The 45,750-nt window shown below is 71.7% G+C and carries 29 protein-coding genes and 2 pseudogenes; 18 read left to right on the top strand and 13 right to left on the bottom strand.

What is annotated here, in order from left to right; translation table 11 throughout:
* Nucleotides 1–76 precede the first annotated feature (76 nt).
* Nucleotides 77–1,861 (bottom strand): aspartate--tRNA ligase, encoded by a 1,785-nt coding sequence (gene aspS, locus ACFXBC_RS01945; RefSeq protein WP_385017469.1) that lies wholly within the window; start codon nt 1,859–1,861, stop codon nt 77–79.
* Nucleotides 1,862–2,031: 170 nt separating this feature from the next.
* Between aspS and ACFXBC_RS01950 the strand changes: the two are divergent.
* Nucleotides 2,032–4,167, top strand: a pseudogene (locus tag ACFXBC_RS01950) (SpoIIE family protein phosphatase); the annotation flags it as partial.
* A gap of 98 nt (nt 4,168–4,265) precedes the next feature.
* Here ACFXBC_RS01950 and glgB read toward each other — a convergent pair.
* From glgB to ACFXBC_RS01970, 4 genes are all read right to left on the bottom strand, one after another.
* A complete protein-coding gene (gene glgB, locus ACFXBC_RS01955) occupies nt 4,266–6,671 on the bottom strand; it encodes a 1,4-alpha-glucan branching enzyme (protein WP_385017472.1) in 2,406 nt (801 codons plus the stop codon).
* On the bottom strand, nt 6,668–8,104 hold the full coding sequence (locus ACFXBC_RS01960; RefSeq protein WP_385017476.1) for a phosphotransferase: 1,437 nt from the start codon (nt 8,102–8,104) through the stop codon (nt 6,668–6,670). The genes glgB and ACFXBC_RS01960 overlap by 4 nt, the downstream gene beginning before the upstream one ends.
* A gap of 229 nt (nt 8,105–8,333) precedes the next feature.
* Nucleotides 8,334–10,040, bottom strand: coding sequence for a maltose alpha-D-glucosyltransferase (gene treS, locus ACFXBC_RS01965; RefSeq protein ID WP_385017478.1), 1,707 nt, complete (start codon nt 10,038–10,040; stop codon nt 8,334–8,336).
* Entirely contained in the window at nt 10,037–12,073 is a 2,037-nt protein-coding gene (locus tag ACFXBC_RS01970) for an alpha-1,4-glucan--maltose-1-phosphate maltosyltransferase (RefSeq protein ID WP_385017816.1), read from the bottom strand. Before ACFXBC_RS01970 ends, treS begins: the two co-directional genes overlap by 4 nt.
* A gap of 806 nt (nt 12,074–12,879) precedes the next feature.
* Here ACFXBC_RS01970 and glgP point away from each other — a divergent pair.
* Nucleotides 12,880–15,507 carry an alpha-glucan family phosphorylase gene (glgP, locus tag ACFXBC_RS01975; RefSeq protein ID WP_385017481.1) on the top strand — a complete coding sequence of 876 codons (2,628 nt, stop codon included), beginning with the start codon at nt 12,880–12,882 and terminating at the stop codon, nt 15,505–15,507.
* Between the two features lie 56 nt (nt 15,508–15,563).
* Here the strand turns inward: glgP and ACFXBC_RS01980 are convergent, their stop codons facing one another.
* Nucleotides 15,564–16,898, bottom strand: a complete 1,335-nt coding sequence (locus ACFXBC_RS01980; RefSeq protein ID WP_385017484.1) for a sensor histidine kinase — start codon at nt 16,896–16,898, stop codon at nt 15,564–15,566.
* 159 nt (nt 16,899–17,057) lie between these two features.
* On the opposite strand from ACFXBC_RS01980, the gene murJ reads away from it, so the two are divergent.
* Entirely contained in the window at nt 17,058–18,743 is a 1,686-nt protein-coding gene (gene murJ, locus ACFXBC_RS01985) for a murein biosynthesis integral membrane protein MurJ (protein WP_385017487.1), read from the top strand.
* Nucleotides 18,744–18,758: 15 nt separating this feature from the next.
* Here the strand turns inward: murJ and ACFXBC_RS01990 are convergent, their stop codons facing one another.
* The 4 genes from ACFXBC_RS01990 to ACFXBC_RS02005 all read right to left on the bottom strand — a co-directional run bounded on the left by ACFXBC_RS01990 (nt 18,759) and on the right by ACFXBC_RS02005 (nt 24,603).
* On the bottom strand, nt 18,759–19,430 hold the full coding sequence (locus tag ACFXBC_RS01990) for a response regulator (RefSeq protein WP_385017490.1): 672 nt from the start codon (nt 19,428–19,430) through the stop codon (nt 18,759–18,761).
* Nucleotides 19,431–19,579: 149 nt separating this feature from the next.
* Nucleotides 19,580–21,259, bottom strand: a complete 1,680-nt coding sequence (locus tag ACFXBC_RS01995) for a M4 family metallopeptidase (RefSeq protein WP_385017493.1) — start codon at nt 21,257–21,259, stop codon at nt 19,580–19,582.
* 141 nt (nt 21,260–21,400) lie between these two features.
* A complete protein-coding gene (locus ACFXBC_RS02000) occupies nt 21,401–23,437 on the bottom strand; it encodes a M4 family metallopeptidase (protein ID WP_385017818.1) in 2,037 nt (678 codons plus the stop codon).
* Between the two features lie 170 nt (nt 23,438–23,607).
* Nucleotides 23,608–24,603: a TetR/AcrR family transcriptional regulator C-terminal domain-containing protein gene (locus tag ACFXBC_RS02005; protein WP_385017496.1), complete on the bottom strand. Its 996-nt coding sequence runs from the start codon at nt 24,601–24,603 to the stop codon at nt 23,608–23,610.
* A 267-nt stretch (nt 24,604–24,870) separates the two neighbouring features.
* Here ACFXBC_RS02005 and ACFXBC_RS02010 point away from each other — a divergent pair, with 267 nt between their 5' ends.
* From ACFXBC_RS02010 to ACFXBC_RS02020, 3 genes and pseudogenes are all read left to right on the top strand, one after another.
* Nucleotides 24,871–26,337: an MFS transporter gene (locus ACFXBC_RS02010; protein WP_385017821.1), complete on the top strand. Its 1,467-nt coding sequence runs from the start codon at nt 24,871–24,873 to the stop codon at nt 26,335–26,337.
* Between the two features lie 156 nt (nt 26,338–26,493).
* Nucleotides 26,494–26,883: pseudogene (locus tag ACFXBC_RS02015) on the top strand (rhodanese-like domain-containing protein); the annotation flags it as partial.
* A 120-nt stretch (nt 26,884–27,003) separates the two neighbouring features.
* On the top strand, nt 27,004–27,513 hold the full coding sequence (locus ACFXBC_RS02020) for a DinB family protein (RefSeq protein WP_385017499.1): 510 nt from the start codon (nt 27,004–27,006) through the stop codon (nt 27,511–27,513).
* 84 nt (nt 27,514–27,597) lie between these two features.
* Here ACFXBC_RS02020 and ACFXBC_RS02025 read toward each other — a convergent pair whose 3' ends face one another.
* Both ACFXBC_RS02025 and ACFXBC_RS02030 read right to left on the bottom strand, forming a co-directional pair.
* Nucleotides 27,598–29,496 (bottom strand): ABC transporter ATP-binding protein, encoded by a 1,899-nt coding sequence (locus tag ACFXBC_RS02025; protein ID WP_385017502.1) that lies wholly within the window; start codon nt 29,494–29,496, stop codon nt 27,598–27,600.
* Complete coding sequence (locus ACFXBC_RS02030; protein ID WP_385017505.1) at nt 29,493–31,379, bottom strand: ABC transporter ATP-binding protein; 1,887 nt, start codon at nt 31,377–31,379, stop codon at nt 29,493–29,495. Before ACFXBC_RS02030 ends, ACFXBC_RS02025 begins: the two co-directional genes overlap by 4 nt.
* 202 nt (nt 31,380–31,581) lie before the next feature.
* Here ACFXBC_RS02030 and ACFXBC_RS02035 point away from each other — a divergent pair, with 202 nt between their 5' ends.
* The 4 genes from ACFXBC_RS02035 to ACFXBC_RS02050 are packed head-to-tail and all read left to right on the top strand — an operon-like array spanning nt 31,582 to nt 35,333.
* A complete protein-coding gene (locus ACFXBC_RS02035; protein ID WP_385017508.1) occupies nt 31,582–32,484 on the top strand; it encodes an ABC transporter ATP-binding protein in 903 nt (300 codons plus the stop codon).
* Entirely contained in the window at nt 32,481–33,266 is a 786-nt protein-coding gene (locus ACFXBC_RS02040) for an ABC transporter permease (protein WP_385017511.1), read from the top strand. The genes ACFXBC_RS02035 and ACFXBC_RS02040 overlap by 4 nt, the downstream gene beginning before the upstream one ends.
* A gap of 35 nt (nt 33,267–33,301) precedes the next feature.
* Nucleotides 33,302–34,702 (top strand): sensor histidine kinase, encoded by a 1,401-nt coding sequence (locus ACFXBC_RS02045; protein ID WP_385017514.1) that lies wholly within the window; start codon nt 33,302–33,304, stop codon nt 34,700–34,702.
* Complete coding sequence (locus ACFXBC_RS02050; protein ID WP_385017517.1) at nt 34,692–35,333, top strand: response regulator; 642 nt, start codon at nt 34,692–34,694, stop codon at nt 35,331–35,333. The genes ACFXBC_RS02045 and ACFXBC_RS02050 overlap by 11 nt, the downstream gene beginning before the upstream one ends.
* A gap of 60 nt (nt 35,334–35,393) precedes the next feature.
* On the opposite strand, the gene glgX is transcribed toward ACFXBC_RS02050, so the two are convergent.
* Nucleotides 35,394–37,643, bottom strand: a complete 2,250-nt coding sequence (gene glgX, locus ACFXBC_RS02055; RefSeq protein WP_385017824.1) for a glycogen debranching protein GlgX — start codon at nt 37,641–37,643, stop codon at nt 35,394–35,396.
* A gap of 279 nt (nt 37,644–37,922) precedes the next feature.
* On the opposite strand from glgX, the gene ACFXBC_RS02060 reads away from it, so the two are divergent.
* The 8 genes from ACFXBC_RS02060 to ACFXBC_RS02095 all read left to right on the top strand — a co-directional run bounded on the left by ACFXBC_RS02060 (nt 37,923) and on the right by ACFXBC_RS02095 (nt 45,610).
* Entirely contained in the window at nt 37,923–39,131 is a 1,209-nt protein-coding gene (locus tag ACFXBC_RS02060) for an Ig-like domain-containing protein (protein ID WP_385017520.1), read from the top strand.
* A 236-nt stretch (nt 39,132–39,367) separates the two neighbouring features.
* On the top strand, nt 39,368–40,621 hold the full coding sequence (locus ACFXBC_RS02065; protein WP_385017523.1) for an Ig-like domain-containing protein: 1,254 nt from the start codon (nt 39,368–39,370) through the stop codon (nt 40,619–40,621).
* Nucleotides 40,622–40,763: 142 nt separating this feature from the next.
* Complete coding sequence (locus ACFXBC_RS02070; protein ID WP_385017526.1) at nt 40,764–41,531, top strand: enoyl-CoA hydratase/isomerase family protein; 768 nt, start codon at nt 40,764–40,766, stop codon at nt 41,529–41,531.
* A 221-nt stretch (nt 41,532–41,752) separates the two neighbouring features.
* On the top strand, nt 41,753–42,277 hold the full coding sequence (locus ACFXBC_RS02075) for an ATP-binding protein (RefSeq protein WP_385017529.1): 525 nt from the start codon (nt 41,753–41,755) through the stop codon (nt 42,275–42,277).
* Between the two features lie 278 nt (nt 42,278–42,555).
* The gene (locus ACFXBC_RS02080; protein ID WP_385017533.1) at nt 42,556–43,359 is read left to right on the top strand and encodes a polysaccharide deacetylase family protein; all 804 of its coding nucleotides are present in this window, start codon (nt 42,556–42,558) and stop codon (nt 43,357–43,359) included.
* Nucleotides 43,356–44,561 (top strand): YncE family protein, encoded by a 1,206-nt coding sequence (locus tag ACFXBC_RS02085; RefSeq protein ID WP_385017536.1) that lies wholly within the window; start codon nt 43,356–43,358, stop codon nt 44,559–44,561. The genes ACFXBC_RS02080 and ACFXBC_RS02085 overlap by 4 nt, the downstream gene beginning before the upstream one ends.
* A 77-nt stretch (nt 44,562–44,638) precedes the next feature.
* On the top strand, nt 44,639–44,851 hold the full coding sequence (locus ACFXBC_RS02090; RefSeq protein WP_327295139.1) for an EF-hand domain-containing protein: 213 nt from the start codon (nt 44,639–44,641) through the stop codon (nt 44,849–44,851).
* Nucleotides 44,852–44,896: 45 nt separating this feature from the next.
* Nucleotides 44,897–45,610, top strand: a complete 714-nt coding sequence (locus tag ACFXBC_RS02095) for an ANTAR domain-containing protein (protein WP_385017541.1) — start codon at nt 44,897–44,899, stop codon at nt 45,608–45,610.
* Nucleotides 45,611–45,750 lie beyond the last annotated feature (140 nt).

A 45,750-nucleotide genomic window follows, 5' to 3' on the forward strand; every position in this document is an offset into this window, starting at 1 on the left:
CGCCCCCCCCCCCCCGCGCCCCCTCGACCGGGGGCTGTTCCGCCTGTTCTGCCGTTTCACGTGAAACAACGGAGAGTTACTTCTCCTGCTTGTCCTTCGCCGGAGCCGCGGGCTTGCGCAGCTGGATGTTCAGCTCGCGCAGTCGGGTCTCGTCGAGCACCGTGGGGGCGCCCATCATCAGGTCCTGCGCGTTGCCGTTGAGCGGGAAGGCGATCGTCTCGCGGATGTTCGGCTCGTCCGCGAGCAGCATGACGATACGGTCCACGCCCGGGGCGATGCCGCCGTGTGGCGGAGCGCCGAGGCGGAAGGCGCGGAGCATCCCGGCGAACTCGTGCTCCACGGTCTCCCGGTCGTAACCGGCGATCTCGAACGCCTTGAGCATCAGGTCGGGCTCATGGTTACGGATGGCGCCCGAGGACAGCTCGATGCCGTTGCAGACGATGTCGTACTGGTACGCCAGGATGTCGAGCGGGTCCTTCTCCTCCAGGTCGGCATAGCCGCCCTGGGGCATCGAGAAGGGGTTGTGCGAGAAGTCGATCTTCCCGGTCTCCTCGTCCTTCTCGTACATCGGGAAGTCGACGATCCAGCAGAAGCGGAACACGTCCTCCTCGAAGTGGCCCGCGCGCCTGGCCGCCTCGACACGGACCGCGGACATGATCCTGGAGACCTCGTCGAACTCGCCGGCGCCGAAGAAGACCGCATGCCCGGGCTTGAGCTCCAGCCGCTCGGTGAGCGCCGCGACATCGGCCTCGGTGAGGAACTTGGCGATCGGCCCGGCGAGCGTGCCGTCGTCCCCGACGCGCACCCAGGCCAGGCCCTTGGCGCCCTGCTCGACGGCGTACGCCCCGAGGCCGTCGAAGAACTTGCGGGACTGGCCTGCGGTGTCCGGGACGGGCAGCGCACGGACGTGCAGCCCGGCGAACGCCTTGAAGCCGGAGTCGGTGAAGACGTCCGAGACATCGACCAGTTCGAGCTGGGCGCGGAGGTCGGGCTTGTCGTTGCCGTACTTCAGCATCGACTCGCGGAACGGGATCCGCGGGAACGGCGAAGTGACATGGCGGCCGTTGCCGAACTCCTCGAAGAGCTCGGTCATCAGCTTCTCGATCGGCCGGAAGACGTCCTCCTGCTCGACGAAGCTCATCTCGACATCGAGCTGGTAGAACTCACCGGGCGAGCGGTCCGCGCGGGCGTCCTCGTCGCGGAAGCAGGGCGCGATCTGGAAGTAGCGGTCGAAGCCCGAGATCATCAGCAGCTGCTTGAACTGCTGCGGCGCCTGCGGAAGCGCGTAGAACTTGCCGGGGTGCAGCCGCGAGGGGACCACGAAGTCACGGGCGCCCTCGGGGGAGGTCGCGGTGAGGATCGGGGTCGCCATCTCGTTGAAGCCCAGCTCGGTCATCTTGTGGCGCATGGCGGAGATGACGGCCGTGCGCAGCATGATGTTGCGGTGCATGCGCTCGCGGCGCAGGTCGAGGAAGCGGTACTCCAGGCGCCGCTCCTCGTTGACGCCGTCCTCGGCGTTGATGGTGAAGGGGAGCGGGGCCGCGGCACCGAGCACCTCGACCTCACCGACCTCGATCTCGACCTCGCCGGTCGGCAGTTCCGCGTTGACGTTCTCGGTGCCGCGCGCGGAGACCTTCCCGTCGATGCGGACGACCGTCTCCTTGGTGACCTTGGAGAGCGCCTCGTTGGCGGGGGTGCCGGGGCGGGCGACGAGCTGCGTGATGCCGTGGTGGTCGCGCAGATCGATGAAGAGGATGCCGCCCAGGTCTCGGCGATTGTGCAGCCAGCCGCTCAGCCGGACGTCGGAGCCGACGTCGGAGGCGCGCAGTTCGCCGCACGTGTGGGACCTGTACCGATGCATCGTTCATCCAGTTCTTCGCGAGACAGGCGGGAAGGGTGTACTTCGCACCAGGGTACCGCCGGGCACACCATGCCTTTACGCCTTTATCGGCCCGCCCCCGGGGCCCCGGAGCGGCCGCATGGGCGCACCCTGTGTGGCGGCTGCCGGTCCTCCCTTCTTAAAGTGGGGCAATGCGCACCGAGGACGTCCTGGCCGCCATCGCGACCGGCCTGTGGCGATGGGACAACACCGCCGGGATCGTCACGCTCGACGCGGAAGCCGCCCGGCTCCTCGGTCTGCCCGCCGAAGCGACCAGTCTGTCCGAGGTCGCCGTCCGTTCCCGCTTCCACCCCGTCGACTGGAACGAGATCAACGGGACGGTGAATCTGGCGATCGCCGAGGACACCCTCGCCGAGGCCCGGCTGCGCATCGTGGACGAGACGGGCCGGGTCCTGCGTACCGTACGCAGCCGCTCCAAGCCGCAGATCAGCGCCCATGGCTATGTCCTGGTCGGCACCCTCCAGGAGGTCGCGGAGCCGCAGCCGGGCGATGCGGCCCACACCCCGATCACCGGTGACTGGCGCCGCTCCCGCGAGGCGTTCCTGCTGGACGCGGGGCGGGCGCTGGCCGAGGCCAGGTCCACCGAGGAGGTGCTGAGGGTCGCCGCCTCGCTCTCCATGCCGGGGTTCGAGCCGGACGGCCTCGCGGTCTTCGGGATCACCGGCGACTGGCTGACGGTCATCGGGCACCACGGGCACAACCCGGCCGAGGACGGGCTGCTGGCCGAGTTCCCGATGAGTACGGAGGAGAACTATCCGGCCGCCGAGGTCGCCAGAACGGGGCGGGCCATCTATCTGCCGACGCCGGACACCTACCGCGAGCGCTACCCCAAGTACTGGCCCGCCGTGCGACCCCTCAACCGGCACTCCTGGGCCTTTGTCCCGCTGGTCGACTCGGGGGTTACGATCGGGGCCTGGATGGCGGCCTTCGCGTACCCGGTCAGCTTCTCGCCCGACGAGCGCTCGGTGCTGACGACGGTGGCCCGGATGCTGGCCCAGGCCCTGGCCCGCGCCGGGGTCGCCGACAACGAGCGTGAGCTGTCGCTCGGGCTCCAGCGTTCGATGCTGCCGATGCTGGGCCCCCGTATCCCGGGGATGGCGGTGGCCGCACGGTATGTCCCCACCGGGGGCGGGCTCCAGGTCGGCGGGGACTGGTACGACGTGATCGCGCTGCCGGGGAGCACCGCGTACGAGGACGGCAAGGGCGGCGGCCGGGTGGCGCTGGTCATCGGTGACGTCCAGGGGCATGACGTACGGGCCGCCGGGATGATGGGCCAGCTGCGGATCGCCCTGCGCGCGTACGCGGCCGAGGGCCATCCGCCGGACGCGGTGCTCTCCCGGGCCTCGCGCTTTCTGTACGGCCTCACGGACACCTATGACCAGGGCGAATCCGACGAGCCGCCGACCCCGCGCTTCGCGACCTGTCTGTACATCGAGGTCGACCCGGCCAGCGGCACCCTCGACGTGGCCCGCGCGGGTCACCCCGATCCGACGGTCCGCACATCCGACGGCACGGTGCTGGTGCGTCCCGTCGAGGGCGGGCTGCCGCTGGGCATCCATCCGGACACCGACTATCCGACGACCCGGCTGGTGCTCCAGCCCGGCGAGACGCTGATGATGTGCACGGACGGGCTCATAGAGACCGGCGGCCACGATCTCGACACCGGCTGGGAGCGGATCCGCGGAACGCTGGAGCGGCATACCGGGGACAATCTGGAGATCCTGGCCGACGCCCTGGTGCAGGCCGCGCACGGCCCGCCGGAGCGCCATCACACGGGGCCGTTCTCCGACCGCCGCGAGGACGACATCGCCGTCCTGCTGATGTCCCGCAAGGGTGAGCGCGTACAGGCGGGCACCACCCGCCATATGTCCCTGGCGATCGCGCAGGCCCAGCCGGAACGCATCTCGGCGGCCCGTGGCCAACTGCGGGAGCTGCTCCATGACTGGGCGGACAGCGAACAGGTCGACTCGGCGGCGCTGATGGTCTCCGAGATGGCGACGAACGTCCTCATCCACACGGACGGCGACGCGACGCTGACCGCCGACGTCACCGGGGTGACCGGCACCCGGCGGCTGCGGGTGGAGGTCGCCGACGACAGCGACGAACTGCCGCACAAGCGGCGCCCCGGCGAGATGGCCTCGTCGGGGCGCGGGCTGCTGCTGATGGAGATACTCGCGGACATGTGGGGGGTGGATCCGCAGGGCTCCGGCAAGTCGATCTGGTTCGAGCTCTACGAGTCGCGCGGCGACTCGAAGAACGGGTCGGCCGGCTCCGCCGGGGGGGCGGGGCGGCGGGGCGCGCGGCCCGCCGGGGGCTCGGGGCGGCCCGCCCGGGGGGGCGCGGGGCCGCGACGGGCCGCGACGGCTCAGGGCCTGAGCCACACCGTCGCCAGCGGCGGCAGCGTCAGCCCGATGCTGGACGGACGCCCGTGGTACGGCACCGGCTCGGGCTTCAGCGGATCCGTGTTGCGGATGTCGCCACCGCCGTAGAGCCCGGTGTCGGTATTGAGCACCTCGTGCCACTCCGCCACCGAATCGGGCACCCCGAGCCGGTACCCGTGCCGTACCACCGGCGAGAAGTTGGAGACCGACAGGAGCGGGGCGCCGTGCGCGTCGTAGCGCAGGAACGCGAAGACGTTGTCCTCCGCCGCGTCGCCCGCCACCCAGGCGAAACCGCCCGGGTCGGTGTCGCGCTGCCACAGCGCGGGCGTCGCCGCGTACACCGCGTTCAGGTCGCGCACCAGGTCCCGCACCCCGCGGTGGTCGTGCGCCGCGCCGTACGACGGGTCAAGCAGCCACCAGTCCGGTCCGTGCGCTTCCGACCACTCGGCCCCCTGGGCGAACTCCTGCCCCATGAAGAGCAGTTGCTTGCCCGGGTGGGCCCACATGAAGCCCAGATACGCGCGGTGCGTGGCGCGCTGCTGCCACCAGTCGCCCGGCATCTTCGAGACCAGCGCCTGCTTGCCGTGCACCACCTCGTCGTGCGAGATGGGCAGGACGTAGTTCTCACTGAACGCGTACACCATCGAGAACGTCATCTCGTTGTGGTGGTACTTGCGGTGCACCGGCTCCTTGGCCACGTACTCCAGCGAGTCGTGCATCCACCCCATGTTCCACTTCAGCCCGAAGCCGAGGCCCCCGAAGCCGCCCGCGCCGACCTGGTCGGTGGCGCGTGTGACGCCGTCCCAGGCGGTCGACTCCTCGGCGATGGTGACCACGCCCGGGTTGCGCCGGTAGACCGTCGCGTTCATCTCCTGGAGGAAGGCCACCGCGTCCGGGTTCTCCCGGCCGCCGTGCTCGTTGGGCGACCACTGGCCCTCCTCGCGCGAGTAGTCCAGATAGAGCATCGAGGCGACGGCGTCCACCCGGAGCCCGTCGATGTGGAACTCCTCGCACCAGTAAGTGGCGTTCGCGACAAGGAAGTTGCGTACCTCGGTACGGCCGTAGTCGAACTCCAGGGTGCCCCAGTCGGGGTGCTCGGCGCGGTTCGGGTCGGCGTGCTCGTACAGCGGCCGGCCGTCGAACCGGGCCAGCGCCCAGTCGTCCTTCGGGAAGTGCGCGGGCACCCAGTCCATCAGGACCCCGATACCCGCCCGGTGCAGCGCGTCCACCAGATACCGGAAGTCGTCCGGTGTGCCCATCCGGGAGGTGGGCGCGTAGAAACCGGTGACCTGGTACCCCCACGAGCCGCCGAAGGGGTGCTCGGAGACCGGCATCAGCTCCACATGTGTGAAGCCCAGGTCCTGGACGTACGCCGGAAGCTGCGTCGCCAGCTGGCGGTACGTCAGGCCCGGTCGCCAGGAGGGCAGATGCACCTCATAGACCGAGAAGGGCGCCTCATGGACCGGACGGTCGGCCCGGTGCGCCATCCACTGCTCGTCCTGCCAGCGGTGGTGCGACCGGGTCACGACCGACGCGGTGGCGGGCGGCACCTCGGTACGCCGCGCCATCGGGTCGGCGCGCAGGGTGTGGCTGCCGTCCGGGCACATCAGGTCGAACTTGTAGAGCGCGCCCTCGCCGATGCCCGGCACGAACAGCTCCCACACCCCCGACGAGCCGAGCGAACGCATCGGATACGCGGCGCCGTCCCAGTAGTTGAAGTCGCCGCTGACCCGTACCCCCCGCGCGTCCGGCGCCCAGACGGTGAAGCGGGTGCCGGTGACGCCCTGCACGGTCATCGGCTGCGCGCCCAGTGCCCGCCACAGCTCCTCGTGGCGGCCCTCACCGATCAGATGCAGGTCGAGCTCGCCGAGCGTGGGCAGGAAGCGGTACGGGTCGTGGACCTCGATCGTGGCCTCGTCGTACGTGACGAGCAGCGTGTACTCGGGCACGGACCGCAGCGGCAGCAGCGCCGAGAAGAAGCCCTCGCCGTCGTCGTGCAGTTCGGCGCGGAGCCCCTTCGCGACCACGGTCACCGCTGTGGCGTACGGCCGCAGCGCCCGGACGGCGATGCCGCCGCCGGCCGGATGGGCGCCGAGCAGCGCGTGCGGGTCGTGGTGGCCGCCGCTGAGCAGCCGCTCCCGGTCCCCGGCGCCGAGCCGCTCGGCGGGACGTACGCCTCCGGTCGGCTGCGCCGGCAGGACGGCTGCGCCTTCGGCGCCCTTCACGGGTACGGCCGGGCCTGTCACGGGTGCGGCCGTGGCCCTGGGCGCGGCGGCGCTCTTCGCGGCGGCCGTGTCCGGCGCGGACCCGGTGTTCTCCCGGCCCTCCGCGGGCTTGGCGGGCTCGGGCTCGGCGGGCGACGGAGTGCGGGACGGGGGACGGGCGGTCACTGGGGCAGCCTCCTCGGCAGCTTCGGCGCGTGGGGTACGGGGGGTTCGGGAAGCGACAGCCGCTCGATCGCGGCCATCGGGACGGGCAGCCAGTCGGGGCGGTTCCTGGCCTCGTACAGGACCTCGTACACCGCCTTGTCGGTCTCGTAGGCCCGCAGCAGTTCCGGCTCGGCGCGCGGGTCCGCGCCGGAGACCGAGGCATACCCGGCGCAGTACGCGTCACGGCAGCGGATCGCCCACTGCGGGGACCAGGGGCGGTGGGTGCGGGCCGCGTAGTCGAAGGAGCGCAGCATCCCCGCCACGTCGCGGACCACCGGCTGCGGGCGGGTGCGCTCGGCCAGCGGTCTGGCCGGTTCGCCCTCGAAGTCGATGATCGACCACTCGCCGTCCCCGGCCCGCAGGCTCTGGCCCAGATGCAGATCGCCGTGGATGCGCTGGGCGGCCCAGGTGCGTCCCGCGTGGCCCAGGACGGCGATCGCGTCGAAGGCGGTGCGCAGCCCCGGCACATACGGCGCGAGCGCGGGGACCGCCTGGGCCGTGGTCTCCAGCCGCTGCGTCATCTCCGCGGCCAGTTGCTGTATCTGCTGCTTGCTCAGGACCGCGGTGGGCAGCGCGGACGCCAGCGTCCCGTGCACCTCTGCGGTCGCCCGGCCCAGCGCCCGCGCGCCCGCTGTGAAGTCATGGCCGCCGGCGAGGGCGAGCAGGGCCAGCTGCCAGCCGTCCTCGGACCCGGCGAGATACGGCTGCAGCACACCGAGCGTGGCCGGTTCCGGCTCCGTCGTCTCGTACCAGGCGACAGGCGCGGGCACCCGGGCGCAGCCCGCCTGGGCCAGCGCGAGCGGCAGCTCCAGATCCGGGTTCGAGCCGGGGTGGACCCGGCGGAAGACCTTCAGGATGAACGTATCGCCGTAGATCAGTGAGGTGTTGGACTGCTCGGCGCCGAGCGGACGCGCGGGCAGCCCGGTGGGGAGGACGGCGCCGGGATCGCGGTCGAAGCGCAGCGCCCCGGTCCTTCCCGGGGTGCGCAGGCGCTCGAAGAGCAGCCCGGTCAGCCGCGGGTCGAGCAGCGCGTCGTACACCAGGGAACCGGCCAGCGGTCCGGTGCGGGCCCGGCCGATCAGCGCGGCGGCGAGACGCGGCGGCAGTGAGGTCCGTACGCCGAGCAGCAGCTGGTAGCAGTCGCCGGCCGTACGGGCGGGGGAGCCCTGCTCGGCCCGGACCAGCAGATGGAGCAGTCCGGGGGCCGCGCCGACCGGCAGCAGCTCGGTGGCCGAGACCAGCGTGAAGCCGGTGACGGGCCGCCCCTTCCCCGCGAACCAGCGCTGCCGCGGCAGCCACTCGTGCAGCAGAGGGGCGAGCGAGTCCAGAAGGCGGAGGGGGCCGGAAGACCCGGCTGAGCGCACGCTGTTCCGGGTGGATGCAGCCTTGGACATGGCATCGCGTCCTTTCCCGGGCACACCACACGATGCGCAGAGTGTCCCGGATTGCGTGGGGTCGCCTCCATGCTGGACGCAATGGGGGCGGGAATCCGGCTGTGCGGGACGGTGCGGGTGAGGATGGACCAGATGGACTACGGCTGTGGGCCGGGTGCTGGCGCTGCGGTACCAGTGACAAGGGTGCCCGGGGCGGGGCGGCGGAAACCGCCCGGCCCCGGGCCCGCCGTCAGACGGTGGCGGCGTCCTTGCGCAAGCGGAACCAGTAGAAGCCGTGCCCCGCGAGGGTCAGCAGATACGGCAGTTCACCGATCGGGGGGAAGCGCACCCCGCCGATCAGCTCCACCGGATGGCGTCCCGTGAAGGCGTTGAGGTCCAGCTCCGTCGGCTGCGCGAACCGCGAGAAGTTGTGCACGCAGAGCACCAGGTCGTCCTTGTACTCCCGGAGGAAGGCGAGGACGGCCGGGTTGGAGGACGGGAGCTCGGTGTACGAACCGAGGCCGAAGGCCGGGTTCTGCTTACGGATCTCGATCATGCGGCGGGTCCAGTGCAGCAGTGAGGCGGGCGAGGCCATGGAGGCCTCGACGTTCGTCACCTGGTAGCCGTAGACCGGGTCCATGATCGTGGGCAGATAGAGCCGTCCCGGGTCGCTGGACGAGAAGCCCGCGTTCCGGTCGGGGGTCCACTGCATGGGCGTGCGGACCGCGTCCCGGTCACCGAGCCAGATGTTGTCGCCCATCCCGATCTCGTCCCCGTAGTAGAGGATCGGCGACCCGGGCAGGGAGAGCAGCAGCGCGGTGAACAGCTCGATCTGGTTGCGGTCGTTGTCGAGCAGGGGCGCGAGCCTGCGGCGGATGCCGATGTTGGCCCGCATCCGCGGATCCTTGGCGTACTCCGCGTACATGTAGTCGCGCTCTTCGTCCGTGACCATTTCGAGCGTCAGCTCGTCGTGGTTGCGCAGGAAGATGCCCCACTGGGCGTTCTTCGGGATGGCCGGGGTCTTGGCCAGGATCTCCGACACGGGGTAGCGGGACTCCCGGCGTACGGCCATGAAGATGCGCGGCATCACCGGGAAGTGGAATGCCATGTGGCACTCGTCGCCGCCCTTTTTGAAGTCGCCGAAATAGTCGACGACGTCCTCGGGCCACTGGTTGGCCTCGGCGAGCAGCACGGTGTCCGGGTAGCTCGCGTCGATCTCGGCGCGCACCCGCTTCATGAAGGCGTGGGTCCGCGGGAGGTTCTCGCAGTTGGTGCCCTCCTCCTGGTAGAGGTACGGGACCGCGTCGAGGCGGAATCCGTCGATGCCCAGGTCGAGCCAGAAGCGCAGCGCCGAGATGATCTCCTCCTGGACCACCGGGTTCTCGTAGTTGAGATCCGGCTGGTGGGAGAAGAACCGGTGCCAGTAGTACTGCTTGCGCACCGGGTCGAAGGTCCAGTTGGAGGACTCCGTGTCGACGAAGATGATCCGGGCGTCCGCGAACTGCTTGTCGTCGTCGGCCCAGATGTAGTAGTCCCCGTACGGTCCTTCCGGGTCCTTCCGCGACTCCTGGAACCACTCGTGCTGGTCGCTCGTGTGGTTCATCACGAAGTCGATGATCACGCGCATACCGCGCTGGTGGGTGGCGTCGACGAACTCGACGAAGTCGGCGAGATCGCCGAACTCCGGGAGTACGGACGTGTAGTCCGCTACGTCGTAACCGCCGTCCCTCAGCGGGGACTTGAAGAACGGCGGCAGCCAGAGGCAGTCGACGCCGAGCCACTGGAGGTAGTCCAGTTTGGCGGTGATGCCCTTGAGGTCACCGACGCCGTCCCCGTTGCTGTCCTGGAACGACCTGACCAGGACCTCGTAGAAGACGGCGCGTTTGAACCAGTCGGGGTCACGGTCCTTGGGGGGAGTGTCCTCGAACTTGTCGTGGACGGGCTCATTGACAATCATGATGTGGGTGACCCTCCGATCGGCGGGGACGGTCGCAGCACCAGGATGTGCGCGGGCGCACGGCCCGGCTCCAGACGCACATAGTTGGCCCTGCCCCAGTGATAGGTCTCGCCGGTGAGCTCGTCGCGCACCGGGAAGGACTCATGCCATTCCAGGCCGAGATCCGGCATGTCCAACGAGACCGTGGCCTCCTGGGTGTGGTGCGGGTCAAGGTTGACGACCATCAGAATCGTGTGCGAACCGGCCGGGTCTCCGTCCGGCGTGGAGCCCGCCGTGGAGACCGGTACGGGCACCGACTTCGAGTACGCGATCACCGCGTCGTTGTCGGTCGGGTGGAAGTGCACCGAACGCAGCTGCCGCAGCGCCGGATGGCGGCGCCGCAGCTCGTTCAGCGTGGTGATGAGCGGGGCGATGGTCCGCCCCTCCCGCTCGGCCGCCTCCCAGTCGCGCGGGCGCAACTGGTACTTCTCCGAGTCCAGATAGTCCTCGCTGCCCGCTCGGGCCGTGGCGTTCTCGCACAGCTCGTACCCGGCGTACATCCCCCAGGACGGCGACATCGTCGCCGCGAGCACCGCACGGACCTCGAAGGCCGGACGGCCGCCGTCCTGGAGGTAGCCGTGCAGGATGTCCGGGGTGTTCACGAAGAAGTTGGGCCGCATGACCGCCGCGGTCTCCCCGGCCAGCTCGGTGACGTAGTCGGTGAGCTCCTGCTTGCCGGTCCGCCAGGTGAAGTACGTGTACGACTGCTGGAACCCGACGGCGCCGAGGGTGCGCATCATCGCGGGCCGGGTGAACGCCTCGGCCAGGAAGACCACATCCGGGTCCCGGCGGTTGACCTCGGCGATGACCCGTTCCCAGAAGACCACCGGCTTGGTGTGCGGATTGTCCACGCGGAAGATCCGTACGCCGTGCTCCATCCAGAAGCGCAGGATGCGGACGGTCTCGGTGACCAGCCCGTCCATGTCGCGGTCGAAGGCGATCGGGTAGATGTCCTGGTACTTCTTCGGCGGGTTCTCCGCGTACGCGATCGTGCCGTCGGGGCGGTGGTGGAACCACTCCGGGTGCTGGGTCACCCAGGGGTGGTCGGGGGAGCACTGGAGCGCGAAGTCGAGGGCGATCTCCAGACCCAGCTCACGGGCGCGCGCCGTGAAGTCGTCGAAGTCCTCCAGGGTGCCGAGATCCGGATGGACCGCGTCATGGCCGCCGGCCGGTGAGCCGATGGCCCACGGCACCCCCACATCGTCGGGCCCCGCGGTCAGGGCGTTGTTGGGGCCCTTGCGGTGGGTGGTGCCGATGGGGTGGACCGGCGGCAGATAGACCACGTCGAAGCCCATGGCCGCGACCGCCGACAGCCGCTTCGCCGCTGTCCGGAAGGTGCCGCTGACCTGCGGCTTCCCCTCTTCGACCACGGCGCCCTCGGAGCGCGGGAACAGCTCGTACCAGGCTCCCGAGAGCGCCCGCTCGCGCTCGACGAGCAGCGGCATCGGCTCCGACGCGCTGACCAGTTCGCGCAGCGGGTACCTGGCGAGCGCCGCCGCCGCTTCCGGCGCGAGCGCTGCCGCGAGGCGGTCGCCGGCGGGGGCCGAGGTGTCGCCCAGCGCCTCCGCCACGGCGAGAACCGCCCGGCGGCCCCTGCTCCTCGGCACCCCCTCCGCCGCACGTGTATACAACGCGGCGCCCTCGGCGAGCACCAGCTCCGTGTCGATGCCGGCCGGGACCTTGATCCGGGCGGTGTGCAGCCAGGTGGTGACGGGATCGCTCCATGCCTCGACCGTGTACGTCCACCGGCCCTCGCGGTCCGGGGTGACGTACGCGCCCCAGCGGTCGGTGCCGGGGGCCAGCTCACGCATCGGCACCCACGGCGTCGTTCTGCCGCGGGGGCCGCGGAGCACGACATTGGCGGCGACGGCCTCATGGCCCTCACGGAAGACCGTGGCCGTGACCTGGAAGGTCTCGCCGGTCACCGCTTTGGCGGGTCTGCGCCCGCCGTCGACGCCCGGCCGCACATCGAGCACCGGGATACGGCCGATCAGCTGACCGGTGGGAGGCCGCTTCGGTGGCTTCGGGGACTTCGGCTGCGGCGGGGATGTCCGAGGACTCCCTCCGGCCGGCTTGTCCGGTGTTGGTCTGCGGGCTGCGGGCATGACCGCTCCTGTCCGCGTTCACTCAGGCTGTGGGGAGGGCGTGGGGAGGGCTTTGAGGATCTGGCTTTGAGGATCTACCGGGGCGCTCGACGGCTACCGGAGGAGCCTTCCCCCACGCCTCGGGTGGGCAATCCGGCTCCTGAGTTAAGTACTCGTGCGTAATGTGCAAGGCAAGGACCAGGTGGGCCGCGCGTCGCGGACCTCCCGCGCCCCGCCGAGCGGGTGACCGCGGTTTCACACCTTTGGCAGAGTGCGCGGTGTGCCGCCGGGACCGGCCGGACCGGTCGGAGCGCGCCACGCACGGCGCGCACGGCGCACGGCCGCCGGTGGCCGCGCACCCCGTACGGGAGGTGCGGGCGGCGCCTCATGAGGCGGGCCGCGTCCGGCAGGTGACGGATCGTTCCATGCGGGCACACTCCCTCCGGCTCCAGGTCCCACGGCTTCCGTTTCAGGTCCCACAGAGCAGCCTCACCCGTGGTGCGAAGTGCCACAAGCCCACGCGAGGGGGGAGAACCGGCCATAGCACCCGGAGAGACACGCGCGGGCGCACCCCGCGCCGGGGGCGCACCGGCGCACGCGGCCGGGGTCCCGCGCCGTGGTCGAGGGGAGCGTGGACGGTTACCTTCGGGGTGAAGTGCGGACGTACACCGCTGTGCGTCCCCTGGATGCGCATCTCCCCTGCGAAGGTGGAACACGTGAAGGCCATTCGTCGATTCACCGTCCGCCCCGTCCTCCCCGAGCCGCTGCGTCCTCTGGGTGAGCTCGCCCGCAACCTCCGCTGGTCATGGCACGCCGGTACCCGGGACCTGTTCGGAGCCGTCGACCCCGGGGGCCTCGCGGCGGCCGGCGGCGACCCTGTCCGGCTGCTCGGCACGGTGTCGGCCGCACGCCTCGCCGAGCTGGCGGCCGACACCGGCTTCCTGCGCGCCCTGTCCGAGGCCGCCGAAGAGCTCGACACCTATCTGCACGGCCCGCGCTGGTACCAGGAACAGCCCGCCGGGCTGCCCTCGGCCATCGGATACTTCTCACCCGAGTTCGGTGTCACCGCCGCGCTCCCGCAGTACTCCGGCGGCCTCGGCATCCTCGCCGGGGACCATCTGAAGGCCGCCAGCGACCTCGGCGTCCCGCTCATCGGGGTCGGGCTGCTCTACCGGCACGGATACTTCCGGCAGTCCCTCTCCCGCGAGGGCTGGCAGCAGGAGCACTACCCGGTGCTCGACCCCGACGAGCTGCCGGTCACGCTGGTGCGCGAGCCGGACGGCGCACCCAGCCTGGTCACCCTCACGCTGCCCGGCGGCCGCTCCCTGCACGCGCACATCTGGCAGGCGCGGGTCGGCCGTGTCCCGCTGCTGATGCTCGACTCCGACGTCGAGGAGAACGAACCGGGCGAGCGCGGTGTCACCGACCGGCTCTACGGCGGCGGCAGCGAGCACCGGCTCCTCCAGGAGATGCTGCTCGGTATCGGCGGGGTGCGGGCACTGCGCTCGTACTGCCGGATCACCGGGCACCCGGACCCCGAGGTGTTCCACACCAACGAGGGGCACGCGGGCTTCCTCGGCCTGGAGCGGATCCGCGAACTCGCCGGTCGGGGCCTCGACTTCGACGCCGCCCTGGAGTCCGTACGCGCCGGAACGGTCTTCACCACCCACACCCCCGTCCCCGCCGGGATCGACCGCTTCGACCGCGAACTGGTCGCCCGTCACTTCGGGGACGACGGCGAACTGCCGGGCGTCGACGCGGGCCGGGTGCTCCAGCTGGGTACCGAGCCCCCTCCGGGCGGTGAGCCGGGCCTCTTCAACATGGCGGTGATGGGACTGCGGCTCGCCCAGCGCGCCAACGGTGTCTCCACGCTGCACGGCGCCGTCAGCCGGGAGATGTTCGCCGGACTCTGGCCCGGGTTCGACCCCGACGAGGTACCGATCACCTCCATCACCAACGGGGTGCACGCGCCGACCTGGACGGCCCCCGAGATCACCCGCACCGCGGTCGGCCGGATCGGCGCCGCACGCACCGAACAGGCCCTGTCGGTGGGCGGCTCCGACCGCTGGGACGCGGTGGCGGGCATCCCCGACGCGGAGATCTGGGAGCTGCGCAGGACCCTGCGCGAGCAGCTGGTCGGCGAGGTACGGACCCGGCTGCGCGCCTCCTGGCGCGGGCGCGGGGCGTCCGACGCCGAACTGGGCTGGATCGACGGGGTGCTCGACCCCGGGGTGCTGACCATCGGCTTCGCCCGGCGCGTCCCCTCGTACAAGCGCCTCACGCTGATGCTGCGCGACCGCGACCGGCTCGCCGGGCTGCTGCTCCACCCGACCCGGCCCATCCAGATCGTGGTGGCCGGCAAGGCCCACCCGGCCGACGACGGCGGGAAGCGGCTGGTGCAGGAGCTGGTGCGGTTCGCCGACGACCCGCGGGTGCGCCACCGCATCGTCTTCCTGCCCGACTACGGCATGGCGATGGCCGAGCGGCTCTACCCGGGGTGCGATGTCTGGCTGAACAACCCGCTGCGCCCGCTGGAGGCGTGTGGTACGTCCGGGATGAAGGCGGCGCTCAACGGCTGCCTCAACCTCTCGGTGCTGGACGGCTGGTGGGACGAGTGGTTCGACCCGGACTTCGGCTGGGCCATCCCCACCGCGGACGGATCGGGGCTGGACGAGGACCGGCGCGACGAGCTGGAGTCGGCGGCGCTCTACTCCCTGATCGAGGACCGGGTCGCGCCGCGCTTCTACGACCGTACGGCCGAAGGACTGCCCGAGCGCTGGATCGGCATGGTCAGGTCCACGCTGGCCGACCTGGGACCGAAGGTGCTCGCGGGCCGGATGGTGCGTGAGTATGTCGAGCGGCTCTACGCGCCCGCCGCTCTCGCCCACCGCTCGCTCGGGCCCGAAGCGGCCCGGGAGCTGGCCGGCTGGAAGACTCGGGTCAGGTCCGCCTGGCCGGATGTGCGGGTCGACCATGTGGAGGCCGCCGCGGCGACCGCGGCCGACGGGACCGCCGAGCTGGGCTCCACCCTGTCGCTGCGGGTCCGGGTCGCGCTCGGTGCGCTGGGGCCCGACGACGTGGAGGTGCAGGCCGTGTCGGGCCGGGTCGACGGGCAGGACCGGATCACGGACGCCCGGACCGTCGCGCTGAAACCGGCGGGCGGCCCCGGGCTCGACGGGCGGCTGTTGTACGAGGGCCCGCTGGCCCTGGACCGTACGGGACCCTACGGCTACACGGTCCGTATCCTGCCCGCGCACCGGCTGCTGGCGACCGGAGCGGAGCTGGGTCTGGTGGCCGCGCCGACCGCGGCTACGGAGGAGGACGGGGGCGTCCTGCTGCGGTGACAGGCAGTCAGGAACGGCCCGGTGTCCCTGCGGCGCCGGGCCGTTCCGCTGCGGTCCTACCGGGTGGCGAGGCCGACGGCCCCGATCAGCACCCCCAGCGCGGCGGTGGCGGCCAGCGGGACCCAGATCGCCTGCTTCAGGCGCCGCCGTACCTGCTGTCTCTCCCTGGCCAACTCCGTTGCGGACGACGGCTTCTCGTCCGGGATGGCGGGCGGGGCGCCCGGGGTACGGGGCAGGGTGGCGGAGACTTCGAAGCCACCGCCGGGCAGCGGCCCGCGGCGCAGGACCCCGCCCGCGAGACGGACCCGTTCGTCGAGGCCGACCAGGCCCGTGCCGCCCCCGCCGCCGGGCGGCTCCACCGGGTCCGCCCTGCAGGACTCCGCCCGCGGGGCCCTCGGCCCCGGTACCGGGACGGGCGGCCCCGCCGCGCTGGTGACGGTGACCGTCAGGGCCGTGTCCGACCGTACGAGCCGTACCGTCACGGGTGCGCCCGGAGCGTGTCTGGCCGCGTTGGTCAGTGACTCCTGGACGGTCCGGTGCACCGCGCGCCCGGTCATCGGGGCCAGCCCAGCCGCCGCCCCCGCACCGCTCAGCTCGACCTCCATCCCCGATCCGCGGGCCCGCTCCACCTGTTCCGCCACGGTCTCGCCCGGTGTCGGGACCGGCGCGGCCCCGTCGTTCTCCCGCAGAACGCCGATGATGTCCTGCAGCCGTGCGGTGGCGTCCCCCGCTGCGGCCCGGAGTTCACCGGCCGCTCGCTGCTGCTCCCCGTCCAGCGCCGGATCCACCTCAAGTGCCGCCGCCCGCACGGCGATCAGCGACAGGTCATGGCCGAGTGAGTCATGCATGTCGCCCGCGATCCTGGAGCGTTCCAGCAGCCGCGCACGGTCCGCGGCGACGCGCTGCTCACGCTCCAGCCTCCCCGCCAGCAGCCAGCCGGTGTCGACGAGTTGGGCGTACTGGCGCACATAGCGGCCGAGCAGCCAGGGCACCATCACCGCGAAGGCCAGGGTCGACAGCTGTACGAGCCAGGTCCACAGCTCCCGGTGCGCGGCCAGCGTGATCAGCAGCCCGGCCGCCGCGGTCCCGGCGAAGGCGTGCAGCGCGGGCCGGGCGAGCGCGGTCCGCCGGCCGGCCAGATAGCCGAACACCGCCAGCGCCACCGCGTACCGCGGGGACCAGAGCCCCGGCGCAACGGTCAGCCCCAGTGCCACCGCGACCAGCAGCGCGGTCAGGGGCCACCTGCGGGACAGCGCGGCCCCGAACGCGAGAACCACGGTCCCGGCCGCGGTCCGCCACCAGGGGCCCATGCCGTACACCACCGCCCCCAGGACCACGGGCGCACTGACCAGCGCCCAGAGTGCCACGTCGGTGATCCGCTCTCTCCGCATACGCCCAGCTTGCCCGAGCCGGGTGCGCTGCGGCCCCCGACGAAAGTCGGGGGCGAACGCTGCCTTTCGCCCCATCAGCCCGGCGGCCCCCGCCGCCTACCGTCGGCGCGGCAGGCCCAACGACAAGGGCGCCGCGCGGTACGGCACGGGGGGGGCAGCATGGAGGGGACGGAGCCGCGGGTCAGGACCCGGGCGCGTGGGCGGGCCCGGGGAAAGCACGCGGCGGCCAGGAGAACCGGCCCGGTCCGGCGCACGCTGCTGCGCCCCGCGGTGCTGATGGCGGCGGGGACCGTGGTGTCCCGGGCCACCGGCCTGATCAGACAGGTGCTCCAGGCCGGGGCGCTCGGTACGGGGCTCCTCGCGACCACGTACAACCAGGCCAACACCGTCCCCGCGAGCCTGTACTTCCTCATCATCGGCGGAGCGCTGAACTCCGTCCTGGTACCGCAGCTGGTCCGCGCCCGTCTGGAGCAGCCGGACGGCGGACGGGCCTTCGAGCAGCGGCTGGTCACACTCACGCTCACCGTGCTCGCAACCGGCTCCCTGCTCGCCGTGTGGGGCGCCCCGCAGATCATCGGCGTGTACCAGCGGGACACGCCGGACAACCATGCCGCCTTCGAACTCACCGTGGTCTTCGCCCGGTTCCTGCTGCCGCAGATCTTCTTCTACGGGATGTACGGCATCCTGGGCCAGGTGCTCAACGCCCGGCACCGGTTCGGCGCGATGATGTGGACACCGGTACTCAACAACGTCCTGCTCATCGGGGTGTTCGGCTGGTACACCGGAGTCATGACGGCGGCGGGCGGGGTGCGCGGCATCACCCCCGCCCAGGTGACCCTGCTGGGCGCGGGCACCACGCTGGCCCTCGCGGTCCAGGCACTCGCCCTGGTGCCGTTCGTCCACGCCGCCGGTTTCCGGTTCCGGCCGCGCTTCGACTGGCGCGGGACCGGTATGCGGGCGAGCATCGGAGCGGCCCGCTGGACCCTGCTGTTCGTCCTGGCCAATCTCGTGACGGCCACCGTGGTGACCCGCTACGCCACCGCCGCCGACCGTGAACTGCCCCGGGCCGGGGCCGGCTTCACCGCCTACACCTACGCGCAGACCATCTGGTCGCTTCCGCAGTCCGTGGTCACGGTCACCCTGGTCACCGCGCTGCTGCCCCGGATGAGCCGGGCCGCCGCCGAGCACCGCGGCGACGATCTGCGCCGCGATCTCTCGCACGCCCTGCGGACCAGCGGGGCCGTCACCGTCCCGGCCGCATTCTTCTTCCTGGCGCTCGGCCCGCAGCTGGCGCAGCTGCTCTTCGCGCACGGCGCGGCCGACGCCGCCGCCACCCGGCCGCTGGGGTGGATGCTCCAGGCGTTCGGGCCCGGACTGATCCCGTTCTCCGCGCAGTATGTGCTGCTGCGCGGCTTCTACGCCTTCGGGGACACCCGTACGCCCTTTCTGACGGCGCTGTGGACCGGCGCGGTCCAGATCGTGCTGGCCACCGGCTGCCATCTGCTGCTGCCCGCACGCTCGGCCGTCACCGGGATGGCCGCCTCGTACGGGATCGCGTACGCGGTCGGGCTGCTGGTCTCCGCGCGGCTGCTGCGCCGGAGGCTCGGAGGGCGGCTGGACGGCCGCCGGGTCGCCCGCAGTTACGGGAAGCTGACCGGGGCCGCGCTGATGGCCGCTGCCGCCGGGTGGACCGCCGCTGCGCTCTGCCCGGCACCGCCCGGTCCGGCCGCCGGGGCCGCAGCGCTCGCCCTGGCCGTGGGCGGGGCAGCTATGCTGCCGCTGTTCCTGCTGCTCGCCCGGGTGGGGAGGACCGGGGAGCTGCGCGGGCTGCCGGGGATGCGGTGACGGTGGGCCGGCCCGTCAGCCGGCGCCGGTGACCAGCCCCGCTTCGTAGGCCAGGGTGGCCAGTTGGACGCGGTTGCGGAGGTCCAGGCGGGCGAGGACGGCGCTGACATGGGCCTTGACGGTGCCTTCGACGACATGGAGTTCCGCCCCGATCTCCGCGTTGGAGAGACCCGCGCCGACCAGGGCCACCACCTGGCGTTCCCGGCCGGTGAGCGGGTCGAGCCGGGTGCGGGCCCGCGCCGCACGGGAGAGCTGCCCGCCGCCGAGATGGGTGAGGACGCGCCGTGCCACTTCGGGGGAGAGGAACGCGGCGCCGCCGGCGATCGCCCTGATGCCCGCGATCAGCTCCCGGGGATCACCGGACTTCAGCAGGAAGCCGCTGACCCCGCTGGAGAGGGCGCGCACGATGTACTCGTCGTCGGAGAAGGTGGTGAGCATGACGACCGCGGTGTCCGGAGCAGCGCTGCGCAGCTCCCCGGCGGCCCGCAGACCGTCGAGGCGTGGCATCCGGATGTCCAGCAGGGCGACGTCCGGCCGGTGTTTCAGGGCCAGTTCGACCGCCTCGTGCCCGTCCGCCGCCTCCGCGACGACCTCGATGGCGGGGTCGGCGCCGAGGATGGCCCGGATGCCCGCACGGATCAGCGCCTCGTCGTCGGCGAGCAGGACGCGTATCCGTGGGTCCGTCATCGGGCCAGCCTAAGGGCTGTCGTCGAAGTGCCGCCTGCCGCACGGCGTCCGGCCCCTGGAACCGGCAGGACGGCGGAAGGCCCCGCCCGGCGCCGCGGGCGCGGTGCGGGGGCGGGGCCTTCGCAGTGGTGCGGGGGTGCTGCCGGGTGTTACTTCACGTTGATGCCGGTCCAGGCGGCGCCGACCGCCTTGTACTCGGTGCTGTCCGCGCCGTACAGGTCACTCGCCGCCTTCAGCGTCGCCTCGCGGGCCGCCGCGTAGTCGGTGGTCGAGGTCATGTACGTCGACAGGGCCTTGTACCAGATCTGGATGGCCTTGTCCCGGCCGATGCCGGTGACCTTGGAGCCGTCCTTCGTGGGGGAGTCGTAGTCGACGCCGTTGACGGTCTTCTTGCCGCTGCCCTCGCTGAGCAGGTAGAAGAAGTGGTTGGCCGGGCCCGACGAGTAGTGGACGTCGAGGTCGCCGAGGCTGGACGACCAGTAGTCGGCCGACGCGCCGTCCTTGCTGGGCTTGTCCATGTAGCGCAGCGGGGTGCCGTCGCCGTTGATGTTGATCTTCTCGCCGATGAGGTAGTCGCCCGGGTCCGACGTGTTGTCGGCGTAGAACTCGACGGCGGTGCCGAAGATGTCCGATGTCGCCTCGTTGAGCCCGCCGGACTCGCCGGTGTAGTCGAGGTTGGCGGTGGCCGCGGTGAGGCCGTGCGACATCTCGTGGCCCGCGACGTCGATGGCGGTCAGCGGGTCGGCGTTGCCCTCGCCGTCGCCGTACGTCATGCAGAAGCAGCTGTCGTCCCAGAAGGCGTTCACGTAGGAGTCGCCGTAGTGGACCCGGCTGTAGGACGCCTTGCCGTCACCGGCGATGCCGTTGCGCTTGAGGACGTTCTTGTAGAAGTCCCAGGTCTCGGCCGCGCCGTAGTGCGCGTCCACCGCCGCGGTCTCCGCGTTCTTGGCGGTGCCGTCGCCCCAGGTGTCGGTGGACTTGCTGAACAGGGTGCCCTTGCCGGACGTCCCGTGGTTCAGGTTGTACGTCTGGTGGCCGCCGCGGTCTCCGTCGTTCAGCGTGTAGTTCGACCCCGACTTCGTGGTGCCCAGGGTGACCTTGCCGCTGTACTCGCTCTGGCCGGTGCCGGTCTTGACGGCCTGCCACTGCGAAAGCTTCTTGCCGGTGGCCGCGTCGGTGACGACGTGCAGCTGGCTGGGGGTGCCGTCGTCCTGGAAGCCGCCGACCACGGTCTCGTAGGCCAGCGTGGGCTTGCCGGTGGCCGCCCAGATGACCTTGCGCGGGGCCTTGTCGGCCGAAGCCTTGTCGGCGCCGGCGGACTTGGCGGCGCTGAGCGCCTTCTGCTGGGCGGTGGCGGGCTTCACGGCGGCGGTGGTGCCCGCGACCTTGATGGTCGCCTTCGTCGCCTTGGTGACCGTGGCGGCGCCCGACTTCGGGGTGTGGACGACGAGGTCGCCCCCGAGGACCGGGAGACCGGCGTAGGTGCGCTCGTACCGGGTGTGCGTCGTGCCGTTGGCGTCCTTGATGACGTCCCGGACGACGAGCTTCTCCTGGCTGCCGAGGCCCAGCTTGCCCGCGGTGCTCGCGGTGTTGGCGGCCGCCGTGCGCAGCAGGGCCGCGTGCTGGGTGGTGGAGAGGGAGAGCGCACGCGCGGCCGGTGCGGCCGGCGTCGGTGCGGCGCCCGCGGCACCGGAGGAGAGGGTGGTCAGGCCGGTGGCGAGCATCGCCGCCACGGCGATGGAACCGGCGATGCGCTGCGAACGCGATATGTGAGAGGTCACTCGATTTTCCCTTTCAGAGGTGGGGGGTTGGAAAAGTGCGGGTGACATGCGGGTGGTGGCACCGCCCGGGGGAGATTGGGGTCCCCCGGGCAGCACTGTCCTGTGGAACGGTCAAGCGGTCGAACGAAGCTTCTGTGAAGCGCCGTTCAGTGGAACATTAGTGCGGCAGGGCTGCTTTGTGGCAGGAAATCAGAAGGTCAATTTCCAGCTGTTGAGCGTTCCGGTGTCCTGCCGGGCGACATCCTGGACCTTCAGCTTCCAGGTGCCGTTGGCCGTCTCGGTGGACGCGTTGACCGTGTACGAGGCCACCACGTCGTCCGCCGAGTCGGACGAACTGGAGTTCTTCAGCCGGTACGTCTTCCCGCTCGGGCCGACCAGGTCGATGACCAGGTCGCCGCGCCAGGTGTGGCTGATGTTGACGTCCACCTTGAGCGTGGCCGGGGCCTTGCCCGTCAGGCCGGTGACCGCGATCGGCGAGTTGACCGCCGAACCGCCGTCCGGGATCGCGACCTTGGTGGTGGACTGGAAGACGGTGCCCGTGCCCGGGTCGCCGCCGCCGGGCCTGGCGCCGACGTTGATGCCGGCCCAGGCGTCCGCGACCGACTTGTACTCGGCGCTGCTCGCCCCGTACAGCTCGCTCGCGACCGCGAGCGTCCCGGTGCGGGCCGCCGCGTAGTTGGTCGTCGAGGTGAACTTCTCGGTGAGCGCCTTGTACCAGATCAGCTCGGCCTTGTCCCGGCCGATGCCGGTGACGGGCAGGCCGTCCGACGTGGGCGAGTCGTAGTTGACCCCGTTGATGGTCTTCTTGCCGCTGCCCTCGCTGAGCAGGTAGAAGAAGTGGTTGGCCGGGCCCGACGAGTAGTGCACGTCGAGTCCGCCGAGGCTGGAGGACCAGGCGTCCTTGGAAGCGCCGTCCTTGCTCGGCTTGTCCATGTAGCGCAGCGGGGTGCCGTCGCCGTTGATGTCGATCTTCTCGCCGATGAGGTAGTCACCGGGGTCCGACGCGTTGTTGGCGTAGAACTCGACGGCGGTGCCGAAGATGTCGGACGTGGCCTCGTTGAGACCGCCGGACTCACCGCTGTAGTTGAGCCCCGCGGTGGCCGCCGTGACACCGTGCGACATCTCGTGGCCCGCGACGTCGATGGCGGTCAGCGGGGCGGCGTTGCCCGAGCCGTCGCCGTACGTCATGCAGAAGCAGCTGTCGTCCCAGAAGGCGTTGACGTACGAGTTGCCGTAGTGGACCCGGGAGTAGGCGGCGACGCCGTTGCCCGCGATCCCGGACCTGCCGAAGACGTTCTTGTAGAAGTCCCAGGTCTCCGCCGCCCCGTAGTGGGCGTCGGCCGCCGCCGTCTCCGAGTTGGAGGCCAGGCCGTTGCCCCAGGTGTCGGTGGTGTTGGTGTACAGGGTGCCCTTGCCGGACGACCCGTGGTTCAGGTTGTACGTCAGCTGGCCGCCGCGTGTGCCGTCGTTCAGCGTGTAGTTCGACCCCGACTTGGTGGTGCCGAGGGTGACCTTGCCGCTGTACTCGGTGTTGCCGACGCCGGTCTCGATGGCCTGGCGCTCGAAGAGCTTCTTGCCGGTGGCCGCGTCGGTGATGACATGCAGCTCGCTCGGGGTGCCGTCGTCCTGGAAGCCGCCGACCACCGTCTCGTAGGCGAGTACCGGCTTGCCCTGCGCCAGCCAGACCACCTTGCGCGGGGCCCGGTCGGCCGAGGTCTTCGCCGAACCCTGGGCGGCCGCGGCCTTCAGCGCCGTCTTCTCGGCGGCGGCCGGTGCGACGGCCGCGCTGGTGTTCACGTTCTTCAGTTCCGCGCGGGACGCCTTGGTGACGCCCTCGGTCGCTCCTGCCTTCGAGGCGTCGACGATCAGGTCACCGCCGAGGACGGGGAGCCCGTCGTACGTGCGCTCGTACCGGGTGTGCGTGGTGCCGTCACGGTCCTTGGTGACGTCGTGGACCTGGAGCTTTTCATGGGCTCCGAGACCGAGACTCCGGGCGGTGTCCGCCTTGGTGGCGTTCGCCGTACGCAGCAACTCGGCCCGCTGGGAGGGCGAGAGGGCTGCCGGGGCGGCGCCGGGCGCGGACTTGCCGGTGACCGCGGCGGAAGCGGCGGTGTTCCCGGGTGATGCGGAGGCTGTGCCGGCCTGTACTCCTACGGCGAGCAGTGCCGCGGCGGCGACGAGGGCGCCGGTGGCGGTGGCGGTGGCACGACGGTGCGTGGGTCTCACGGGTCTCACGCGGACTCCTTCTGCAAGGGTGGACAGAGCGACCTGGTGAGCCGCCCTGGCGAGCAAGCAGTGCGCAGAACGGGGAGAGAGTGACATCTGTGAGGACCCTGTGTCAGGACCGCGTCAAAAGGTTGGCCGGAAATCGTCCGTTGTCCGCAGGGTCATGTTCGCTATACGGAATGTTTGCTGACGAGTGCCGCGACACCGTCCAGGATCCGGGCCAGGCCGAACTCGAAGACCTGTCCGAGATCCAGCTCGAACCCCGGGTGTCCGGCGAGCGAATTGAGATGCGGGTAGGCCCCGCCGGCCCCGAGAGCGGCGAACTGTGTCTCGTTCCGGGCCATCCACTCGTCGTTGGAGAGCCCGGTGTCCTGGACCGCCTGCCCTTCGAGGTCGGTGGCGGTCGCGAGCCCCTGGACGTGGCCGAAGAGCGTGAGATGCAGATGCATCACCTGATGCGGCGAAAGACCGGTGTCGGCCCCGGCCCGCAGCATCCACTCCGTGTAGGCCATCGCGTTCGGCGAGGGCGTGGGCCGGGTGAAGGACGCCATCGCCCGCGCCATCCACGAGTGCCGCCGGTGCGCGTCCCACAGCCACCGGGTGCCCAGCTCGAACCGGGCGCGCCAGTGGGCCGGCTGGGCCGCGGGCAGCGGCTGTTCACCGTAGACGGCGTCGGCCATCAGCTGGACTAGTTCGCCCTTGCCCCGCACATGGCGGTACAGGGCCATGGTGGACACCCCGAGTCCGGTGGCGACCCGCCGCATCGAGAGCGTGGCCAGGCCATCGGCGTCGGCGAACGCCACGGCGGTGCGCACGATGCGGTCACGGGCCGGGCCCTGCCCGCCGGGGGAGGCGAGGGCGGCCGGGCCCGGGGTGGAGTCCGCTGCGGTGACCGGGCCGGACGGCCCGGCGAGACCCCGGCCGGACGGCCCGGCGAGACCCGGGGCGGGGTGTCCGGCGACGACCGTGCCGACGCCGGGCACCGCCCGTACCAGCCCCTCCTGCCGCAGCACCGCCAGCGCCTTGGTCGCCGTCGCCATCGCCACCCCGCACTCCCGGACGATCGCCCGCGTCGAGGGGACACGGTCGCCTGGCGCGAGCTCGCCCGACTCGATCCTGCGGCGGATCCCGGCGGCGGCGCGGAGGTAGGGCGGCTGGCTGCTCATCCCGGCACTGTACTAGTGCGGTCGACCGGGTGAAGTCCTGTTCGGGAAAGGAGTGCACTACGGTGCACCAGGGTGGTGTTTGCGGTGTACACGGCGTGCTGCTTCGCTCCCGGCATGACCTCTGAACCAGGCACCGAAGCGTGCGGCGCGGCAGGCGCCGAAGAACCCGCCGCACCGCCCACCGCACCGCCCACCGCGCCACTCGCCGCAGCTCCCGCCCCAGCACCGACCGCGGGCCGCCGGGAGTGGATCGCACTCGGGGTGCTGATGCTCCCGCTGCTCCTCGTCTCGATGGACGTCTCCATCCTCTACTTCGCCCTCCCCTACATCAGCCGGGCCCTGGAGCCGAGCGCCACCCAGCAGCTGTGGATGCTCGACATGTACGGCTTCGTGCTCGCCGGTCTGCTGATCACGATGGGCGCGCTCGGTGACCGCGTCGGGCGGCGCCGGCTGGTGCTCGCCGGGGCCGTCCTCTTCGGCACGGCGTCGGTCGCGGCGGCGTACGCCCACAGCCCCGGACAGCTCATCGCCGTACGGGCGTTGCTCGGTGTCGGCGGCGCCGCCCTGATGCCCTCGACCCTCGCGCTGATCCGGCACCTCTTCCGTGACGAGCGGCAGCGCGCGAAGGCGGTCGCCCTGTGGACCGCCGTGATGACCACCGGCATCTCGCTCGGCCCGGTGGTCAGCGGGCTGCTGCTCGCCCACTTCTGGTGGGGCTCGGTCTTCCTGGTCAACCTGCCCGCGATGGCCCTGCTGCTGGTACTCGGACCGCTGCTGCTCCCGGAGTTCAGAACCCCCGCCCGCGGCCGGTTCGACCTGCTGAGCGCGGTGCTCTCGCTCGCCACGCTGCTCCCCGTCATCCGGGGCGTCAAGGAACTGGCGGCGCACGGATACACCCCGCTCTCCGCGCTCAGCGTCACCGCGGGTCTGGCCGTCGGCGTCGTCTTCGTACGCCGTCAGCAGCGCCTGGACCACCCGATGGTCGACCTCGCGCTGCTGCGCCGCCCCGCCTTCTGCGGCTCGCTGCTCGCCAATCTGCTGGCGATGTTCGCGACGGTCGGGTTCGCGGTCTTCCTCACCCAGTATCTGCAGAGCGTGCTGGGCCAGAGCCCGCTCACCGCGGCGCTCTGGTCGCTGGTCCCGATGGCCGGTGTGGCGGTACTCGCGCCCGTCGGGGCCGTACTGGCCGGGCGCTTCGACCGCGCGTACGTGATGGGCGCGGGCTTCACGGTCTCGGCGTGCGGGTTCCTCTGGCTGAGCCGGGTGCACGTCGGCTCACCCCTCTGGTTCACGCTGGCGGGCTCGGCGGTGTACGCGGGCGGTCTGGTCGCGGCGATGACGCTCGCCAACGAACTCGCCATCGGCGCGGCCCCGCCGGAGCGCGCGGGGTCGGCCGCCGCCGTCCTGGAGTCCGGGCAGGAGCTGGGCGGTGCCCTGGGTATGGCCATCCTGGGATCGGTCGGGGCCGCCGTATACCGGAGCGACATGGCGGGCGCGCCGGGCGCCGTCCGCGAGACCCTGGGCGGCGCGACCGCGGTGGCTCACGGGGCCCTGCTCGTCTCGGCGCGCCGGGCGTTCGTGCACGGCCTGGACTTCGCGGCGGTCGGCGCGGCCGTGGCGATGGCGGGAGCCGCGGCGCTCTCCGTCGTCCTGCTGCGGGGAGCGCGCCCGGCGGATGACCCGGACGCTGCCGCCGCTGGAGGGCGGCGCCCCGTGTCGGCGCCGCGAGCCTGAACTCGCCGCGGGGAGCGGCCTGTTGCTGGGCCACCGGAAGTGCCGTACGGAGGGCCAGGTGCATGTCTTCCCGTGCCGGGTGGCAGCCTGATCTCCGTGCGGGGCGCACGGGCCCTGCCGGTCCAGGGGAGGCACCGGATGGGCACGGACTGCGCCGGGGTCACCGCCGCGCTCGCCGACCCCGGTACGGCTGTCCTCGACGCCCGCGCCCGCGAGCGCTTCACGGGCGAGGCGGCCGAACCCCGGCCGGGGCTGCGCCCCGGCCATACGCCGGGAGCGGTGAGCCTGCCCTTCGGCGCGGTCCAGCGGGGAGGCCGGATGCGCCGGGCCGCCGAACTGCGTACCGCCTTCGCCGGGGCCGCGGGCGGACGCGAGCGGCTGGTGTTCAGCTGCGGATCGGGCGTCACCGCCTGTGTGCTGGCGCTCGGAGCCGAACTCGCCGGATACCGCGCCCTGTCCGTGTACGACGGGTCCTGGAGCGAGTGGGGGCTGCCGTCGGACCGGCCGGTGGAAACCGGTGACGGACGGCCGGCTCCCGGCGCCTGAGGGAGGCGTCGAGCGGTCCTGTGGTGAGCGTCGCCGCCGGGCCCGAACCACCGCCCGGGGGCGGCCCGTACCGCCTGCCAGACTGACCCGGACCCGCAGACCCGGATGAGGAGCACGGCATTGACCGCCGACCACCGCACAGGACCGCCCACCCGTGGCAGCGAACGCGACACACTGCGGGCCTTCCTCGACTACCACCGCGCGACCCTCGCCATGAAGTGCGACGGCCTCACCGACGAGGAGCTGCGGGAACAGTCTGCGCCGCCCTCCACGCTGTCACTGCTCGGTCTGGTACGGCACCTGGCAGAGGTGGAACGCACCTGGTTCCGCCGGGTGTTCGAGGACCATGACGTGCCTCTGGTCTGGTCCGACAGGACCGACTTCCAGGCGGCGTACGACGCGAGCGCCTCGACCCGGGCCGAGGCGTTCACGGCCTGGCAGGCCGAGGTGGAACACTCGCGCCGTATCGAGCGGGCGGCCGGTTCCCTGGAGCTGACCGGGTATCAGCCGCGATGGGGCGAAGAGGTCTCGCTGCGCATGGTGATGGTGCACGTGCTCCTGGAGTACGGCCGCCACAACGGCCACGCGGACCTTCTGCGGGAGGGCGTCGACGGGACCGTGGGCGCCTGAGCCCTGAGCCCTGAGCCCGGAGGCGGCCTGGCGGCCCCGTCCGCCGCCTCCGGACCCGTCCGCCGCGGCCTTGCCGCAGGCCCCTCACCCCACCAGGCTGTCCTGCCAGGCCCGGTGCAGGCCGGCGAACCGGCCGCTGCCGCCGATGAGCGAGTCCGGTGTGCCGTCCTCGACGATCCGGCCGTCCTCCATCACCAGCACCCGGTCCGCGATCTCCACCGTGGAGAGCCGGTGGGCGATGACCACCGCGGTGCGGCCGTGCAGCACCGTGTCCATGGCATGCTGCACCGCCCGCTCGCCCGGAATGTCCAGCGAGCTGGTCGCCTCGTCCAGGATCAGTACGGCGGGGTCGGCGAGCAGGGCGCGGGCGAACGCCACCAACTGCCGCTGCCCCGCCGAGATCCGCCCGCCCCGCTTGCGTACGTCCGTGTCGTACCCCTCGGGCAGGGCGCTGATGAATTCGTGGGCTCCGATCGCCTTCGCCGCCTGCTCGATCTCGGCGGGGGTGGCCTCCGGGCGCCCGATGGCGATGTTCTCGGCGATCGTCCCCGAGAAGAGGAATGCCTCCTGCGTCACCATGACGACCCCGCGCCGCAGCTCGGGGACGTCCAGGTCGGCCAGATCCACGCCGTCCAGCCGGACCTGGCCGTCGGTCGGGTCGTAGAACCGGGCCAGCAGCTTGGCCAGCGTCGACTTCCCCGCGCCCGTCGAGCCCACGACCGCGACCGTCTGGCCCGCCGGGATGGTGAGATCGAAGCACGGCAGCACCTCGCCGCCGGTGCGGTACGCGAACCCGACCCCGTCGAACACGACCTCACGGCCCGGGTGTTCGGAGGCGAGGGCGGGCAGCGTACGCGGGGACGCGGGCGCCGGGACCGACGGCTCCTGGGCCAGGAGTCCGGCGATCTTCTCCAGCGAAGCGGCCGCGGACTGGTACGAGTTGAGGAACATCCCCAGCCGGTCGATCGGGTCGTAGAGGCGCCGCAGATACAGCACCGACGCGGCCAGCACACCGAGTTCGAGCCCGCCCCGGGTGACCCGGTAGGCCCCCCACAGCACGATGCAGGCGACCGCGGTGTTGGCGACCAGACGGGAGCCGGTCACATAGCGGGCCATCTCCAGCATCGAGTCACCGTTGGCCCGCTCGTGGCGGTGGTTGAGCCGGTCGAACTCCGTGTCGTTGGCACGCTCCCGGCGGAAGGCACGCACCGGCCTGATGCCGTTCATCGTCTCGGCGAACTTCACGATGACCGCGGCGACCGCGGTCGAGCGCCGGCTGAACACGACGGTGACCCGCCGCCGGTAGCGCCGGATCAGCAGATAGAGCGGTACGAACGAGAGCAGCGCGACCGCGCCGAGCCCGAGGTCGAGGAAGAGCAGCATCGCGCAGATGTAGACGGCGGAGAGCACGACGCCGATCAGCTCCTGGAGCCCTTCGCTGAGCAGTTCGCGCAGCGACTCCACATCGCTGGTGGAGCGGGAGATCAGCCGCCCCGATGTGTACCGCTCGTGGAAGTCCACACTCAGCGCCTGCGCATGGCGGAAGATCCGGCCCCGCAGATCCAGCAGGGCGCCCTGGTTGAGGCGGGCCGAGACCTGGACGAAGGCGTACTGCAGGCCCCCGGAGAGCAGCGCCGACGCGAGGTAGGCGACGCCGACCGCGATCAGCGGGCCGTGGTCGGCGCGGCGGAAGGCGGGGACGCCGGTGTCGATGGCGTACGCGACGAGCAGCGGCCCGGCCTGCACGGCCGCCTGCTGGACCAGCATCAGCACCGCGGAGACGATCGCCGCCGTCCGGTGCGGGGCGATGAGCGAGCGCAGCAGGGCGCCGGTCGCGCCGGGTGGGGCGGGCAGCTCGTCCCGGTCGAAGGGGTCGCCGCCCGACGTCCGCTGTCCCGCCGGGGACCCGGCGGCGGGGCCGGATCCCGGCTCGTCGCCGGGGTCCGGCTCCAGGGCCTCCCGGCCGTCGACTGTGGTGGTCATCGGGTCCCGTCCTCTTCGGCGCCCGACATCAGCCAGGCGTACTCGGCGTTGCTCTGGAGCAGTTCGTGGTGGGTGCCGACCGCTCCGATACGGCCGTCCGACAGCAGCGCGACCCGGTCGGCGAGCAGCACGGTGGACGGCCGGTGGGCGATGACGAGCGCCGTGGTCTCGGCGAGGACCCGGCGCAGGGCTGCCTCCACCAGCGCCTCGGTGTGCACGTCCAGCGCGGACAGCGGATCGTCGAGCACCAGGAAGCGCGGCTGCCCGACGACGGCCCTGGCCAGGGCGAGCCGCTGGCGCTGGCCGCCGGAGAGGCTCAGCCCCTGCTCGCCGACCTGGGTGTCCCGGCCGAGCGGCAGCTCGTGCACGAAGTCGGCCTGGGCGGTCGACAGGGCGCGCAGCAGCGCCTCGTCGTCCGCGCCCGCGTCGCCCATCCGGACGTTCTCACCGACGCTCGCGGAGAAGAGGGTGGGCTCCTCGAAGGCGACCGACACCAGCTCCCGCAGCCGCTCGCGGGGCATGGCGGTGATGTCCTGACCGTCGAGGGTGATGCGGCCCCCGGTGATCTCGTGCAGCCGCGGTACGAGCGCGGTCAGCGTGGTCTTGCCCGAACCGGTGGCGCCCACCAGGGCCAGTGTCTCGCCCGGTCTGATGTGCAGATCGATGCCGTCGAGGACGGGAGGGGTGCCCGGGGCGGCGTCGGGGTAGCGGAACTCGACGCCCTCGAAGCGCAGTCCGCCGGTGGCTGTGGCTGTGGCTGTGGCTGTGGCGGTACTGGCAGCGCCGTTGAGGGCACCGTCGCCCGCACCGTCCGCACCCGCACCGTCCGTACCCGCACCAGCCGTACCCGCACCGCCCGGGGCGAGCGCGGCCGGGCCGGTGGTGTCCGTCTCCTCGGCCACGTCGATCACCTCGAAGTACCGCTGGGTGGCGGTCGCCGCGTCCTGGCTGATCGCCAGGAGGAAGCCGATCGACTCCACCGGCCAGCGCAGCGCCAGCGCGGTGGAGAGGAAGGCGACCAGGGTGCCCGCCGAGAGATGCCCGTCGGCGACCTGGACCGTACCGAGGACCAGCGCCGCGCCGATCGCCAGCTCGGGGATGGTGGTGATCACCGCCCAGATACCCGCGAGGAGCCGGGCCTTGACCAGCTCCGTCGAGCGCAGCCGCGCCGAGAGCTCACGGAAGGCCAGGGCCTGGCTGCGGTGGCGTCCGAAGCCCTTGATGATGCGGATGCCGAGGACGCTCTCCTCGACGACCGTGGTGATGTCGCCCACCTGGTCCTGGGAGACCCGGGCGACCTTGGAGTACTTCGCCTCGAAGATCTTGCAGAGGATCATCAGCGGAACCGCGGGAACCAGCAGCACCAGCCCCAGCATCCACTGCTGCATCAGCAGAATGACGAAGCCGACCACGATCGTCACGCCGTTGACCAGGAGGAACGTCAGCGGGAAGGAGAGGAACATCCGCACCATCATCAGATCGGTGGTGCCGCGCGACAGCAGCTGGCCCGACGGCCACCGGTCGTGGAAGGCCACCGGCAGCCGCTGCAGATGGCGGTAGAGGTCGGCCCGCATCGACGCCTCGATCCAGGCGAGCGGCCGGCCCACCAGCCATCTGCGGAGGCCGAAGAGGAGTGCCTCCGCGACCCCGAGCCCGAGCAGCATCAGCGCGCCCAGCCAGACCCCGCGGGTGTCCCGGTCGGTCACCGGGCCGTCGACGATCCACTTGAGGACGAGCGGGATGACCAGGCTCAGACAGGAGGCGACGATCGCCACCAGAGCGGCCGTGGCCAGCCGTCTTCGCACCGGCCGTACGTACGGCCAGAGCCGTAGCAAAGAACGCACGCCGGAGAGTTGGCTGTCTGTTGCATGTGTTTCGGGCATCGCGCGCGAGCCTACGGTCCGGCACTGACAGTGCCCACTGGATTTCGGGGCGCTCCGGGCCGCCCACCGGCACCGGAGCCCGCCTGCCGGAGGTCGTACCCCACCGCCGGAAGGTCGTACCCCGGCATCGGCCGATCGGTTGATGCCGGTTCGAGCGTGATGGCGGATGCCGCGGAACCCCGTCCCCCGGGAGCCTGTGAGCATGGCAATCATCGAAGTGGACGGGCTGCGGAAGGCGTACGGCGGCAGGCAGGCCGTCGACGGGGTGTCCTTCGCCGTCGACACTGGGGAGATCTTCGGGATCCTCGGGCCGAACGGCGCGGGCAAGACCACGACAGTGGAGTGCATCGGGGGGCTGCGGGTGCCGGACGGGGGCGTGGTGCGGGTGGCCGGATTCGATCCGGTCGCCGACCACGCCCGGGTGACACGGATCCTCGGCGCCCAGCTCCAGGAGAGCCAGCTCCAGCCGAAGATCACCGTCCGGGAGGCGCTGGAGCTCTACTCCTCCTTCTATCCGTACCCCGCCGACTGGCGGCCACTGGCCGAACGGCTGGGCCTCGCCGAGAAGGCGGACTCCCGCTTCGCCAAGCTCTCCGGCGGTCAGAAGCAGCGGCTCTCCATCGCGCTCGCACTGATCGGCAACCCGAAGGTGGTGGTGCTCGACGAGCTGACCACCGGGCTCGACCCGCGCGCACGCCGGGACACCTGGGAGCTGATCGAGGACATCAGGGACGGTGGGGTGACCGTTCTGCTCGTCACCCACTTCATGGAGGAGGCCCAGCGCCTCTGCGACCGCATCGCCGTGATCGACCGGGGCCGGGTCGCCGCGCTGGACACACCGGCCGGGCTCATCCGCCGCTCCTCCGGTTCGACCGTCATCTCCTTCACCCCGTCCGAGCCGCTCGCCGACCGTGAGCTGGACGCGCTGCCCGGCGCCGCCTCCGTACAGCACCGGGACGGCGCCCTCGTCATCGAGGGGACCGACGAGACGGTCAACGCCGTCATCACCCTGCTCGCCAGGCACCACATCACCGCCCACCAACTCCGGGTCACCGACGCCACTCTCGACGACGCGTTCCTGGACCTGACGGGAGCAGCAGCATGAGCACCGTGACCGCGACCGCCCGTACGAGGACCACTGCGGGGACCGGCGCGTCCTTCGCCGTACTGCGCTCCGAACTACGGCTCTTCCGCCGTGAACCTGCCACCATCTTCTGGGTGATGGTGTTCCCCACCGTCCTGCTGGTGATCCTCGGCTCGATCCCGTCCTTCCGCGAGCACGACCCGTCCATCGGCGGCCGGACGATGGTCAGCGCGTACGTCCCGGTCACCGTGCTGCTCGCGATGATCATGGCGGGGCTGCAGGCGATGCCCCAGGTGATCACCGGATACCGCGAACGGGGCATCCTGCGCCGGATGTCCACCACACCGGTGCGGCCGCATACGCTGCTCACCGCGCAGATGGGCCTGCACGGTGCCGCCGCACTCGTCTCGACGGTGCTCTCGCTCACCGTGGGGCGGACCGTCTTCAAGGTCGCCCTGCCCCAGCAGATCCCCGGCTATCTGCTCTCGCTCGCCCTGTCGATCTGTGCCGCACTGGCCCTGGGCTCCCTGGTGGCCGCCCTGTCACGGAACCAGAAGGTGGCGAACGCGACCGGCTCGGCCGTCCTCTTCCCGATGATGTTCTGCGCCGGGGTCTGGCTGCCCGTCCAGGCGATGCCGGACGCCCTGGCCCACGGCGTCGAGCTGACCCCCTTCGGCGCCGCGGCGCAGGCACTCAACGGCGCCGCCACCGGCAGCTGGCCCGGCTGGACCCACCTCGGGGTGCTCGCCCTGTGGACGCTGCTGCTGTCGGCCGGGGCCAATCGCTGGTTCCGCTGGGAGTGACGGTGGCCACCGGCCCGTACGGGCAGACTGGAGGGATGACACCGGACCTGACCGGCCCTGCCGCCCGGACCGGCCCCGCGACCGGCTCCATGACCGTCCTCACCGCCGCGACCGGTCCGGCTGCCCCGTGTGGCCCGGCCGCCGCGACCGGTCCGTGTGGCCCGGCCGCCGCGGCCGGCCCGCCCCTGGTCGCCGTCCGGGTGGGCATCGGGTGGGCGGCCTTCCACCGCTACGGCCCGTACGCCCTCCTCGCCGTCGCCACGCTCGCCGCGGCCGCCACCGCCCCCGCCCTGCACATGACCCGGGGCGAGCTGACCGCGGCGGCGGCCCTCACCGCCGCGGGGACCGTGCTCCAGCTCTGGTGGGGCCGCGCGGTCCGCACCCGGCCGGACCCCTCGGCGGCCGGCACCTGCTACTACGTCCTGCGCTGGGCGATCGCCTTCGCCCTGGCCTGGCTGAACCCCTTCTACGCGTTCTATGCGGTCACCGGCTACTTCGGCGCCGAGCGGCTGCTGCCCCGCAGGCTGGTACGGGTCGGGCTGCTGGCCAGTGCGGTCACCATGTCGGGCTCCCAGTCCGGCGGGCTGCCCCCGCACGGCTCCATGGGCTGGGTGGTCTTCGGCGCGCTGTTCGCCGTCAACGTCGCGCTGCTCATCGTCATGACCCATCTCGCCAACCTGGAGGACGAGCGCGCGACGGAGCAGGTCGAGACCATCCGCGAGCTGGAACGCACCAACGACCGGCTCCAGCAGGCTCTCGACGAGAACGCGGCGCTGCACGCCCAACTCCTGGTCCAGGCAAGGGAGGCCGGGGTCGCCGACGAGCGCCGCAGGCTGGCAGCCGAGATCCACGACACCCTCGCACAGGGGCTGGCCGGCATCATCACCCAGCTCCAGGTCGTCTCCGTCGCCGGAGCCCCGGACACCGCACGTGAACACCTCGCCCGCGCCCAGGAACTGGCCCGCCACAGCCTGGGCGAGGCCCGGCGCTCCGTACAGAATCTCAGCCCGGCCGCCCTGGCCGACGACTCGCTCCCGGAAGCGCTGAAGAAGCTGGTCGCCCAGTGGTCGGCCGAGTCGGGCGTCCGCGCCGGGTTCACCGTCACCGGCACCGTCGAACCGCTCCACGACGAGGTCGAGGCCACCCTGCTCCGGATCGCGCAGGAGGCCCTCACCAACACCGGCCGGCACGCCGGGGCGGCCCGGGTCGGGGTCACCCTCTCGTACATGGACGACGAGATGGCCCTCGACGTACGCGACGACGGCCGCGGCTTCGACCCGCTCGCGTCGGGGCCGCGCAGCGCCGAAGGGGGCTTCGGCCTCGGCGGGATGTGTGCCCGCGCCGAGCGGATCGCGGGGACGGTCACGGTCGAGTCCGAGCCGGGGCACGGCACGGCGGTCTCGGCTCGCGTACCGTTGGTCCGCCATGAACCCTGATGTCATCACCCTGCTGATCGTCGACGACCATCCCGTGGTCCGGGACGGTCTGCGCGGCATGTTCACCGGAGCCCCCGGTTTCCAGGTGCTCGGCGAGGCGGCCGACGGCGTCGCGGGCGTCGAGCTGGCCGGGAGCCTCGACCCCGATGTGGTCCTCATGGACCTGCGGATGCCGGGCGGCAACGGCGTGGACGCCATCGCCGAACTGACCCGCAGGGGCAGCCGCGCCAAGGTGCTCGTCCTGACGACGTACGACACGGACTCCGACACCCTCCCGGCCATCGAGGCGGGTGCCACCGGCTACCTCCTCAAGGATGCCCCGCGCGACGAACTCTTCACCGCGGTACGGGCCGCGGCCGATGGCCGTACGGTGCTCTCCCCGGCGGTCGCCTCCCGGCTGGTCTCCCGGGTGCGTGCTCCGGCCGCTCCGGGCCGCGACGCGCTGAGCACCCGCGAGCGCGAGGTGCTGGTGCTGGTCGCCCGGGGCACGTCCAACCGCGACATCGCCCGTGAGCTGTTCATCAGCGAGGCCACGGTCAAGACCCATCTGACCCATATCTACGGGAAGCTGGACGTCAAGGACCGGGCGGCGGCGGTCGCGGTGGCGTACGACCGCAAGATCCTCGGCTGAGACGGGGGGCCGAGGCGGGGGTTGAGACGGGGACCGACGCCCGCCCGGCACCGTCTCGCCTCAGCTCCGCACCCGCAGCAGCAGCACCGACCGCGCCGGGACGGTGAGCGCGGCTCCCCCCGGGTGCGGTGTGCCCGGCGCGGCGCTCTGGTCCTCCCGTGAGGTGTCGACGAGCAGTTCGTAGCTCTCCGCCCACGGGGCTCCGGGCAGCACGAACTCCACCGGTTCCGCCCCCGCGTGCAGGGCCGTCAGAAAGCTGTCGTCGGTGATGCGCTCGCCCCTGGCGTCCCGGCCGGGGATGTCGCCCCCGGAGAGATAGACCCCGAGCGTGGCCGAAGGCGCGTACCAGTCGCGCTCCGTCATCTCCCGGCCGTACGGGGTGAACCACGCGAGGTCCCGCAGCCCGTCGCCCGCCCGCGCGCCGGAGAAGAACGCCCGGCGGCGCAGCACGGGGTGGGCGTGGCGCAGCGCCAGCAGCCGGGAGGTGAGGTTCAGCAGCGCCCGCGGGCCCGGCTCGTCGAGCAGTGACCAGTCGACCCAGCTGACCTCGTTGTCCTGGCAGTAGGCGTTGTTGTTGCCGCCCTGTGTCCGCCCCATCTCGTCCCCCGCGACGAGCATCGGCACCCCGGTCGACACCAGCAGCGTCGTCAGCAGTGAGCGCAGCTGTCTGCGGCGCAGCGCGTTGACCTCCTGGTCGTCCGTCTCGCCCTCGGCGCCGCAGTTCCACGACCGGTTGTCGTCGGTGCCGTCCCGGTTGTCCTCGCCGTTCCGCTCGTTGTGCTTGTGCTGGTACGACACCAGGTCGCGCAGCGTGAAGCCGTCATGCGCGGTGATGAAGTTGACGGACGCCTGCGGGCGCCGGCCGCCCCAGGCGTACAGATCGCTGGAGCCGGAGAGCCGGTACCCGAGATCGCGTACGTCGGGCAGCGCACCCCGCCAGAAGTCCCGCACCGCGTCCCGGTAGCGGTCGTTCCACTCCGTCCACAGCGGCGGGAAGGCCCCCACCTGATACCCGCCGCTGCCCACGTCCCACGGCTCGGCGATCAGCTTCACCCGCCGCAGCACCGGGTCCTGGGCGATCACCGCGAGGAAGGGCGAGAGCATGTCCACGTCGTGGAAGGACCGGGCCAGCGCGGCGGCCAGATCGAAGCGGAAGCCGTCCACGCCCATCTCGGTGACCCAGTACCGCAGCGAGTCGGTGATCAGCCGCAGCACCTGGGGCCGCACCACATGCAGGGTGTTGCCGCAGCCGGTGTAGTCCGCGTACCGGCGCGGGTCGTCCTGGAGCCGGTAGTAGCCGCGGTTGTCGATCCCGCGCAGCGACAGGGTCGGCCCCAGCTCACCGGCCTCCGCCGTGTGGTTGTAGACCACGTCGAGAATGACCTCGATCCCGGCGGCGTGCAGCGCCTGCACCATCCGCTTGAACTCGCCGACCTGTTCGCCGCCGGTGCCGGACGCCGCGTAGCCGGCGTGCGGGGCGAAGTAGCCGACCGAGTTGTAGCCCCAGTAGTTCCGCAGCCCGCGCCGCAGCAGATGGTCCTCGTGCGCGAACTGGTGGACGGGCAGCAGCTCGACCGCCGTCACTCCGAGCCGTACGAGATGGCCGATCGCCGCCGGATGGGCCAGGCCCGCGTACGTCCCGCGCAGCTCATCGGGGATCCCGGGGTGCCGCTTGGTGAAACCGCGGACATGTAGCTCGTAGATGACGGTGTCCGCCCAGGGCGTCTTGGGCCGCAGGTCGTCCGCCCACTCGTCGCCGGGTGTGTCGTCGTGGACGACCACGCCCTTGGGGACGTGCGGCGCCGAGTCCCGCTCGTCGCGCACCGTGTCGGCGACCTGCTGGTCCGGCCAGTCCCTGACATGCCCGTACACCTCGGGGGGCAGCCGGAACTCGCCGTCCACGGCCCGCGCGTACGGGTCGAGGAGCAGCTTCGCGGGATTCCAGCGGGCGCCCGTCCACGGGTCCCATCTGCCCCGGACGCGGTAGCCGTACCGCTGTCCCGGCCGCACCCCGGGCAGGAACCCGTGCCAGATCTCATGGGTCAGCTCGGTGAGTTCGCAGCGGGTCTCCCGCCCCGCCGCGTCGAAGAGGCAGAGCTCGACGGCCTCGGCGCCGCCCGCCCAGAGCGCGAAGTTGGTACCTGCGACCCCGTCGGGCCCGACCCGGTACCGCGCGCCCAGCGGCATGGGTGCACCGGGCCACACGGTCACCGCGTCCGGCACGGGGCCGGCCACCACACCGGGCGCGGCCTTCCGGGCCGCACCGGGCACCGCCTCCCGCGCCGCGCCCGCCCCGCTGCCGGCGACCACGCCGGGCGCCTCCTGAACCGCTTCCTGAACCACGTCCTTCACGGCGTCCTGAACCACGTCCTGAACCGTGTCCTGAACCGCGTTCCGCACCGCTCCCGTCACGGTCTCCTGCTCGGCTGCGCTCGACACCTGGCGGCCTCCCGCGGCTCATCGGGACCGGCGGCGCGCCGGGCCCCGGCGTCCCGGCCGCGGTCCCTCGCATGGTCCTCGCTCTTGTTCTGCCCGCAACAACCGGCAATCTCACGTTTCCCCCGCAGGGGGGTGGTCGTTGAGCGGTCCGTGAGACAACTGACAAAGCGGACACGAGCGGGCGTCGCGGCCGCACTGGCGGCGGTGTGCGCCGGACTGCTGGGCGGCCTCGCCGGATGCGGAGCGGGCTCCGACGGGAAACCGCGGGCCCCCGAAGAGGCGATCCGGGTGATGCCGGACGACGGCGCGAAGGGCGTACGCGCCCACGGCAAGGTCGAGGTACGGGTACCGGACGGGCAGCGGCTCGAACAGGTCACGGTCTACGGGGTCACGGACGGGCACCGCCAGGTACTCCCCGGCACCGTCTCGGACGACGGCAGGACCTGGAAGCCGGACGGCGGCCGGCTGGGGCTGGCATCCCAGTACGCGGTGGACGCGGTGGCATCGGACGGGGACGGCCACACCCTGGCCCGCCACACCACGTTCACCACCTACGTCCCCCCGCACCGCTTCATCGGGTACTTCACACCGGAGAACGGCACCACCGTCGGCACCGGCATGATCGTCTCCTTCAATTTCAGCCGCCCCGTCCAGAACCGCGCGGCGGTGGAGCGGGCGATCCGCGTCACGGCCACCCCGTCGGTGCCGGTCGCGGGCCACTGGTTCGGCGCCGGCCGCCTGGACTTCCGCCCGAGTGCCTACTGGAAGCCCGGCACCCGGGTCTCCGTCGGGCTGCGGCTGCGCGACGTACAGGCGTCCCCCGGGGTGTACGGCACCCAGCAGAAGACCATCGCCTTCACCGTGGGCCGCTCCCAGGTGTCCCTGGTCGACGCCGCGGCGCACACCATGGCGGTACGCCGTGACGGCGCCCTCCTGACGACTCTGCCGGTCACCGCGGGCGCCAGGAAACACACCACGTACAACGGCAGGATGGTCGTCATGGAGAAGCGCGCCGTGACCCGGATGAACGGCCGGACGGTCGGCTTCGGCGGTGAGTACGACATCCCGGACGTCCCGCACGCGATGCGGCTGACCAGATCGGGCACCTTCCTGCACGGCAACTACTGGGCGCCCGCCCGTGTCTTCGGCGCCTCCAACACCAGCCACGGCTGCGTCGGGCTGCGCGACGCACGCGGCGGCAGCGCCACGTCCCCCGCGGGCTGGCTCTTCGACCACACCCTGATCGGCGATGTCGTCGAGGTCGTCAACTCCCGGGACACGAAGGTCGCACCGGACAACGGGCTCGGCGGCTGGAACCTGGACTGGGCGCACTGGAGGTCGGGCTCCGCGCTCGGCTGACCCGCTGACCCCCGCCGTGCCCGTACGACCCGCCCGCCGTGCCCGTACAACCCGCCGCCCGCCCGCCGCACCTCTACGAGCTGGGCGGGCGCGCCCGGTTGGGACGGAACAGTGACATCGCCGGGGAGTCCGGCGGCCCCGCGCTGCGGATATTCTGTGCGCAGTGCGCGCGGACACGGCGCGCGGGGGTACGTGCACCGGCGGCGCCGGGACGTGCGCGAGGGGAGACCACCATCTTGAACGGGCGACCGATATCGGGGACATCGGCCGGGGGCCGGTCCGTGCGCGGGATGCGGGGCGCGAAGTCCGCACTGCCGGCCCTGCTCGCCGGAACGCTGCTGCTGTTCGTCACAGCGTGCGGCGGTTCGGGGAGCGGCAGCGATGAGAAGGCGAAGCAGGACGCGGGCAAGGAGGCCGGCTCCGCGGCCTCGCAGGCCGTTGTGACGGTGGCTCCGAAGGACGGCGCCGGTTCGGTGGCCACCAGCGACGCGCTGAAGGTGACGGCGGACAAGGGCCGGCTGACCTCGGTCACGGTCAAGGACGCCAAGGGCAACACGGTCGCGGGCCGTATCGCGCAGGGCGGCGCCGACTGGCAGCCGCTCCAGCATCTGCCCGCGGCCACCCGCTTCACGGTCCACGCGGTCGCCAAGGACGCCAAGGGCCGGGAGTCCGCCAAGGACACGTCCTTCACCACGCTCGTACCGAAGAACACCTTCGTCGGCCAGTACACACCGGAGGACGGTGCGACGGTGGGTGTCGGGATGCCGGTCTCGATCCACTTCACCCGCGGGATCACCCACCCCGCGGACGTCGAGGACGCGGTCAAGGTGACGGCGGATCCCGCCGTACCGGTCGAGGGCCACTGGTTCGGCAACGACCGCCTCGACATCCGTCCCGAGAAGTACTGGGCGGCCGGTACCAAGGTGACGGTGAAGCTCGACCTCGACGGCGTCGAGGGCCGGCCCGGGGTGTACGGGAAGCAGACCAAGACCGTGAAGTTCACCGTCGGGCGCTCCATGGTCTCCACGGTCGACGCCGACCGGCACACCATGAAGGTCGCCGAGAACGGCAAGGTGATCCGGACCATCCCGATCAGCGCGGGCGCCCCGGCCACCACGACGTACAACGGCCAGATGGTCATCAGCGAGAAGTACGCGGTGACCCGGATGAACGGCGCCACCGTCGGATTCGGCGGTGAGTACGACATCAAGGACGTGCCGCACGCGATGCGCCTCTCCGACTCCGGCACCTTCGTGCACGGCAACTACTGGGCCTCCACCAGTACGTTCGGCGCCGCCAACACCAGCCACGGCTGTGTCGGGCTGCACGATGTGCGCGGTGGCTGGAGCAAGGAGACCCCGGCCGCCTGGTACTACAACAAGTCGATCGTCGGTGATGTGGTGGTCGTCAAGAACTCGCACGACAGGACGATCCAGCCGGACAACGGCCTCAACGGCTGGAACATGTCCTGGGCCGACTGGAAGAAGTGACGCCCGGCGGGAGGTGACGCCCGGCAGGGAGCACCCCCGGCAGGAAGCAACACCAGGCCCGTGGGCCTTCCTCCGTACGGCCCGGTGCACTGTGACCAAGTGCACCGGGCCGCACCGCGTTAGCCGCCGTTAACCTGCTGTCATGACAGTCACCCTCGAAGTCTCCGAAGGCGTCGGCACCATCCGTCTGGACCGCCCGCCGATGAACGCACTCGACGTGGCCGTGCAGGACCGGCTGCGCGAACTCGCCGAAGAAGCCGCCCGCCGCGACGACGTACGCGCCGTGGTGCTCTACGGCGGCGAGAAGGTGTTCGCGGCCGGCGCGGACATCAAGGAGATGCAGGCCATGGACCATGCGGCGATGGTCGTACGGTCGCGCGCCCTGCAGGACTCCTTCACGGCGGTGGCCCGGATCCCCAAGCCCGTGGTCGCCGCGGTCACCGGCTACGCGCTGGGCGGCGGCTGCGAACTGGCGCTCTGCGCGGACTTCCGTATCGCGGGCGAGAACGCCAAGCTGGGCCAGCCCGAGATCCTGCTCGGCCTGATCCCCGGGGCCGGCGGCACCCAGCGGCTCTCCCGGCTGATCGGCCCGTCCCGGGCCAAGGACCTGATCTTCACGGGCCGTCAGGTCAGGGCAGCCGAAGCACTCACCCTCGGTCTTGTCGACCGGGTCGTCCCGGCGGCCGAGGTGTACGAGCAGGCGTACGCCTGGGCGGCGAAGCTCGCCCAGGGGCCGGCCATCGCGCTGCGCGCCGCGAAGGAGTCCGTCGACGCGGGTCTTGAGACGGATCTCGACACCGGGCTCGCCATCGAACGCACCTGGTTCGCCGGTCTCTTCGCCACGGAGGACCGCGAACGCGGTATGCGCAGCTTCGTCGACGAGGGCCCCGGCAAGGCCAAGTTCCGCTGAGCGGCACCCGGTTGGGTGGATTAGCTGCACCTTAAGAGAACCTTAAGGAGTGGGTGATCATGGCCGTTGAATTTCGTTCATGAGGGGGGAGTCTCCGCAGCTCAGGACAGGTGTGAAGGCCCCTGTAATGCCAGGCGCATATGCCAAGACGCAGGGGGTGCAACTGCAGAATGCAATTGCGGATTCCGTCGGAACGGCCCCGGGGGCCCCTTCGGGCAGCCATGATGGGGGGCATGGCGGGCCTGGAGGGTGTGGAGCAACCGCAACAGCGCGCTCAGGCGGATGCTGTGCGATGGGTACCGGCCGTTGAGGACGAACAGGCTCTCAAAGCACTGGAGTTGTTCGGCAGCCCAACGGAGGGGGAGGTGCGCCTCGCGTCCCGTCCCGAGTCCGCGGCGACCGCGCGGCGGCTCACCCAGGGTGTCGTGCTGCGTCAGTGGGGGCTCTCGCCGCAGACCGCCGAGCACGCGGTGCTGCTCGTGTCGGAGCTCGTCGGCAACGCGGTCCGGCACACCGGTGCGCGGGCCTTCGGTCTCCGGATGCTGCGGCGCCGGGGCTGGATCCGGGTGGAGGTGCGCGATCCGTCCCGGGGGCTGCCTTGTCTGATGCCGGTCCAGCCGATGGACGTCAGTGGCCGCGGTCTCTTCCTGGTAGACAAGCTCTCCGACCGGTGGGGGGTCGATCTGCTGCCGCGCGGCAAGACCACCTGGTTCGAGATGCGGGTCGCCGACCGCCAGTCCTCCTGAGGGCCCGCCCGGTCCTCCTGGGGATCTGCCCGGTCCTCCTGAAGGCCCGCTGCGGGGGCCGGCCGCCACCCGGTTGTACCCATCCGGATCACGGCGTGGCTGCTGTGAATCCCAGGTGAGGCGACATTTCTGCCTGGGAATGTGCGGACTTCGGTGGGATGCGGCGGGTGATGTGCGGGAGCGGCGCTCGGCCGCCCCGCTGCTGAGGCTCTCCGTCGTCGACGGACAGGGGGGAGGTAAAAAAGGCCGTTCCGGGCGATTCCTCTTTAACTGGTCGCGTGACTGAGATAAGCCGCCGCAGCGCACTGCGGGCAGGAGCCGGCGCGGCCGTCGCCGGGGCGCTGGCCGCCGGGTGTTCGCGCGGCGCGACCACCGCAGCGGCCCCCACCCCCACCGGGGCCCACCCCGCACGCTCCCCATCCGGGCCCGCGAGGACAGCGGCCCCGCTGCACGCACCGGCCCCCCTCGCCTTCACCGGCCAGCCGGTCCAGATCGCGAACGGCCCCCGGAACCGCAAACGGGTCGCGCTCACCTTCCACGGTCAGGGAAACCCCGCCGTCGCCAAGTCCGTACTGGCCGAGGCGGAGAGGGCCGGCGCGCGGGTCACCGTCCTCGCCGTCGGCACCTGGCTCGACGAGTACCCCGCGATGGCCCGCCGGATCCTCGACGGCGGTCACGACCTGGGCAACCACACCCTCCACCACATCTCCATCTCGGCGATGGGCGAACGGGAGGCGTACGCCGAGATCACCGGCTGCGCCGACCGGCTGCGGCGGCTCACGGGCTCCATCGGCACCTGGTTCCGCCCTTCGCGCACCCAGTACGCGACCCCGCTGGTCCAGCGGCTCGCCGCACGCGCGGGCTACCCGCACGTGCTCTCGTACGACACCGACTCCCTCGACTACACCTCGCCCGGCGCCGCATCCGTCGTCCACAACGTCACCGGCGCGGTCCGGCCGGGTTCGGTGGTCTCGATGCACTTCGGCTATGCGGACACGGTCGCCGCACTGCCCGCCATCCTCGACGCCTTCGACCGCCGCGGGCTGCACGCGGTGACCACTACGGAGCTGCTGACCTCATGATCACTATCCGTACCACCACACTCCTCGCCGCCACCGCCGCCATCGGCCTCACCGTCGCGCTGGGCGGCTGCGGGACGTCCGGCGGGACCGGGCACGCGCACCCGGACGCCGCCAGGGCCACCACCGCCGCGGCCGCCCCGCGCGGCACCGCGGTGAAGTCGTCGCAGCCCGCGCCGCTGGCCGGTATGCCCCCCGTACTCGACCCCAAGGACCTGTACGCGGCGGACCGGCCGGGCCGACTCTCTCCCGTCGTGAAGAAGTTCCCGTCCCTGGTCTACGTACCGAACACCAACTCCAACACGGTCAACGTGATCGACCCCAAGACGTACAAGGTCATCCGCACCATCCCGGTCGGTGTGCAGCCGCAGCACGTCGTGCCGTCCTGGGACCTGAAGACGCTCTGGGTCAACAACGACCGCGGCAACTCGCTCACCCCGATCAACCCGGCGAACGGCAAGGTCGGCAAGACGCTCGCCGTGCACGACCCGTACAACCTCTACTTCACGCCCAACGGGAAGTACGCCATCGTCATGGCCTCGCAGGACCGCCAGCTCGTCTTCCGCGACCCGCACACCATGAAGGTCAGGAAGACGCTCCCGGTGACCTGCGCGGGCGTCAACCACGCGGACTTCTCGGCCGACGGACGGTACTTCATCGTCTCCTGCGAGTTCTCCGGCGAACTGCTCAAGGTCGACACCGAGAAGATGAAGGTGGTCGGCCAGCAGAAACTGCCCTTCAAGGGGGCGATGCCGCAGGACGTGAAGATCTCGCCGGACGGCCGGACCTTCTACATCGCGGACATGATGGCCGACGGCGTCTGGGTGCTCCCCGCGGACAAGTTCACCACCCCGAAGCTGCTGCACACCGGCAAGGGCTGCCACGGCCTCTACATCAGCCGTGACTCCAAGGAGATGTACATCTCCAACCGCGGCGAAGGCACCATCTCGGTCTTCGGCTTCGCGCGGAACAAGCTCCTCAAGAAGTGGTCCCTGCCCGGCGGCGGCAGCCCCGACATGGGCGGTGTGTCGGCCGACGGCAAGGTGCTCTGGCTGACCGGGCGCTACAACGCGGAGGTGTACGCGATCGACACCACCAGCGGGAAGCAGCTCGCCCGCATCCCGGTCGGCAGCGGCCCGCACGGCCTCGCGGTCTATCCGCAGCCCGGCCGCTACTCGCTGGGGCACACCGGGATCTTCCGCTGACCCTGCCGGTCAGGGCGGCCCCGCTCCGCCGGTTAATCTGACTACCGTCAGAGACGTACCGAGAAGGGGTGGACCCAGTGGCGGACAAAGAAGAGGCCCGCAAGGCGTTCGAGCGGCTCGACGTGGACGGCGACGGCCGGATCACCGCGAGCGAGTACAAGAGCGTCATGGCGCAGCTCGGTGACTTCCATGTGACCGAGACAGTGGCTCAGTCCATCATCAGGTCCAAGGACGCCAACGGTGACGGCAGGCTCTCCTTCGAGGAGTTCTGGGCCTCGCTGGACAAGTAGCGCACGCGTGCACGGCCCCCCGGCCTACGGAGCCGAGGGGCTGTCATGCCGTACGGCCCCCCGCGCCGCCCCGTCTCGGTAATCTGGCCCGGTATGGACCGGGAACAGCAGTGGATGCGCAGCGCCCTGGGGCTCGCGGTCATCGCGGCCGACGAAGCCCGGGAGCCCTCTCTCCTGAGGCAGTTGGGCCAGGACTGCGCCGAGCTGCTCCAGCTCTCGGGGGCAGCCGTGGTACTGGCCGGAGCCACGGCGGCACACGGCGGCGGCGAACCGGTCTCCGAGTGCCTGCGCGCCGACCGGGCCCTGGTCAACATCGATCTCGGGCAACAGGGCGCGCGCTGGCCGGAGTTCACCGGCCGCGCACTGGCCGCGGGGCATGCCGTGGCGACGCTGCTCCCCCTGCACGGCGGCGTCGGCCGGCCCTGCGCCGTACTCCAGCTGTTCAGCAGCGAGCGGGAGCTGTCCGATGCCGAGATCGGGTCGGCCCAGCGGCTGGGCGAGCTGGCCATGGTGCTCCGCGCTCAGAGCGACGCGCTCCGCGGCCACCGGGAGACCGCCGGGCAGCTGAGCCGGGCGCTCGACAGCAGAGTCGTCATCGAGCAGGCCAAGGGCATGCTCGCCGAACAGCTGCGGACCGGTACCGGAGAGGCGTTCGACGCGCTGCGCGGTCACGCCAGGTCCCACCGGCTGAAGCTCGCCGACGTGGCGCGTGCCGTGGTCGCCCGCGAACTGCGCCTGGGGAGCGCGCCGTCCGGCTGAACGGAGGGACGCAGGGACGGAGGGCGTGCGGGCGGGGGTGGTGCGGGGCCCCGCCGGGGCTGGGCCGGCCCCCCCCACCCCATGAGCGGCCGGCACCCCCCCGCCCGTGAGGGCGCGGCGATGACGCACGCGAGACCTAA

Source organism: Streptomyces sp. NPDC059398, assembly GCF_042751845.1.
Classification (GTDB): Bacteria; Actinomycetota; Actinomycetes; order Streptomycetales; family Streptomycetaceae; genus Streptomyces.

What these genes read in the sequence shown, in the direction of transcription:
- aspS (WP_385017469.1), bottom strand. Translation starts at nt 1,861, where the DNA reads ATGCATCGGTACAGGTCCCACACGTGCGGCGAACTGCGCGCCTCCGAC.
- ACFXBC_RS01980 (WP_385017484.1), bottom strand. Translation starts at nt 16,898, where the DNA reads ATGCGGAGAGAGCGGATCACCGACGTGGCACTCTGGGCGCTGGTCAGT.
- treS (WP_385017478.1), bottom strand. Translation starts at nt 10,040, where the DNA reads ATGATTGTCAATGAGCCCGTCCACGACAAGTTCGAGGACACTCCCCCC.
- ACFXBC_RS02050 (WP_385017517.1), top strand. Translation starts at nt 34,692, where the DNA reads ATGAACCCTGATGTCATCACCCTGCTGATCGTCGACGACCATCCCGTG.
- ACFXBC_RS02075 (WP_385017529.1), top strand. Translation starts at nt 41,753, where the DNA reads ATGATGGGGGGCATGGCGGGCCTGGAGGGTGTGGAGCAACCGCAACAG.
- ACFXBC_RS02070 (WP_385017526.1), top strand. Translation starts at nt 40,764, where the DNA reads ATGACAGTCACCCTCGAAGTCTCCGAAGGCGTCGGCACCATCCGTCTG.
- ACFXBC_RS01990 (WP_385017490.1), bottom strand. Translation starts at nt 19,430, where the DNA reads ATGACGGACCCACGGATACGCGTCCTGCTCGCCGACGACGAGGCGCTG.
- ACFXBC_RS02025 (WP_385017502.1), bottom strand. Translation starts at nt 29,496, where the DNA reads ATGACCACCACAGTCGACGGCCGGGAGGCCCTGGAGCCGGACCCCGGC.
- ACFXBC_RS02045 (WP_385017514.1), top strand. Translation starts at nt 33,302, where the DNA reads ATGACACCGGACCTGACCGGCCCTGCCGCCCGGACCGGCCCCGCGACC.
- ACFXBC_RS01995 (WP_385017493.1), bottom strand. Translation starts at nt 21,259, where the DNA reads ATGTCACCCGCACTTTTCCAACCCCCCACCTCTGAAAGGGAAAATCGA.
- ACFXBC_RS02085 (WP_385017536.1), top strand. Translation starts at nt 43,356, where the DNA reads ATGATCACTATCCGTACCACCACACTCCTCGCCGCCACCGCCGCCATC.
- ACFXBC_RS02040 (WP_385017511.1), top strand. Translation starts at nt 32,481, where the DNA reads ATGAGCACCGTGACCGCGACCGCCCGTACGAGGACCACTGCGGGGACC.
- ACFXBC_RS02035 (WP_385017508.1), top strand. Translation starts at nt 31,582, where the DNA reads ATGGCAATCATCGAAGTGGACGGGCTGCGGAAGGCGTACGGCGGCAGG.
- ACFXBC_RS02005 (WP_385017496.1), bottom strand. Translation starts at nt 24,603, where the DNA reads ATGAGCAGCCAGCCGCCCTACCTCCGCGCCGCCGCCGGGATCCGCCGC.
- ACFXBC_RS02095 (WP_385017541.1), top strand. Translation starts at nt 44,897, where the DNA reads ATGCCGTACGGCCCCCCGCGCCGCCCCGTCTCGGTAATCTGGCCCGGT.
- murJ (WP_385017487.1), top strand. Translation starts at nt 17,058, where the DNA reads ATGGAGGGGACGGAGCCGCGGGTCAGGACCCGGGCGCGTGGGCGGGCC.
- ACFXBC_RS01960 (WP_385017476.1), bottom strand. Translation starts at nt 8,104, where the DNA reads ATGTCCAAGGCTGCATCCACCCGGAACAGCGTGCGCTCAGCCGGGTCT.
- ACFXBC_RS02030 (WP_385017505.1), bottom strand. Translation starts at nt 31,379, where the DNA reads ATGCCCGAAACACATGCAACAGACAGCCAACTCTCCGGCGTGCGTTCT.
- ACFXBC_RS02010 (WP_385017821.1), top strand. Translation starts at nt 24,871, where the DNA reads ATGCTCCCGCTGCTCCTCGTCTCGATGGACGTCTCCATCCTCTACTTC.